At 49.8% G+C, this 57671-nt stretch carries 58 protein-coding genes; 25 read left to right on the top strand and 33 right to left on the bottom strand.

Features of this window, described 5'->3' with window-relative positions:
- Nucleotides 1-365: 365 nt before the first annotated feature.
- On the top strand, nt 366-1268 hold the full coding sequence (locus CVV44_20790; GenBank protein PKL35251.1) for a hypothetical protein: 903 nt from the start codon (nt 366-368) through the stop codon (nt 1266-1268).
- 12 nt (nt 1269-1280) lie between these two features.
- Here CVV44_20790 and CVV44_20795 read toward each other — a convergent pair whose 3' ends face one another.
- Together CVV44_20795 and CVV44_20800 are read right to left on the bottom strand one after the other, a co-directional pair.
- Nucleotides 1281-2171 carry a hypothetical protein gene (locus CVV44_20795; GenBank protein PKL35252.1) on the bottom strand — a complete coding sequence of 297 codons (891 nt, stop codon included), beginning with the start codon at nt 2169-2171 and terminating at the stop codon, nt 1281-1283.
- A complete protein-coding gene (locus tag CVV44_20800; GenBank protein PKL35253.1) occupies nt 2164-2925 on the bottom strand; it encodes a chromosome partitioning protein ParA in 762 nt (253 codons plus the stop codon). The genes CVV44_20795 and CVV44_20800 overlap by 8 nt, the downstream gene beginning before the upstream one ends.
- Before the next feature lie 318 nt (nt 2926-3243).
- Here CVV44_20800 and CVV44_20805 point away from each other — a divergent pair, with 318 nt between their 5' ends.
- Complete coding sequence (locus CVV44_20805; GenBank protein PKL35254.1) at nt 3244-3852, top strand: hypothetical protein; 609 nt, start codon at nt 3244-3246, stop codon at nt 3850-3852.
- Here CVV44_20805 and CVV44_20810 read toward each other — a convergent pair.
- Entirely contained in the window at nt 3849-5063 is a 1215-nt protein-coding gene (locus CVV44_20810; GenBank protein ID PKL35255.1) for a hypothetical protein, read from the bottom strand. The two genes, CVV44_20805 and CVV44_20810, sit on opposite strands and share 4 nt — an antisense overlap.
- A complete protein-coding gene (locus CVV44_20815; protein ID PKL35256.1) occupies nt 5063-6010 on the bottom strand; it encodes a hypothetical protein in 948 nt (315 codons plus the stop codon). Before CVV44_20815 ends, CVV44_20810 begins: the two co-directional genes overlap by 1 nt.
- A 210-nt stretch (nt 6011-6220) precedes the next feature.
- On the opposite strand from CVV44_20815, the gene CVV44_20820 reads away from it, so the two are divergent.
- Nucleotides 6221-7717 (top strand): hypothetical protein, encoded by a 1497-nt coding sequence (locus CVV44_20820; GenBank protein PKL35257.1) that lies wholly within the window; start codon nt 6221-6223, stop codon nt 7715-7717.
- An 87-nt stretch (nt 7718-7804) separates the two neighbouring features.
- On the top strand, nt 7805-8704 hold the full coding sequence (locus CVV44_20825) for a sensor domain-containing diguanylate cyclase (GenBank protein PKL35258.1): 900 nt from the start codon (nt 7805-7807) through the stop codon (nt 8702-8704).
- A gap of 3 nt (nt 8705-8707) precedes the next feature.
- Here the strand turns inward: CVV44_20825 and CVV44_20830 are convergent, their stop codons facing one another.
- The 3 genes from CVV44_20830 to CVV44_20840 form a co-directional block, all read right to left on the bottom strand.
- Nucleotides 8708-10654 (bottom strand): DUF2207 domain-containing protein, encoded by a 1947-nt coding sequence (locus tag CVV44_20830; protein PKL35259.1) that lies wholly within the window; start codon nt 10652-10654, stop codon nt 8708-8710.
- A gap of 16 nt (nt 10655-10670) precedes the next feature.
- Entirely contained in the window at nt 10671-11222 is a 552-nt protein-coding gene (locus CVV44_20835; protein ID PKL35260.1) for a hypothetical protein, read from the bottom strand.
- Nucleotides 11223-11319: 97 nt separating this feature from the next.
- The gene (locus tag CVV44_20840; protein ID PKL35261.1) at nt 11320-12651 is read right to left on the bottom strand and encodes an acyl-CoA dehydrogenase; all 1332 of its coding nucleotides are present in this window, start codon (nt 12649-12651) and stop codon (nt 11320-11322) included.
- Between the two features lie 194 nt (nt 12652-12845).
- Here CVV44_20840 and CVV44_20845 point away from each other — a divergent pair, with 194 nt between their 5' ends.
- Complete coding sequence (locus CVV44_20845; GenBank protein PKL35262.1) at nt 12846-14519, top strand: hypothetical protein; 1674 nt, start codon at nt 12846-12848, stop codon at nt 14517-14519.
- A gap of 47 nt (nt 14520-14566) precedes the next feature.
- Here CVV44_20845 and CVV44_20850 read toward each other — a convergent pair whose 3' ends face one another.
- The gene (locus tag CVV44_20850) at nt 14567-15151 is read right to left on the bottom strand and encodes a hypothetical protein (GenBank protein PKL35263.1); all 585 of its coding nucleotides are present in this window, start codon (nt 15149-15151) and stop codon (nt 14567-14569) included.
- A gap of 237 nt (nt 15152-15388) precedes the next feature.
- Between CVV44_20850 and CVV44_20855 the strand changes: the two genes are divergently transcribed.
- Both CVV44_20855 and CVV44_20860 read left to right on the top strand, forming a co-directional pair.
- A complete protein-coding gene (locus CVV44_20855) occupies nt 15389-15745 on the top strand; it encodes a hypothetical protein (GenBank protein PKL35264.1) in 357 nt (118 codons plus the stop codon).
- A 159-nt stretch (nt 15746-15904) separates the two neighbouring features.
- Nucleotides 15905-16603, top strand: a complete 699-nt coding sequence (locus CVV44_20860; GenBank protein PKL35265.1) for a hypothetical protein — start codon at nt 15905-15907, stop codon at nt 16601-16603.
- A 23-nt stretch (nt 16604-16626) separates the two neighbouring features.
- On the opposite strand, the gene motB is transcribed toward CVV44_20860, so the two are convergent.
- The 4 genes from motB to CVV44_20880 form a co-directional block, all read right to left on the bottom strand.
- Nucleotides 16627-17415 carry a flagellar motor protein MotB gene (gene motB / locus CVV44_20865; GenBank protein ID PKL35266.1) on the bottom strand — a complete coding sequence of 263 codons (789 nt, stop codon included), beginning with the start codon at nt 17413-17415 and terminating at the stop codon, nt 16627-16629.
- The gene (locus CVV44_20870) at nt 17415-18194 is read right to left on the bottom strand and encodes a motility protein A (protein ID PKL35267.1); all 780 of its coding nucleotides are present in this window, start codon (nt 18192-18194) and stop codon (nt 17415-17417) included. Before CVV44_20870 ends, motB begins: the two co-directional genes overlap by 1 nt.
- Before the next feature lie 342 nt (nt 18195-18536).
- Entirely contained in the window at nt 18537-18926 is a 390-nt protein-coding gene (locus CVV44_20875) for a hypothetical protein (GenBank protein PKL35268.1), read from the bottom strand.
- 33 nt (nt 18927-18959) lie between these two features.
- The gene (locus CVV44_20880) at nt 18960-19580 is read right to left on the bottom strand and encodes a uracil-DNA glycosylase (GenBank protein ID PKL35269.1); all 621 of its coding nucleotides are present in this window, start codon (nt 19578-19580) and stop codon (nt 18960-18962) included.
- Nucleotides 19581-19898: 318 nt separating this feature from the next.
- Between CVV44_20880 and CVV44_20885 the strand changes: the two genes are divergently transcribed.
- Together CVV44_20885 and CVV44_20890 are read left to right on the top strand one after the other, a co-directional pair.
- Nucleotides 19899-20366, top strand: a complete 468-nt coding sequence (locus tag CVV44_20885; protein PKL35270.1) for a YbhB/YbcL family Raf kinase inhibitor-like protein — start codon at nt 19899-19901, stop codon at nt 20364-20366.
- Nucleotides 20367-20577: 211 nt separating this feature from the next.
- Nucleotides 20578-21657, top strand: coding sequence for a 4Fe-4S ferredoxin (locus tag CVV44_20890; protein PKL35271.1), 1080 nt, complete (start codon nt 20578-20580; stop codon nt 21655-21657).
- A 25-nt stretch (nt 21658-21682) separates the two neighbouring features.
- Here the strand turns inward: CVV44_20890 and CVV44_20895 are convergent, their stop codons facing one another.
- Nucleotides 21683-22117: a hypothetical protein gene (locus CVV44_20895; GenBank protein PKL35272.1), complete on the bottom strand. Its 435-nt coding sequence runs from the start codon at nt 22115-22117 to the stop codon at nt 21683-21685.
- Nucleotides 22118-22296: 179 nt separating this feature from the next.
- Here CVV44_20895 and CVV44_20900 point away from each other — a divergent pair, with 179 nt between their 5' ends.
- From CVV44_20900 to CVV44_20915, 4 genes are all read left to right on the top strand, one after another.
- Nucleotides 22297-22632 (top strand): transcriptional regulator, encoded by a 336-nt coding sequence (locus CVV44_20900; GenBank protein PKL35273.1) that lies wholly within the window; start codon nt 22297-22299, stop codon nt 22630-22632.
- A 28-nt stretch (nt 22633-22660) separates the two neighbouring features.
- A complete protein-coding gene (locus CVV44_20905) occupies nt 22661-23647 on the top strand; it encodes a cation transporter (GenBank protein PKL35274.1) in 987 nt (328 codons plus the stop codon).
- Between the two features lie 131 nt (nt 23648-23778).
- Complete coding sequence (locus tag CVV44_20910) at nt 23779-24276, top strand: acyl-CoA thioesterase (protein PKL35275.1); 498 nt, start codon at nt 23779-23781, stop codon at nt 24274-24276.
- A complete protein-coding gene (locus tag CVV44_20915; GenBank protein ID PKL35276.1) occupies nt 24269-24478 on the top strand; it encodes a hypothetical protein in 210 nt (69 codons plus the stop codon). The genes CVV44_20910 and CVV44_20915 overlap by 8 nt, the downstream gene beginning before the upstream one ends.
- A 293-nt stretch (nt 24479-24771) precedes the next feature.
- Here CVV44_20915 and CVV44_20920 read toward each other — a convergent pair whose 3' ends face one another.
- Nucleotides 24772-27417 carry a valine--tRNA ligase gene (locus CVV44_20920; GenBank protein ID PKL35277.1) on the bottom strand — a complete coding sequence of 882 codons (2646 nt, stop codon included), beginning with the start codon at nt 27415-27417 and terminating at the stop codon, nt 24772-24774.
- 68 nt (nt 27418-27485) lie between these two features.
- The gene (locus CVV44_20925) at nt 27486-28046 is read right to left on the bottom strand and encodes a hypothetical protein (protein ID PKL35278.1); all 561 of its coding nucleotides are present in this window, start codon (nt 28044-28046) and stop codon (nt 27486-27488) included.
- Between the two features lie 150 nt (nt 28047-28196).
- Between CVV44_20925 and CVV44_20930 the strand changes: the two genes are divergently transcribed.
- A complete protein-coding gene (locus tag CVV44_20930) occupies nt 28197-28940 on the top strand; it encodes a hypothetical protein (protein PKL35279.1) in 744 nt (247 codons plus the stop codon).
- A 1-nt stretch (nt 28941) separates the two neighbouring features.
- Nucleotides 28942-29289 (top strand): hypothetical protein, encoded by a 348-nt coding sequence (locus tag CVV44_20935; protein ID PKL35280.1) that lies wholly within the window; start codon nt 28942-28944, stop codon nt 29287-29289.
- A gap of 103 nt (nt 29290-29392) precedes the next feature.
- On the opposite strand, the gene CVV44_20940 is transcribed toward CVV44_20935, so the two are convergent.
- From CVV44_20940 to CVV44_20955, 4 genes are all read right to left on the bottom strand, one after another.
- Nucleotides 29393-29815 (bottom strand): hypothetical protein, encoded by a 423-nt coding sequence (locus CVV44_20940; protein ID PKL35281.1) that lies wholly within the window; start codon nt 29813-29815, stop codon nt 29393-29395.
- Nucleotides 29816-29889: 74 nt separating this feature from the next.
- Entirely contained in the window at nt 29890-30291 is a 402-nt protein-coding gene (locus CVV44_20945; GenBank protein ID PKL35282.1) for a biopolymer transporter ExbD, read from the bottom strand.
- Complete coding sequence (locus CVV44_20950) at nt 30288-30938, bottom strand: TolQ transporter (protein ID PKL35283.1); 651 nt, start codon at nt 30936-30938, stop codon at nt 30288-30290. The genes CVV44_20945 and CVV44_20950 overlap by 4 nt, the downstream gene beginning before the upstream one ends.
- 3 nt (nt 30939-30941) lie before the next feature.
- Nucleotides 30942-31574 carry an energy transducer TonB gene (locus CVV44_20955; GenBank protein ID PKL35284.1) on the bottom strand — a complete coding sequence of 211 codons (633 nt, stop codon included), beginning with the start codon at nt 31572-31574 and terminating at the stop codon, nt 30942-30944.
- Between the two features lie 184 nt (nt 31575-31758).
- Between CVV44_20955 and CVV44_20960 the strand changes: the two genes are divergently transcribed.
- From CVV44_20960 to CVV44_20975, 4 genes are all read left to right on the top strand, one after another.
- The gene (locus CVV44_20960; protein ID PKL35285.1) at nt 31759-33975 is read left to right on the top strand and encodes a hypothetical protein; all 2217 of its coding nucleotides are present in this window, start codon (nt 31759-31761) and stop codon (nt 33973-33975) included.
- A gap of 73 nt (nt 33976-34048) precedes the next feature.
- On the top strand, nt 34049-34906 hold the full coding sequence (locus CVV44_20965; GenBank protein PKL35286.1) for a tetrapyrrole methylase: 858 nt from the start codon (nt 34049-34051) through the stop codon (nt 34904-34906).
- 56 nt (nt 34907-34962) lie between these two features.
- Nucleotides 34963-35727 carry a hypothetical protein gene (locus CVV44_20970; GenBank protein ID PKL35287.1) on the top strand — a complete coding sequence of 255 codons (765 nt, stop codon included), beginning with the start codon at nt 34963-34965 and terminating at the stop codon, nt 35725-35727.
- A 484-nt stretch (nt 35728-36211) separates the two neighbouring features.
- Nucleotides 36212-37645, top strand: a complete 1434-nt coding sequence (locus tag CVV44_20975; protein PKL35288.1) for a hypothetical protein — start codon at nt 36212-36214, stop codon at nt 37643-37645.
- A 191-nt stretch (nt 37646-37836) separates the two neighbouring features.
- Here the strand turns inward: CVV44_20975 and CVV44_20980 are convergent, their stop codons facing one another.
- From CVV44_20980 to rpsF, 9 genes are all read right to left on the bottom strand, one after another.
- Nucleotides 37837-38538 carry a hypothetical protein gene (locus CVV44_20980; GenBank protein ID PKL35289.1) on the bottom strand — a complete coding sequence of 234 codons (702 nt, stop codon included), beginning with the start codon at nt 38536-38538 and terminating at the stop codon, nt 37837-37839.
- Between the two features lie 69 nt (nt 38539-38607).
- Nucleotides 38608-39390, bottom strand: coding sequence for an ABC transporter permease (locus CVV44_20985; protein PKL35290.1), 783 nt, complete (start codon nt 39388-39390; stop codon nt 38608-38610).
- Entirely contained in the window at nt 39380-40738 is a 1359-nt protein-coding gene (dnaB, locus tag CVV44_20990) for a replicative DNA helicase (GenBank protein PKL35291.1), read from the bottom strand. The genes CVV44_20985 and dnaB overlap by 11 nt, the downstream gene beginning before the upstream one ends.
- 13 nt (nt 40739-40751) lie before the next feature.
- Nucleotides 40752-41198, bottom strand: coding sequence for a 50S ribosomal protein L9 (locus tag CVV44_20995; protein ID PKL35292.1), 447 nt, complete (start codon nt 41196-41198; stop codon nt 40752-40754).
- A 54-nt stretch (nt 41199-41252) separates the two neighbouring features.
- Nucleotides 41253-42131 (bottom strand): hypothetical protein, encoded by an 879-nt coding sequence (locus tag CVV44_21000; GenBank protein ID PKL35293.1) that lies wholly within the window; start codon nt 42129-42131, stop codon nt 41253-41255.
- Entirely contained in the window at nt 42128-42355 is a 228-nt protein-coding gene (rpsR, locus tag CVV44_21005) for a 30S ribosomal protein S18 (protein ID PKL35294.1), read from the bottom strand. The genes CVV44_21000 and rpsR overlap by 4 nt, the downstream gene beginning before the upstream one ends.
- Before the next feature lie 46 nt (nt 42356-42401).
- Nucleotides 42402-42614: a hypothetical protein gene (locus CVV44_21010; protein ID PKL35295.1), complete on the bottom strand. Its 213-nt coding sequence runs from the start codon at nt 42612-42614 to the stop codon at nt 42402-42404.
- Between the two features lie 18 nt (nt 42615-42632).
- Nucleotides 42633-43073, bottom strand: a complete 441-nt coding sequence (locus tag CVV44_21015; protein PKL35296.1) for a single-stranded DNA-binding protein — start codon at nt 43071-43073, stop codon at nt 42633-42635.
- Nucleotides 43074-43094: 21 nt separating this feature from the next.
- A complete protein-coding gene (gene rpsF / locus CVV44_21020) occupies nt 43095-43385 on the bottom strand; it encodes a 30S ribosomal protein S6 (GenBank protein PKL35297.1) in 291 nt (96 codons plus the stop codon).
- Between the two features lie 439 nt (nt 43386-43824).
- Here rpsF and CVV44_21025 point away from each other — a divergent pair, with 439 nt between their 5' ends.
- From CVV44_21025 to CVV44_21050, 6 genes are read left to right on the top strand one after another with little or no spacing between them, the layout of a single operon-like run.
- The gene (locus CVV44_21025) at nt 43825-45159 is read left to right on the top strand and encodes a hypothetical protein (GenBank protein ID PKL35298.1); all 1335 of its coding nucleotides are present in this window, start codon (nt 43825-43827) and stop codon (nt 45157-45159) included.
- A gap of 24 nt (nt 45160-45183) precedes the next feature.
- Nucleotides 45184-46614: a hypothetical protein gene (locus tag CVV44_21030; GenBank protein ID PKL35299.1), complete on the top strand. Its 1431-nt coding sequence runs from the start codon at nt 45184-45186 to the stop codon at nt 46612-46614.
- 60 nt (nt 46615-46674) lie between these two features.
- Nucleotides 46675-47652 (top strand): hypothetical protein, encoded by a 978-nt coding sequence (locus CVV44_21035; GenBank protein PKL35300.1) that lies wholly within the window; start codon nt 46675-46677, stop codon nt 47650-47652.
- On the top strand, nt 47579-48781 hold the full coding sequence (locus CVV44_21040; protein PKL35301.1) for a hypothetical protein: 1203 nt from the start codon (nt 47579-47581) through the stop codon (nt 48779-48781). The genes CVV44_21035 and CVV44_21040 overlap by 74 nt, the downstream gene beginning before the upstream one ends.
- The gene (locus CVV44_21045) at nt 48765-49913 is read left to right on the top strand and encodes a hypothetical protein (protein PKL35302.1); all 1149 of its coding nucleotides are present in this window, start codon (nt 48765-48767) and stop codon (nt 49911-49913) included. The genes CVV44_21040 and CVV44_21045 overlap by 17 nt, the downstream gene beginning before the upstream one ends.
- Nucleotides 49885-51036 (top strand): hypothetical protein, encoded by a 1152-nt coding sequence (locus tag CVV44_21050; GenBank protein ID PKL35303.1) that lies wholly within the window; start codon nt 49885-49887, stop codon nt 51034-51036. The genes CVV44_21045 and CVV44_21050 overlap by 29 nt, the downstream gene beginning before the upstream one ends.
- Here CVV44_21050 and CVV44_21055 read toward each other — a convergent pair whose 3' ends face one another.
- The 5 genes from CVV44_21055 to CVV44_21075 all read right to left on the bottom strand — a co-directional run bounded on the left by CVV44_21055 (nt 51037) and on the right by CVV44_21075 (nt 57333).
- Nucleotides 51037-52290 carry a hypothetical protein gene (locus CVV44_21055; protein PKL35304.1) on the bottom strand — a complete coding sequence of 418 codons (1254 nt, stop codon included), beginning with the start codon at nt 52288-52290 and terminating at the stop codon, nt 51037-51039.
- A 48-nt stretch (nt 52291-52338) separates the two neighbouring features.
- A complete protein-coding gene (locus CVV44_21060; protein PKL35305.1) occupies nt 52339-53544 on the bottom strand; it encodes a hypothetical protein in 1206 nt (401 codons plus the stop codon).
- 16 nt (nt 53545-53560) lie between these two features.
- Nucleotides 53561-54649 carry a hypothetical protein gene (locus CVV44_21065; protein ID PKL35306.1) on the bottom strand — a complete coding sequence of 363 codons (1089 nt, stop codon included), beginning with the start codon at nt 54647-54649 and terminating at the stop codon, nt 53561-53563.
- A 244-nt stretch (nt 54650-54893) separates the two neighbouring features.
- On the bottom strand, nt 54894-56084 hold the full coding sequence (locus CVV44_21070; GenBank protein ID PKL35307.1) for a hypothetical protein: 1191 nt from the start codon (nt 56082-56084) through the stop codon (nt 54894-54896).
- A 43-nt stretch (nt 56085-56127) separates the two neighbouring features.
- Nucleotides 56128-57333 (bottom strand): hypothetical protein, encoded by a 1206-nt coding sequence (locus tag CVV44_21075; GenBank protein PKL35308.1) that lies wholly within the window; start codon nt 57331-57333, stop codon nt 56128-56130.
- Between the last annotated feature and the right edge of the window lie 338 nt (nt 57334-57671).

The raw sequence follows: 57671 nt of genomic DNA on the forward strand, positions 1-57671 counted from the left end.
AACCCCCTCCTGCATTCACCTTGTCCCGGTTCCGGGACATCCAAAAATACAAAAAGGGGTGCCCTTTTGAGACACCCCCACTACAATATATCCGCTGTTCACCATAACATATCCACCGGTCGCCACAATTGATTCATGCCAACCGGTAATTGATCCCATCACATCGCAAAATCAATATGGATTGCCAGAAATAATGCGTGGATTCAAAACATTGCATTATCCCGAATCCGGCACTATATCCGCAACAATCCCTCCAATTGGCGTGATACCACGCGCGAAAAATTAAATGCATAAAAAAACAGTCCCTGTTTATAAACCTGGTCGACAGGCGCCGTTTAATATAGGTAATATGTCACCAGCACATCATGATGCGGCGAACAGTTTCAAGCCGTTCATTACGTCGAGATGTACTATTTCTCTACCACAATATTGCGAGGTATGCCATGTCGCACAGACCCAAATGGTGGCTGGACTTTCTCAGGATCATCTGGCCCCTCACCACGATCAGCGCTAAAATGACGCAGTGGCCCGTATTCGGTCCCGTTCTTGCCTTCCTGGTTAAACCCATATTTACGGGAAAGAATTTCCATGTGAGCTATGTCCCCATCAATGCCACCGTGGACGGGACTGTGAGCTCAGTTATCCCGGAAAAACTCCTGGAGGAGCTTATCAGACGCTCGGCCCACCGCGTCACCATCAACCGCTGTACCTGCCGTGAATCAGAGAAGTGTGAGCATTTTCCTGTCGAAGACGCGTGCCTGCACCTGGGCGAGGGAACCATGAACATTGACCGGCACCTTGCCACGCCGCGGACTGTTGACGAGGCGATTGCCCACACACGGAAGATGATCGGTATGGGGCTCGTACCAATGATCGGCAGGGTGCGCATGGACGATTTTTTCTATGGTGAACCCAACACGGGGAAGATGCTCACCATTTGTTACTGCTGCTCCTGCTGCTGCACCATCATGAAGTCTATGCGGTATTTTCCCAACGATGTAAAAAAATCCCTGGTCCTTTTGAAGGGGCTTCGGGTTGTCGTGGACAACGAAGCGTGCACGCGCTGCGGTGTATGTGTGGCTGAATGCTTCGCAGGAGCGCTTGCCATGGGGGATGGGGGAATTGCCTGGAATGAGTCGCTCTGTAAGGGGTGCGGCCGCTGCGTTACGGTGTGCCCCGTTAAAGCAGTGTCAATCGTCGTGGACGATATGGACCGGGCCATTGATGATATGAAAGGCCGGATAAGGGAGCGCGTCGATATCGAGTGAAGTGCCGGATCGTCAGCCCTTCATGAGCTCCACGATACGCTCGAAGTCGTCCAGTGAGTAATAGCTGATCTCGATCTTTCCCTTGGTGCCGGAATGCTTGATCTCGATCTTGGTGCCCAGGATGGCCCTGAGTTTCTCTTCCATCTTTTTGATATGGGCTTCCTTGTCTTTTTGCTGTTTGGTCTTTTTCGCCGAAGGGACGTCCTCGGTCTTTTCGTCCTTCAGGCGGTCTTCCAGGGCCCGTACCGAAAGCCCCTTTTCCAGTATCTCTTCAAAGAGACGGGGCTGCATCTCCTCGGGCGCCGAGAGCAGGACCTTTGCGTGGCCCGTGCTTATGCGCCCCTCGGAAATCGCCTGCTGGATGTCGTCGGAGAGGTTGAGGAGGCGGAGTGCGTTGGCGATGGAGGTCCGGTCCTTGCCCACCTTTTTGGCAATATCCTGCTGCTTCAGTTTGAACTTGTTGATGAGCACGCGGTAGGCCTTGGCTTCCTCCATGGGGTCCAGGTCCTCGCGCTGTATGTTCTCGATGAGTGCAATGGTGAAATTCTTTTCCTCGTCGGCCTCGATGACCACGGACCTGATCTTCAGGAGCCCTAATGACTTCACGGCACGCAGGCGGCGCTCGCCGGCCACAACAAAGTATCCCTTGTCGTGTTTCCGTACTATGATGGGCTCGATGAGGCCCACGGACTGGATGGACTCGGCCAGGCCGCTGATGGTGCTCTCGTCGAAATGGATGCGCGGCTGGTCTGGGTTGGGCGTTATCTGGTCTACGTCCAGGTCGATGATGCGGTCCTTATCCTCGATCACTGCTTTTTCCATCACGTCCACGGGGGTGGGTGATGTGGATATTATAGCCTCCAGACCTTTTCCAAGTTTGCGTTTTGTCGTAGTATTAGCCATTTTTTATTACCTCGTCAGCCAGCTTGTCATAGGTTACGCTTCCGGCGCTGGAACGGTCGTAGAGATTGATGGGTTTGCCGAAGGAAGGCGCTTCCGAGAGTCGTACGTTTCTGGGAATTATCGTTTCGAATACCTTGTTTTTAAAGAATTCACGCACGTCCGTGACCACCTGCTGGGCCAGGTTGGTGCGGGAATCGTACATGGTGAGAACAACGCCCTCGATCTTCAAAGAGCGGTTCAGGCCTTCCTGAACCATGGCGATGATGCGCAGGAGCTGGCTGAGCCCCTCCAGGGCGTAGTATTCGCACTGCAGTGGGATCATGACCGAATCGGCCGCCACGAGACTGTTAAGGGTGAGTATACCCAGGGACGGCGGACAGTCTATCAATATATAGTGAAAGTTGTCCTTGATATCCTTGAGGGCGTTTTTGAGGATAAACTCTTTTCTCTCGGCTCCCAGCAGATCAACCTGGGCACCGGAAAGATGAATGTTGCTCGGGACAAGAAAGAGACCTTCCACATCGGTGCTGAAAATGGCATCCTTTATGGGAATCTCGCCGATGAGCACTTCATAGATCGTGGATTCGATTTCTTCCGCGTTTACGCCGATACCGAACCCGGCGTTTCCCTGGGGATCGATGTCAATAATAAGGACCTTTTTGCCCTTTTCAGCCAGGTACGCAGCCAGGTTCACCGTTGTCGTTGTTTTTCCGACCCCGCCCTTTTGATTGGAAACTGAGATAACCCGTCCCATATGATGCTCCCGAAATTGAAATATGCCTCAGACACAGCGGTATTGTATACACATCCTGTACAATTGTTCAGGTTAAAATACGGCATTGTAATAGTTTGAAGTTAATCCAGTGATACCCCGTCTGGTGCATGGAGGAACATATTCGGGGAAACACCGGCAGGGTAATTATTGAATCAGAGTAATGTGAATATATAGAGATGAAGGCGTCAAATCAATGCAAGAACTTTTCTTAAAAAAAACAGGACATAATCGCTTTTTTTCCGGGAGGGTAGACGTAATTTCCCGGGAGATATTAACCCGGGAAGGCAGGAATTATTCTTGACTTCTTTTTTACCCGGGGGAAAATACCGGAATTATGAGGGACAGAGCATGCTGAAAAGAAAGATCAGGTTAATCGACCGCCGGTTCCAGCTGAAAACCACCTTTACCATTCTGGGCATTTCCATCATTGCCTTTCTCGCCATTATCGCCCTGGTGGCCATAACCGCGTCGGGAAACAACCGTAAGATAGCACGGACCGTTTCTGAGTTGAACCAGGCCGTGGAAATAGAAGACCGCATTGTCCTGACCCTGCTTACGGGGAGTGTGAATGAAAAGGCCGAAAGGGATATGCTCATCAGGGAGCACCGGGGGAGCATTGATCTCATCAGGCAGCAGTCTTCCATGCTCGACTGCTTTATCCGGCAGAATTTACTGCTCATTTCCATCATCGTGGCCGTGGTTCTTCTCCAGTCCATTGCCCTTTTCTTCTACCTGATCCGTCTGACCCATCGTATTTCCGGTCCCATTCATGTCATATCGATGCATATGAAGGATATCATGGAGGGGAGGGATCCGCAGTTCCGTGAGCTCAGGGAGAAGGATGAATTCCAGGAGTTCTATCAGAATTTTTGTGATATGGCCGAAATTATTAAGGACCAGGACTAAGAAAAGCGCCGCCGTCTTATAGAATATTTCCTGCCGTCTATTATCCTTGAAAAAACCAGAAAGAGAATAATGCCCGCCAGCATTGCCAGACCCAGGGCAATTTTCAGGAAATGGGGAATGATGCGGCTTCCTTCGGCGCTTATTATGCCAAACATGCCGTGTCTTGCCGTTGTTGACGGGAAAACCCTGATGAAGCAGAAGGTGTTGTCGCCGCCCTTGATGTCGAAGGACTGATCCGTGTCAAAACTGTCACGCGACTCGATGATGGAAAGGCCGCTGTCAAGTATGTCGATCTGGCAGGGCTCCTTTTCCGATATAAAATAAATGGTGTTATTTCCCGGTGAAAGGGGCAGCCGGTACATGCGGGAGGTTTCCCCCTGCAGTAAGGCGTCGACGATACGGCCGCTAATGTATTGTTCCCATTTTCCCGCCTGGTCTTCCAGTTTCTTCAGGAGGTGGCCGCCGGCAATGCGGTAGATGTTGAAGCGCCGAAAATCGCTGAAAAGGGTGCTGTGATAGCTGGTGTAGAGGATTTCTCCGCTTCCCCGTTTCATCAGCATGCTGATAGGCCCGCTACGACCGCCACGGGGCGTTTCGTATGATGCCTCGGCAATAATCTCTGCGTCGCGGGCTTTCTTGACGGCGACCCATCCCGTATGGGTGATGTAGATAGCCATTTCATTTTTCAGGCAGAATTTGGCCAGGTCGTTTTTCATGACGGCCTCAATCCTTGCCGGTATGCCCATGTAGGGGAAATTATCGAAGAAGTCGAAGGGGGCATAGGCCTCCTGGAGAAACTTGAAGGCATATCCGGAAAAATATGCCGAGCCGCCGTTGTTTACGAACCTTTCTATATTATGGGCAATCTTTTTGATATTCTCATCGTAATCATCTTTTTTTAACGATACGGACTTTATGGTCGTGCCCTGGGAAAGAAGATTTATTCTGGTGTGGAGCGGGGGTTCCATGCCGCAGGGGAAGTAGATGGCGCGATACGTGTCTAAGGTTTCCTGTTTTTCCAGGTCACGGAGCGTTATGACCTTGAAGGGGATATGATAGTTTGTCAGGACGAGTTCCACAGGATCGAATAGGCTTTGCACTACCGCCAGGGGTTTCTCCCGGGCGAAAGCCGTGTTCGTGAACAGCAGGGGGAGAATCAGGTACAGTACGATCCGGGATTTTTCTTTCAAAAGTTGCGTCAATTCCGTCATCAGAGCTCCCCGTGTTTTTTTTTCAGGAGAATCTGTTCTCTTTTTTCCTTCATTGCGGGGTAATCCAGCGATATACTCAGAGAGCGCAGGGTTTTTTCGGCCTGCTTCCGGTATTGGGCCGACGCGAAATATCTCTTCAAGGTGTCCGACAGGGGATATACCTGTTCTGCCGGTTCGTACACAAGGGGTGTTGTACTTTCAACGTCATAAATTGTGCCCGTAGTGAATCCCCAGGTGATGTCATTCATGGGAAGGTCGTGGAGGTCCCGCATGACGGCGCGGATGAACCCCTCCCGGGAGGGATCGAGGAAGCGGAATATTTTCGCGTACATCATGGCGAGATGGAAATGATCGGCAACGGCCAGAAATCCGTCCCTGCTTACGACTTCACCGATGGCAAGCATCATTTTCATGAGGTGTGATAGGACGCCAAGCCCCGGTTTATCCTGGCCGGGAAGCTGGGGTTTTCCGTCCGTAAAATGTGAACTGGGGTTGTAAGCCGAGGCCCAGTCGATGTTTATCATGTCAAGATTGTCCTTGAGCTGGCGCCGGGTTCTGTTGTCGGGGATGACGCGGGCCTCGGACATCTTGATGCTGATGAGCAGGTTTTGTGGGAGTGCCCTGTGGGAAAAAACCGAGAGGCAGTGGCGACCACCCTCGTCACGATCGATATCCACGAGGAGTTCGTCGAATCCCTTCCGGGCCAGTTCTTCCCTGAGGCCGGTCCTGTCCATTATGGCCAGAATGTCCTTTTCATCGAGGCGGTTGAGAAAGAGCATTTCGCATGTCGTTGTATGGGCGCTTGCCTCGAAGCCGCATTCCAGGTTCTGTACATGGAAATGTGCATTTTCGGTATCGACAATATCCCCAAAACTGAAAAGATTACCTTTTTTCATGGGTGCAATTCTTGATAACAGGCTTCTGATTATATTAGTTTTTGCTTCCATTGTCCAGATCCATTTCCTATCAGTTTTAAATGGCCGGGGAATATTTTTGTCAAGTCTTTAGTGTAGGGATATTTTTTTATTTATTTGTTGCGGTACACCTGTTATAATGTTCATGGGCCTCCACTTGAAAAAGCAAATAAGTACAGGAAAGTCCATAAGGGAACCTCTATGAATCATTTTTATTGTTAATGAAAAACCTGATTTTTAGAAATGCCCATAAGATATATTGAAAGGAGTAACATGATGAAAAGGATCGCGAAAGGCCTGATTGCGGTGATGTGCATCTTATTGCTGATTATTTTTGTAAAGGCGCTGTTGTTTTCCTCAAAGCAGGTCAGCGTGAAAGGACCTGAAAATATGATTGCGGACAAATCCCTGGTGGCGAGGCACCTTGCCGGCGCCCTTGCATGCAGGACTATTTCATCCGAAGATGAATCACGCCTGGACAGGGGGGCCTTCCTGAAGCTGCACCGGTACCTGGAACGGACCTATCCCCGCGCACACCGTGTGATGAAAAAAGAAGTGGTAAGCGGTCTCAGTCTCCTTTATACCTGGAAGGGTACCGATCCTTCCCTGAAACCTCTTCTCTTCATGTCGCATCTCGATGTGGTTCCCGCGGAGAAAAGCGACGGTGAGGGGTGGACTCATCCGCCTTTTTCCGGAATCATTGCCGATGGCTATATATGGGGCCGCGGGGCCCTGGATGTTAAAAACGGTCTTATCGGTATAATGGAAGCCATGGAAATGATGGCCGCAAAGGGAATTTCACCAGCCAGGACCATCTACCTGGCCTTCGGTCATGATGAAGAAGTGGGCGGCGACCGGGGCAACAGAAAGATAGCTGCGCTGCTTAAAGAGCGCGGGATCCGGCTTGCCTGCGTGATCGATGAGGGGGGATATATCGTTGGCGGAATGATTCCCGGTGTTGCCGCTCCCGTGGCACTCATTGGCATTGCCGAAAAGGGTTATCTCAGCCTGGAGCTCTCGGCCCAGGGCGCCGGCGGGCATTCGTCCATGCCGCCGAAAAATACCAATGTGGGTAAAGTGGCCAGGGCCGTATACCGGCTGGAAAAACATCCCTTTCCCGGGACGCTGGACGGTCCGGCCCGGGATATGTTTGAATTCGTGGGACCGGAGATGCCTTTCACCTACCGGATACTTTTCGGCAATACCTGGCTTTTTAAGCCCCTCATCGGCATGGTCCTTTCGGCGTCGCCGTCCACGGCAGCCATGATACGGACAACAACGGCCGCAACCATGTTTAATGCCGGAACCATGGAAAATGTGCTGGCGCAAAAAGCCGTGGCCACCATCAATTTCAGGATACTGCCGGGAGAAACGGCCGGAAGCGTCATTGCCCGGGTACGCCGGGTAATAGATGACGACGATGTCATCATAACGGAACTGAAGCATTCACAGGATCCGTCGCCCGTATCGTCAGTAGATGCCCGGGAATTCACGGCGCTCCAGCGGGCTATCAGCGCAATATTTCCCCGTGCCATTGTGGCGCCTTATCTTGTCGTGGGTGCCACGGACTCGCGACACTATAGCGATGTTGCGGATCAGGTCTACCGTTTCCTGCCGGGGCGTCTTGGAAAAGAAGATATGAAAAAGATTCACGGCACAAATGAAAGGATCAGCGTGGATAACATGGCGGAAATACCCCTGTTTATTATTGCTTTCATCAGTGAGCTGGACAGGCGGTAATTTTTATAGATGTTCTTGATGTACCGGAAACGGTGAGGTTCTGATGTGACAATATGAGGCTGTATCAAATACTGCGGAGGGGCCGGTATGGAAAATTTATTTTATGAGAAGCTCGTAGAGAATCTTTTTGACGGTGTATATTATGTTGACCTGGATAATGTCATCACTTACTGGAATAGGGCCGCTGAACGTATCACGGGTTACGCCAGGGAGGAAGTCCTGGGATCGCGCTGTTCCGATAACATACTGCGGCATATAGACGCCGAGGGCAATGAACTCTGCCTGGCAGGGTGCCCGCTGCGCGCTTCAAGGAGCGATGGTATGATCCACGAGGCAGATGTCTTTCTCCATCACAAGGCCGGTCACCGGGTCCCGGTAACGGTGCGCGTATCACCCATTCGCGATGAAGGCGGGGCCGTCATGGGAGCCGTTGAGGTCTTTTCCGATAATTCAAAACGCCTTGACGTGCTCCAGGAAATCGAGAGTCTTAAGCAAGAGGCCTATACCGACCAGTTGACGGGCGTGGCAAACCGGCGTTTTGCCGAGATGCGGCTCCATGGATGGATGGAGGAATTCCGCGCCTTTGAGGTTCCCTTTGGATTCCTGTTCATGGACATCGACCGGTTTAAGAGCTTTAATGATACCTATGGCCACAATATAGGGGACCAGGTTCTGCAGATGGTGGGCCATACCATTTCTAATCTTCTCCGTAAACTCGATGTGGTGGCCCGGTGGGGAGGCGAGGAATTTATCGTACTCGTACCCAATGTGGATGAAGATAAACTGGGGCGTATCGCCGAGAGGATACGGGTTTTCATAGAGAGAAGCTGGCTCACGGTAAACGGCAAGCATCTTTTTGTCACGGTGTCCATAGGCTGTACCATGGCGGCAAAAAATGATTCGGTCGATGTCCTGGTGCAGAGGGCCGATTCCCTCATGTATAAGAGCAAGGAAGGCGGGCGCAACCGTATCACGACGGATTTCTGAACGCTACCAGCCTCCGCCTCCGCCTCCACCGCCGCCTCCACCCGAGGAACCGCCTGAACCTCCCCCCGAAGATGATCCCGGGGGAGAAGAGGAAGATGAGACGGCGCTTCCCAGGGAACTGCCCAAATCCGATATAAATTGCGAGGAATCATGGAAATTCCACGATGTTCCCGAATACCATGCGGGATGCCATGTGCTGCCGTCGGAGGAGGAATCGGCGGTCTGTATGACATCGCTGAAGTAGTCGGCCCACTGGTTGGCTATTCCCAGGGCCAGGGCATACGGCAGAAATCGTTCAAATGTTTTCGGGCTTTTGTCCGGTCTGGCGAGCGTATTGAGCCGGTCCTTTTCAGCCACGGCCATGTACATTCTAAATCCCTCTATTTTATCCAGGACCTGCCGCCCGGCGCGGGTAGGCGCTTTCAGAAGATGATAGAAGACAAAATTGACCAGGGCCATGGCCAGGACCGAGACCGGCATGAGCCAGCTTGCCATGGTAATGTAGAAACCCAGCACGAATAATTCGGCGCCCAGAAAGGGAATCGAAAAGGCCGTGATAAAAAGCGCCCCGAAAATATGTACCGGCTTGAAACTCCGGGCACGCAGCGCCTCCTGCCAGGCCATGACGACGCGCGACATGAGAAAGAATACGCCGATGGTCCAGAAAAAGAGCCATATGATTATGAAGTTCTCCGGCGTCGTGGTGAAATCAATGAAGAGTGAAACCAGCATAATAACACAGGAAAGTACCAGGCCGGGAATGAAGTATTTCAGATTTTTCATGAAATAATTTTTTTCATAGGTGAGAGACAGGGAATCTTTAAGTGATTTGACGGCCGCGGCGATGGCGGCATGATTTTTATTTTTAAGGGCAATGATATCTTTCCCCTTTTTAAAAAGCTTTTCCGTTATTTTTTTCTCTTCCGGGGCCAGGTCAGTCCCTTTCCCTGTTTTTTTCAGGGTATAGTCGCCATTATCATCCTCAATGGTGATATAGCCCTTGACGGCCAGGTTCAGAAGCGATGAGGCGAAAACCTCCTTGTCGTAGCCCATCTGTGTTATGTATCGCATGGCCGCCGGCGAGAGCTTGTCGGGAGGAGTATACTGCGGTATGATGGTCCCCTTCCCGGGGTCACGGCCCACGGCTATCCATACAGCCAGGTAATACAGGAATACGGCCATGATTCCCGCCAGGGCTAAAAATATGCCCCGGTTTGCCTTAATGAACCGGCTCCTGGTTTCCTCAGTTGATGGTTTATCCACGAATCCATCGGGCCACTGCACCACAATGGTAAGTCCTTCGTTCAGATTCAGAGGACCGGTAGTTTTAAAAAAAACCCTGTTGCTGTGCACCAGGCGGGACAGAAAAAATTTGTCCCGTGATCCTGCTGTTCCCGTGTACCCGTCAATTTTCAGTATCTCCACGTTCTGCGGCAGGGGCAGGATCACATCGGCCGAGGCTCTGTCAATCGGAAAGGCCCATTCATTGCCGGTGACGTTCCAGTATAGTTCCGTGAAGGAACCGAAATATCCCAGCTGGCTGTCGGTTCGGTAGGTAAGTATATAAACGTGTTCACCGGGCTCGAGGTCTGTGTCGGCCCGGCCAATTTTAACGCGTACACTGCTCCCCTGGTTTTCCAATGTATAAATTTCCGGTTCTTCGTTACGCATAACGCCCAGAACAGTGAAGCCAACCCTTCGGATGAAACCCGTATTTGTTTTATACACGACGGGGAAATCACGGTAGATGCCGTGCCTGATTTCGGCTCCGGTGCTGCGTACTTTAATCACTTCCGTAACGAGAAGGGATGAGTCCTTTCGGATGTTTATTGTGCTGTGAAAATCGAGGATTCTTTCATCAGGCTCCCGGGCTGCGGCGTCCGGGGGTGATAACAGGATCAGGGCTGCAATAACGGCTGTCAGCATGGTGAAACGGAGTTTAGTTTTCATTGCGTGTCTCCCGGGATCAGAGGTTCAGGGGTGGATTCTGCCGTTCCGTTACGGTCTCTATTTCGAAGAATTCCGAACTCTTGAATGAAAAGAGACGGGCGATGATGACGGGGGGGAACTGTTCCGCCAGGGTGTTGAAATCGCGAACATTGCCATTGTAATACCGGCGGGCAAGCTGTATCTGGTCTTCTATCTCGGCGAGGTTTTTCTGGAGATCGAGGAAATTTTCACTGGCCCTGAGCTGAGGGTATGCCTCGGCCACGGCAAAAAGCCGCCGTATGCCGTCGGTGAGGATGCTTTCCGCCTTTGCCTTTTCGGCCGGCTCTTCCGTAATCATACAGCGGGATCTGAGATTGGCAATTTCCTCGAACAGTGACTTTTCGTGCCTGGAGTAGGCCTTGACCGTTCCCACAAGGCCGGGGATGAGATCATAGCGGCGTTTCAGCTGGACATCGATGCCGCTCCAGGCCTCCCTTAGAAGATTTCTTCCTTTCACGAAGCGGTTATAGGTTATGATAATCCAGAGAATGAATATGAGCAGTATGCCGCCGGTTATGCCTGGAATCATGAATGTCCTCCCGAACGTTTCAGATATTGTAACAGTATACCATACTGTATCCCGATTTCAATCCAAATAACGAAGATTTTGAGCACCCCCATATTTTTTAAGGATTCACTTTTTTAAAAGCCCCTTTCGGCATAAAACAGATGGGGCACTCTTCGGGGGCTTCGCTGCCTTCATGGATGTAGCCGCACATGGAACAGCGCCATAATATTGCACCGTCTTTCCCTTCACCCAGGAGGTCCGTGTCCCTGATGATAGGAATTTCCTCAAGAGGAGGCATGGCCGGTTTGTATGAATTCAGGGCGTGGCCCGAAACGATGACGCGTTGTACCTCGCTGGTCCCCTCGTAAATCATGAGAAGACGCGTGTCGCGGAAAAGTTTTTCCAGGGGATACATTTTTGTGTAGCCGTATCCACCCATAATCTGCAGGGCGTCGCTGACCACTTCCATGGCCGATTCCGTGGCATAGAATTTTGCCAGGGAGGCGTTTACGGTGGGATCAATTCCCTGGTCCGATTCCCAGGCGGCCTTGTGAACCAGGAGACGCGAGGTCTCTACTTTCTGGTACATGGCGGCGATCTTGTGCTGTATTGCCTGGAAGTTCGATATTTTCGAACCGAAGGCCTGCCTGCGTTTTGCATAATCGATGGCATATTCCATGGCAGAGCGCGCCGCTCCCACGGCAAAGGCCCCGATGATGGGCCTGGTTCTCGCGAAGGTTTTCATAGCCAGGGCAAAACCTTCACCAGGGTCTGCCAGGACATTTTCCATGGGCACAACGACGTTTTTAAAGTTCCATGCAGCCGTGTTCGAGGTGCGCTGCCCCATTTTCGGAATGTCTCTGCCCACGGTGACACCCTCCCACTCCCGGTGGACCACGAAGGCGCAGATGCCGCCGTGCTTCTGCTTGGGATCAACCGTAGCGAAAACCGTCATGTAGTCGGCCACGCCGGCGTTGGTTATCCAGTACTTTGTTCCGTTCAGGATATACTCATCGCTCTTTTTTTCAGCCCTGCACCTTATACCGGCAACATCGGAACCCATGGTGGGCTCCGATGTTGCGAAGCAAATGAGCTTTCCCTGCCGGGCGATCAGTGGCAGGTATTTCTTTTTTATTTCTTCTCTGTTGGAAAGTATGATCGGTTCCATTCCCAGGGAATTGTCGAAAATAGACGTGGCAAGCCCCGGGCAGGCGGCTGAGATCTCCTCAGTGACGATGGCCCCTTCAACGAGTCCCATGCCCTTGCCTCCGTACATGACGGGGATATCGGAGTTCATGAGGCCCGCTTCAAAGGCTTTGTTCAGTATCTCCCGGGGTATTTTGTCCTTTTCATCGTAGTACCAGGCAACGGGCAGTATTTCTTTTATGGCGAAATCGCGGGCTTTTTTCTGCAGATCAAGCTGTTCCGGGCTCAGGGAAAAGTTCAGCATGATAAACCTCCTTTTTGGAAAGGGTTGAGGGGCTTTATCGGCCCCGGCGGCTTTATTGTATGCTTTAATGATATTACATGAAAGAAGAATATGCAAGAAATTTTATCTATTGCAATTATCCGTTGTATCGTCTATACTGGTTGAAATGAAATCGTGGCGGCAGGTATCCATGCCGGTCTGAATGGTATCTAAATATGAAAATAATCTATTGCACCGATATTCACGGCGGCTTTGACGAACTGAAATCCCTTCTTCTGGAAACGGTGGCCGATATATATATCGTATCGGGCGATCTCATTGATATCCCCTTCTATGCCATTGAAACGGCCATCCACTATCATGAGCTCCAGTCCTATTTCCACGGCCTGCGGCGGCAGTGGAACATGGAGGAACAGCTCCTGGAGGATTTTGTCGAGGACCTGGTGAACTTCCCCGAAACAAGCGAAGAGATTTTGAAGATGGGGATGCAGTTCCAGCAGCTCACCATCCGCGCCCGACGCGTCATGCAGCAGAAGTATAAGGTCCTGGAAAATATCCTGGCCTTCAAAACCGCGTCGAGGATATTCTGCATCCCGGGGAATTATGATATGGACCTGAAGTTCACGGCTCTTCATGAGAGAGACCTGCATCTTCACTGGTACACTATTAATACGCTGAAAATAGCGGGATACGGCGGCGGCGATTCCTGGACTGCCGGAATACCGGAGCGCTATATAGTCCGGTATAAGGCCGGTATCGGAATCAACGACCGGAGCAATGAGATGTACTCATTTTTCAAGGCGGTGAAACCGGGAATCATCGTAACGCACCAGCCCGCCCATGGCGTCCATGACTGGCTTTCATTCAAGGGGCCTTCGGGATCGCCGGCCCTGCGGACGTACTGCGACAACAATCCCGTGCTGCTGTGTCTTTCCGGGCATATACACGAGCAGTGGGGACTTGAATATATCGAAGGGACTGTGTATCTCAACCCGTCAAATTTCGGCGATGTTACCACCTCGTCGGGCGAAATTCGCGAGGGAGGATTCTTTTTCCAGATAGAGATGGACGAGCAGAAAATTGAACGCATTATTTTTAAAAAACTGGTGAGCAACCGGATTCATGACATGGCGGAGTACACGCCCGCCGGGGGAACCTGGAAGGAAAAGATCATCGACGGCAAACGCTACGATGCACTGAAGAGAAGGGAAAACCACGACCTGGAAATAAAAAAATATTCCCACATACCGCAGATCGAGCTTTTTAATGACATACGAAATTTTTTCAGGATGTTCCAGACCAGGGAAACCGAGGAACGCATCGATATGCTGGAAAAAGTGACCCGCCTTCTCGAGGGACATTTTGAAACCATTGCCATGGATGTCATGGGGTCTGTAAACGTGGGCCTTTCACAGTCCCAGTCCGATATTGACATGGTGCTCTATCTGGAGTGTGGCCATGAATGTGTTTCCGAGAGGGGGAAATGTGAGAACTATCGCAGGGCCGAATCCATGATCACGGAGCGGCTCGCGGGCATATATAAATTTGAGATTATCGATTGTGTCGATCTGTCCACGGTTATGCGGAGCATCAAGGAACGCAATTTTGAATGCGAGATGACGCAGCGTTTCGTCGCTCACCGCTCTATGGGCAGACCCATCAACTATCGCGTCATAGCGCCTGTCGAGGACATGTTGAACAGGGATGTCGAGCTGCGCAGTGAGATAGAGGGGAGCATTCATGCCTTTTTTAAAATATTCACCAACACTTCGCAGCATGTCACTTCTTTCGAAAAGTATGAACTGAGGCTGAAGTCCCTGGGAATAAAAATACCCGATGCCATACGGTCAAAGATACGGGATTATCTCCAGCGTGATGAAAATACATGATTTAGTCTGAATGTTACAGGCGTGAGCCGGAGATGCACTGAAAACAGCTATTCCGTTTCGTATTTCAATTCCACTATGAGAGTCACTGGTTTTTCCGTGTTGATTTTTATCACGGCTGTGAGGGGAAGGTGCTGAGGGTCTCCGATTAAATTGGATTTTCTCCTCGGAATGAGCGACTGCGGATGGTTGTCGATAAAGTCTATGATTTTTGCGTCATCCATCATTGTTTCGAATACACGTTTTTCAAAGGGCCTGAAGGTCTGGCGTGTTTCATTCCTGCCTATTTCCGTTCCGTATATAAACTGGCCTTCGGACTGAAAAGTGATCTGCATGATCGATGAGTGATACAGGGCCGTTAATTCTCCCGGCGCCAGCGAATGCAGGGCGATCGTGAGGATGTGCCGGCCTGTTTTTATATTCTTCGCGATCACGATGTTGTAGTTGATGTGGTCATACTCAAGGGTAGTGGTGGTGTAATTTCTTGTCGGAGTTTTTTTGTATATCGTCACCATGGCGAGGATGACGATGAGATTGATTATGATCAGGAAACCCGATATCTTTTTGGTCTTTGATGGCTTTGGAGGAAGGCCTTGCCTGACCCGTTCGATTTTTTCTTTTATTTCATCATTCATATCCCGTATACCTTCGCTTCAGGCCGTGCTTTGTGTTAAATTTTCTTGACATAAAATCCAAGAGATATTAAAAAAAGTCGTATAGCCGATTGAGGGTTTTATACATACTGGAAATATAAACAGTCAAGCTATTTTATGGCATATCCGGTCATAAAATATTAATCTTCAATACTCTGCAGCGGATTTGATGATAATCCCGAGGGAGTTAATGGGTCGATATCATCCAAGGAGGCAACTGTGGCTGAAGCAAAAAAGATCAAAAACCGTAGAAAAGGTCCCGACGCTGTTATACATGCCATCAAGATTTTTTCAGGATTTGCCTGGTTCATTTCACTGGCGATTTTTATTACCTTTACGATGGCAAAACCGCGCTTCGACGGCATGACTCTCGGAGGCAGTTCCGTTGGAGGAGTTGATAAGACGGCACTCCAGATCGGTTTCTATCTCATGATAATGCAGGCCCTGCTCTGCGCCGTGGGCATTTTCGTAAGCATGAGCCGAATGAAGCGGAAGACCGACAGGATGAGCCTGTCCCTCATCGCTTTCGAGGCCCTGGCCATAATGAGCATCCTCGGTTATATCTTCGTAAAATAGGCCCTGTTTCTGACCTGTTTTGCACGATGCCGGCTCTTTGCGGTCTGTCTAAAACCGTAATTTGAGATACACTTATTCATCATTTTCCGGACAAACCATGGCAGTGCGCTACCATGCTCCGATTACACAACGGGGATATTATGTCATACAGGTGATACAATGAAAAAAATGATCGTCATTTTGCTGCTCTCGCTCCTTTCCTGCGGCGGGGGCTCCTACCTCGACCTCCTGCAGTGCAATGCCCTGCGCCGTGAGAAGAACAAGAGCCTGGATGACAGGATAAGCGGTATCCAGCAGCGGATAAAGGAGCTGGAAAATGATGAGAATAAAAGAAAACAATTTCCCCTGCTCATGGGCGATCTGTACAGCAATATGGGAAACAGGCTCCTGGAAGCGGGGCAATGGGATGCCGCCATCGATGCCTTCAATAATGCCCTGAAAAACGGCAGGGGAGGGCATTCCGTATACTATTCCCTGGGCCTTGCCTATGGCAATAAGGCAAGCATGTCAAAAAACATGGAGGACATCAACAAGGCACAGTGGAATTACGAGAAAGCCCTTGAGTTGGAGCCGGGGTACAATACGGCAAAGTATTCCCTGGCCATACTGCTATTTTTTCAGAAGGATGAAAAGGCCAAGGCCATTGCCATGATGGAAGAGGTTGTGGCGGCCAACAGGTCTTATTTCAAGGCCCGCTTTGCCCTGGGACGTTTTTATTATGATACCGATAAAATTGACAAATCACGCCGGGTCTATGAGGAATTGAGCGCTGATCTTGAAAAGGCGCCGGATTCTGAAATAATTCTGGATTACCGAAGGCAGTGCGGGGAGAATCTGCAGAACCTCATGAACCGGTAGGGTCAGGTCCACGGTCCCGAATCTTAGCGTTGCCATTCCTCGTCGGGCAGGGGGCGCGGGACTTTCTTGTTTTTACTTTCCTCAAGGCCCTTTTCAGTGAGCACAACAATATCGACACGCCTGTTGTAGGCACGTCCTTCCGGTGCGTTGTTTTCGTCAATGGGCCGGTACTGGGCAAATGCCACGGCTGAGAGCTGCCGGGGGTTGATGCTCTCTTCCTCGGCGAGAAATTTTACCACGTTGACGCTCCGGGCGCTGGAAAGTTCCCAATTCGATGAGTATCCCTTTCCTTCCGTGGCCACCTTTACGGGTTTGTTATCCGTGTGTCCCTCGACCCTTATGAAGTTATCCAGGTTCTTGAGGAGGGTGCCCACCCTGCCCAGGACATCGCGGGCCTCGGTCTTGAGCATGGCACTTCCCGGGTCAAAGAAGAGATCGCTGGAAATGGATATGATGAGGCCCCGTTCATCCTCGGAAACCCGTACCTGCCGGGACTGGATCTCCGGCTTAAGTATTTCCGTTGCCTTGCGGAGCATCTGGGCATACCGGGCCTTCTTCTGCGACGAAGGCAGTGACATGATATTGTTTCCCATCTCGGAGAGCTTTCCCTTCGTGATGGTTTTACCCCCTTCAAGGACGCCCAGGGAGCCCCGGAATGAACTCATGGTGAGAAGGAATTCTTCTTTTATAACCTCTGTCGTATCGCCCATCATGACGATGAAAAAGCACATGAGGAGATTGTTCAGGTCCCCCATGGAAACCATCCACGACGGGGTGCCTTTTTTTTGTTTCTTATTCCTTTTTACGGGCATTACTCGCCGACCTCTTCATTTATCGATTCACGGTCGCTGGGCGGCAGGTAGGAGATCAGCTTGTCTTTGACGATACGCGGGTTGTCACCTGCCTGTATGGACAGGGTCCCTTCCAGTATGATGGACTTGATGTTTAGTTCCGTACCCGTCAGCTGGTCAAGCCGTGAGGCCGCGGGGCTCCAGAAGAGATAACAGAGTATGGCGCCATAGAGGGTCGTGAGCAAGGCAACAGCCAGGAAGGGGCCAACCGTGGACTTGTCCTCCAGGTTGGCGAGCATCATGACGAGACCGATGAGAGTACCGATCATACCAAAGGCCGGTGAAAAAGAGGCGCCGTCGTCGAACATAGTTTTTAACACATCGTGTCGCGCCCCGATATTTTCCATCTCTTTTTCCATGATGTTGCGCACCAGCTCCGGGTCCGTGCCGTCTACGACGAGCTGGAGCCCCTTTCTCATGAATTGATCGTCCAGTTCGTCCAAGTCGTCCTCCAGGGCCAGGAGACCCTCGCGGCGGGCTTTCTCGGAGAAGGAAACCAGGGTTATGACCAGCTCGGAGGGATTGTACTTGGGAGGAAATACGCATATCTGGACTATTTTAGGTAATTTCATTAACATGGGAATTTTATAGGCGACGAGCATTGAGGCTATGGTGCCACCCATGGTGATGAGAAGCGAGGGCGGGTCCCAGAACATGAGTACGCTGCCGCCTCCGACGAGTATACCGAATATAATAAATACAAAACCGGCGATTATCCCTATGGGCATTGATATATCCATATGCCTACCTTTCCCTCTCAGACCTGAGTTTACAGTATATAAAAAAATAATACTTGTTACTGTATATTTCGGTATCAGGGTGGCTAATTCTTTACATTTTTTCTATTCATTTCCCGTGCGTTGAGTAGTAATATATTATTGATCGGTTTGAATTCGGAGTTGCCGGTAAGGCTGGGGACAGGGAATGTATTGTTTTTATATAGTTCATCGGGCGTGAGTGAAATGGAGGTAATATATAGGTAAAAACAACGATTTTTTCCCGGCACTGTCTTGACAGGCCCACTGTATGGGCGCTATAATCAGGGATTATGGATATATGATTTTTTCTTTTTCCTCTATATATTAATTATTAATAATCCATATAATTTTATCCACAGGGAGGCTGTTATGAAAAAGGTGTTTTTTTCCGTACTCGTGGTTGCTATTACAATGGGGCTGGCTTTCGGCGCTGATGTGACACCGAAGGATGTGGCCTGCGAAGCGGGATGCAAAAAGACTCTTGACGACTGCAAAGGCAAGGCCGGCGGTAACAGAATGAAAGACGCGGGCTGCAAAGCGGCTCACGATAAATGCCTGAAGAACTGCAAGGCGGAGAAGAAAGAAGAAAAAGCCGAGAAAAAAGACGCAAATAAAGGGAAAAAAGTCGAGAAAAAAGACGATAAAAAAGGGAAAAAATAACGGATATATTTTTCCCGTACCGGTAATTGAAAAGATGAGGCCGTTCCGTAACAATCCCTGGAACGGCCTTTCTTGTGCCCTTCGGGTCTATTTGTACTTGGCTTGAATGGGCATGCCCAGCCGCTCCATAACCTTCTGAATGTCATTCCATACGTCCCTGCGCAGGGGGCTTTTATCGCCGCCGTTGCGCAGTATATAACTGGGATGGTACGTGGGCATGACGGGTATTCCCATGAACTCGTTCCAGGTGCCCCGTGTCTTCGTGATTCCCGTTTTTGTTTTCAGGATAAACTGCGTGGCGGGATTCCCCAGGGTGATGATTGCTTCGGGCTGAATTATTTTAATCTGGTCCAGGAGATGGGGAGAGCAGGCCGATACTTCGTCGGGTTCGGGCGGCCGGTCCCTTTCCATTTGCATGTCCACCGTGGGCCGGCATTTCACGATATTGGCGATGTATACCTGTCCGCGGGGAATGCCCATGCCCAGTTCGATGATACGCGTGAGCAGTTCGCCGGCCCTGCCCACGAAGGGACGGCCCGTCAGGTCTTCCTGTTTTCCCGGTCCTTCGCCGATGAACATGATCCGGGCTTCGGGATTTCCCTCGCCAAAGACCACGCAGGTGCGCGTCGAGGCAAGCCTGCATTTCCGGCATTGCAGAACCTGCTCTTTCAGGGACTGAAGATGGCTTGTTTTGATATTTTGTTCCATAATAATAAACGGGCCGGCAGCCCGCGATCGAAATACACGGTATGATAATTCTCCTGCCCTTCCTGTCAAGTCCAATGACTGACATTTTGGAACAGGGTATTCTTTTTATGGGTATCTTTAAAAATTAGGTGTTTCAACCCCTTAGAGGTTCCCTTATGTTGAAAGCACCCCTGTTTTTGGCCAACTTAAAGATATACTATTACTCTGAGTACTTTGAAGCACATCGTTGATCTCTCTTTCGGAGGGGACAGAGCCCCGGTTTTTTACCGGAAAGAAGGCTCAGTGTAATATATATATATGAACACAAGGAGGTTCTGCATGCAGGAAATAACGCTTACCAGCAAGGCATTCAGCCATGGCAAGGCCATTCCGGAGCGATATACCGGTGATGGCGAGGATATATCGCCACCCCTGTCCTGGGGCAATGTTCCTGAAGGGACGAAAAGTTATGCCCTTATCTGTGATGATCCTGATGCGCCCATAGGTAACTGGGATCACTGGGTACTCTTTAATATCCCCGGTGAAGCCCGTGAATTGCTCGAGCATTTCCTTTTGAAGAATTCCGTCCTGAAGGGAGTGCGGGGCGGAATGAATGATTTTCGTCGTCTTGAATACGGCGGTCCCTGTCCGCCCGGGGGTACACACCGGTATTTTTTTAAGATTTATGCCCTTGATGTCGTCCTGGAAATGAAGGAGGGCGTGAAGAAGAAGGAGTTGCAGAGAGTAATGGAGGGGCACATCCTGGGGAAAGGGGAGCTCATGGGGACCTATACGCGGCGGAAATAGGTTCCGGCGGGCATATATCCTGCACGTATTAACGGTGAATATTTTACTCTGAGTACATCATGGCATGAAAAAAAGGTTGCATAAAAAAGCCCTGTAGCAAATTGTAACATAACAGTGTTATTATTGATTTTTCAAAAAGGACTGCTGCCGCCCGGAGACAATTCCGCATTATGGCTGATATACGGTCCATACGAAAAAAACAGGGGGATATATGAACGATACGGTCTATGTGCGGCTCAGGGAACTTCTCGATACCCTCCCCAACGGGTATCCCGCCACGGAATCGGGTATTGAAATTAAAATATTGAAAAAGATTTTTACCCCCGAAGAAGCGGAGATATTCATGCAGCTCAGGCTGAAGTGGGAAACCCCCGAAGTCATTGCGGTGCGCTCGGGCATGGATGCCGCCTACCTGACGCGGAAGCTTCCGGAAATGCTCAACAACGGACAGCTTGCCGGTGTGAAGATAGGCACGGTGCAGCTTTTCAAGCTTATACCCTTTATCATCGGCATCTATGAATATCAGTTGAACCGTATGGACGATGAGTTCGTCCGTCTCACCAGCGAGTATATGGATACTGTCTATGCGCAGGAAATGGGCAGTTATGACCCGCCCTTCATGCGCGTCATTCCCGTGGAGAGCGATATACCCTCGGGAGCGGTGATTGAGCCCTATGAAAGCCTGAAATATCAGATCGAGAGCGCCAAGGCCTGGGCTGTAGGCGACTGCATCTGCAAGAAGGAAAAGAAAATGCTGGGCCACGGGTGCGATAAGCCCATGGAGGTATGCATCTCCTTTGCCCCGCTGGAGAATTTTTTTCAGGACTACTTCTGGGGACGCCCCATCACAAAGGATGAGGCCTTCGATATACTGGAGATGTCCGAGAAGGCCGGGCTTGTGCATATGACCAATAACCTGAAGAACGGCCAGTACATGGTGTGCAACTGCTGCGAGTGCTGCTGCGGCATGCTCCGCGGGCTCAACATGTTCGGCCTTGAAGGTGCCGTATCGCCGTCGCGCTATGTCGCCGTGGTGGATGAGTCCCTGTGCAGCGGCTGCGGGATCTGCGCTGAACGCTGCCAGGTAAGGGCCGTGGACATGGAGGACCTCGCCGCCATAAACGGGCGCTGTATCGGGTGCGGTCTCTGCGTGAGCACCTGTCCCGGCGGAGCCATAAGCCTTATAATGCGGGAATCAGCCCCCGTAGTTCCCGAAAACGAGAAGCAGTGGCTGAAGGAGCGTGACAATGCCAGGGGCGGCAGCGGAGAATATAAAAAACTGATCGGATGAAAAGCGCCGGCGGATTTTTATCGTTTTACAGGATCTCTTCCAGTATTTCAGCAGCGCTTTCCACGTATACAGGGCATTTCGTGTAGAATATGTTTTCTTTCCGTGCTTTTTCCAGTCCCTGCTGTGTGGTGATATCACAGTCCAGGAGGTCGCGGCACGAGAGGGACCTGTGCCTGGCCATGAATTTTTCGTTAAAAATCTTCATTATCGTGAACAGCTTTTCCTTTGACTTTTCATCACCGGGATCAAATTCGCCGTGCACCAGGCCCATGACCATGTAGGCGCCGGTGACGGCCCCGCAGGTTTTCTGCATGTAGCCCATGCCCGCCCCGAAGGGCCGGCCTATTTTCTTGCACATATCGTCGGGCAGTCCCAACGCGGGGCCGAATGTCGAGAGCACCGACTGGGAGCAGTTCAGGCCCGAAGTGAAAAGAGAGGACGCTTTTTCCTTTTTATTCATACAATCCTCGCATATGAGTTGGTTATTCCCGGCGTGTCAGGGCTTATTGAACGGGAAAGCAATAACAATCAACCCGCATTTACGAAAATCAAGAAAAATTTACTTTACGGGAATATAAAATGGAAAAAATCTTGACAATAAATGTATATATGAACACATGATCATATGTACTGTGTGTCATGGTCGAAATCAGGGGAAAACGGTATTCTATGAAAAAAAACCAGGAACTGAAACTCACGGGGGATATTTTCCAGAACCTGTCGGATTTTTTCAAGGTGATGGGGGATTTTACCAGGCTGCGGATCATTCACTTTCTATCTGACCGGGAGATGAATGTGAACGAGATAGCGGCCGAACTGGGTATGGAACAGTCGGCCATTTCCCATCAGCTGCGCATATTGAAACAGTCGCGGCTTGTAAAATACCGGCGCGAAGGAAAGCAGGTGTTTTATTCACTGGACGACCAGCATGTCAGACAGGTTTTTATTCAGGGTCTGGAACACGTGATGGAGTAACCATCCGATCATCGGGAGAAAAGAGCATATGGAACATATTCATGAACATGATCATAGTCACGAACACCATGAAGGGCACCACCATCATCATGCACCGGCGAGTGCGGGTCGCCTCCTGGCTGTCATAGTATTCAATATTATTATCACACTGGCGGAATTCATAGGGGGGCTCCTGTCGGGAAGCCTGGCCCTGGTGTCCGACGCATGGCATAATCTTTCTGACGTTCTTTCCCTCATGCTGGGATATGCCGGGGAAAGGGTTTCGCAGCGTGGTGGTGGAAGCAGCTATACCTTTGGCTTGAAACGCTTTGAGGTGCTCATTGCCATGGTGAATGCTGTCAGTCTCCTGGCCATCGGGATTTTTATAGTATATGAAGCGGTTATGCGTTTTATCAATCCCGGAGTTATCAATGTGAGCATCATGCTTCCCGTGGCCCTCGTGGGTCTTGCGGGAAACGCCTTTTCCATACTGGCACTGCTGAAAAACAGGAAGGACAATATCAACCTCAGGGCCGCTTTCCTTCACCTTTTTTATGACACCATCTCATCCGTGGCGGTCATTGGTGCGGCAATCGTCATACACTTTACCGGGCTCTTCTGGATAGACCTGGCAATAAGCCTGCTCATCGTGGTAATGATGGTGTGGAGCTCCATGGGGATTGTGCGGGAATCGCTGCGCATATTCATGCAGGGGGCACCGGCGCATATCAATACCGAAGAGGTATACCGGTCCATACTTGAAATAAAGGACGTGGGCAGTATCCATGGTCTCCACATCTGGTCCGTTTCGTCGGCGGAGGTTTTCCTGTCGTGTCATATATGCCTCATTGATCAGGGGTCGGGATTCCCTGACAGCAATGATGTCATCCGGCAGGTGAATGCCATGCTCAGTGATGCCTACGGGATTAATCACACGGCCCTGCAGATAGAAACCTCGCTTATATGCGGGATCGGCGACGGTGCGTGCTGCAACCGTGACGGTATGAAGACCCCCAATGGGGGTGGAGACTGCTGACGAATGGGCAAAGTCCAGATTTATTCGCCGGGGGTCGGTCGGGGAACGGGAAATTGAATCAAAATAATTGTAGCAATTTAAAGAAACTGTATTTATTATTGCATTGAATGATTTTATCTCAGGAGCAGTGTATGGAACCGAAAAGCGTATCAATAAGCAGTATGGAAGTTGTGCAGCAGATGACACAGCAGGATGCCAACCTTGCCGGCAATGTGCATGGCGGTGTAATAATGAAACTCATAGACAATACGGCGGGAATAGTGGGAAGCCGTCATGCTCAATCCAATGTGGTCACGGCTTCAATTGACCGTCTGTTTTTTCACAGCCCTGTTTTTGTCGGCGATCTGCTCAGGGTCAAGGCAAGTATCAACATGGTGGGGAACACTTCCATGGAAATAGGGGTCCGGGTGGAGGCTGAGAACTTCATTACCGGCGCAGTCCGTCATACGGCATCGGCATATCTGACCTTTGTTGCCCTGGACACCGACGGCATGCCTAAAAAGATTCCGCCGGCCCTGTTTGTGACCGAAAAAGAAAAACGACGCAACTGTGAAGCACTAAAAAGAAAGGAAAGGAGACTCAAGGCGATAAATGAGGAACAGGATTCCTGTGCTGAAAAGAATGAGTGACGGCAGGGAGGTGCTATTCATGCGGAAAACTATTATGTCAATAATCGACGAGGCCTTTGAAAAACATCGCGATGACGAGGATCTCATTCGGGAGGTGGTGGAGAACCTTGTTCACACCTGTGTCCAGTTGCGGGGCGAAGAGGGGCTGAGGGACATAGAAGAGTGCATCGACATGGAGAGGAAAAGGATGATCCCGCGGTGAGATATGCCTGTGTTTGTTTCATGATGTTATTGGTTTAAAATTATCGTAACAATTCACCCCTTATGATGTCTTATGTAAAAATAAACAACAGGAGGTTTCATGCAGGTAGACTTCAAAAGACTGCTCCAGGGGATTGTGGTTCTGGTCATGTTTCTCGTGATTGCCATTATCACCGACGGCGCAGTTGTCTGTTCATAATTACTGCAGACAAGCGATAAAGATGTGCCGGAGAATATACCGTTAGAACCCCTCCTTGAAGAGGGGATTATCCTCTGTGTGTTTATATTGAGAAATTACCCCAGCTTTCCGAGACTCTCCTTCAGCTTCTCCAGGACCTGAACAAACTCATCGCGCTTGGCCTTCTCCTTGTCAATTACCTCTGCCGGTGCCTTTCCGACAAAACTTTCGTTTGACAGCTTGGCGTCGACCCTTTTCAGTTCTTCTTCCATGCGGGATATTTCCTTTTCCAGGCGGGCCCGTTCCTTGTCGAAGTCGATGAGTTCCTTCAGGGGGATATACATCTCCAGGTCTTTCAGAACAGCCGATGCGTCGGTGTTGTCGGGAACATACTGCGCGTTGATGATGACGTTATGAACCTTCGCCAGGGCCTGGATGTGTACCGTGTCGCGCCGTACGAGTTCAGCCAGGTCGGCGCTGCCGGTTTTAAATACAACGCTGGCTTTTTTGTCGGGCGGGATATTCATCTCGCCGCGGACGTTTCGTATCTTGTACACGATCTCCTTGAATGTCTCGGTCTCCGCCGTCTCTGCCTGAAAATCGAAGGCCTCATCGGGTTCGGGCCAGGACGAAACGATGATGCGGCCTTCGCCGGGCTGTTTTATTTTGTCCCAGATTTCTTCGGTGATGAAGGGCATGAAGGGATGCATGAACTGCAGGGTGCTTCTCAGGATGTGGTATAAAACCTGTCGCGCCGTTTCCGATGATTCTTCGGCGGTTCCGTCTTTCGCATAGAGACGCTGCTTGGTAAGCTCTATATACCAGTCACAGACATCGTGCCACCAGAAGTCATAGATCTCCTGGGCAGCGTCATTGAATTTGTATTCACCCAGGGATGAGGATATGGTTCTCACGGCCCGGTTGAGCCGGTGCAGTATCCAGCGGTCGAAGATTTCCAGGTTCGCGGTGTTTATTTTTCCGGGCCTGAAATCACCGCCCAGGTTCATGAGAATAAAGCGTGTCGCCTGCCAGATCTTGTTGATGAAGGCGCGGTATCCCTCGACGCGTTTTTCAGAGAAGACGATGTCTCTGCCCTGGGCGGCGAAAATAGCCAGGGTGAACCGGAAGGCGTCGGTGCCGTACTGGTCCATGAGAATAAGGGGGTCAATGACATTACCCTTTGACTTGCTCATCTTCTGTCCGTGCTCGTCACGTATGAGGGCGTGGATATACACATCCCTGAAGGGGACATCACCCATGAATTTGATGCCCATCATGATCATGCGGGCCACCCAGAAAAAGATGATGTCAAAGGCCGTGACCAGCACCGATGTGGGATAGTATTTTTTCAGAGCCGCCGTGTCTTCGGGCCATCCCAGCGTTGAGAAGGGCCACAGTCCCGAGGAGAACCAGGTGTCGAGAACATCCTCATCCTGCTTCAGGTTTTTCGAACCGCACTTCGCGCAGGATTCCGGCGTGTCTATTTCCACGTTGATATGGTCACAGTCCCGGCAGTAAAAGGCGGGAACCCGGTGCCCCCACCAGAGCTGCCGCGAGATGCACCAGTCCCGGATGTTGTACATCCATTCATAATAGGTTTTCTCCCAGTTTTTCGGGACAAAGCGGATTTTTCCCTGTTCGACGGCCTTTATGGCCTCGTCGGCAAGGGGCTTTATTTTAACAAACCATTGTTTGGAAAGATAGGGTTCGATAATGGTCTGGCACCGGTAGCAGTGTCCCACGGAATGGTTGTGCTTTTCCACTTTTACGAGGAGACCCAGCGCATCCAGGTCTTCCACGATTTTTTTCCGCGCTTCGAAACGGCTCATTCCCTGGTACGGACCGCCGTTGGCGTTGATATATCCGCGGCTGTCAAGAATGTTGATCTCTTCCAGGTTGTGCCTTTTGCCCATATCGAAGTCGTTGGGATCATGGGCCGGGGTTACCTTCACGAGGCCCGTGCCGAATTCTTTGTCGACATACTCGTCGGCGAAGACGGGTATGTCCCTGTTCATGAGGGGAAGCACGACCATCTTTCCCACCAGGTACGTGTAGCGTTCATCGCCGGGATTCACTGCCACGCCCGTGTCACCCAGCATGGTTTCGGGGCGCGTCGTGGCGATGGTGATATGGTCCTTGGTGCCGGCGATGGGATATTTTATGTGCCAGAAACTTCCTTCCAGTTCCTGGTATTCTGTCTCGATATCCGAGAGGGCCGTTTCACAGCGGGGGCACCAGTTGATTATGCGGTATCCCTGGTAGATCAGTCCCTCGTCATAGAGGGTTTTGAAGACATGGTGAACTGCGCGGGAGAGTCCTTCGTCGAGAGTAAAACGTTCGCGCTGCCAGTCCAGGGAACATCCCAGCCTTTTAAGCTGTCCCTTTATCTGTCCGCCCGAATGCTCCTTCCATTCCCAGACCCGCTCCTCGAATTTTTCCCTGCCCAGGTCATCCTTTGTTTTTCCTTCCGCTTTCAAAAGCCGTTCCACAACATTCTGTGTGGCAATGCCGGCATGGTCCATGCCGGGCATCCACAGGGTGGACTTTCCCATCATGCGCTGCCAGCGGGCCAGTATGTCCTGCAGCGTGTTGTTCAGGGCGTGTCCCATGTGCAGGTTGCCCGTGACATTGGGAGGCGGTATGACTATGCAGTAGGGTTTTTTGCCGTCGCTTTCAACGGCGTGAAAATATCCCTCCTGTTCCCATATTTCATACCATTTATTTTCCGCTTCGTGGGGCTCAAATATTGAAGGAAGTTCCATAGCACCTGACCTCTAAATCCATGATAACAGTCATTTAGGAAGCCCGTCGGAACGGTGTCAATCCATTTTCACCGCAGGCTCAGGACAGCCTTTTCAAGCCTTGTCAGTGTGTCATCTCTGGCGCCGGTTTCACTGAAGACTATATTTCCCGCCGCATTGACGAGAAAGGTGCAGGGAACGCTTTTCGCGGGATTGTACTTTACCAGTGCCATATGATACATATCCATGAGAAAGTCATGGCTGACTTTGATATCATCAAGAGTATCCATGGCCTTTTCCCGGGCGCTTTTGCCCGTATCGTTGGTATCCACATTGATGAGAATGAGTGACAGATTTTTTTCCCTGCCGTATTTTTTTTCCATTTCCACGAGGAGGGGCATTTCCTTTTTGCAGGGCACGCAATAGCTTGCCCAGAATGAAATAATCAGATTACCCTTCAGTTTCGACAGGTAAACAAAATTGCCGTTATTGTCAGTCAGGGCGAATCCCGGCGCTTTTTTATACCCGGCGTGGGTTGCTGAAAAGGCCATGAGAGCGATGCACATGGCTATGAACAGGGTCTTTTTCATGGAATGCTCCTTATGATAAATTCGGAAAAATGGCGAGGATACTGCCGCACCGGAAGTCATTATGCGGCATGGACTTTATTCGTGCAATTATTTTATTGTGAGGCAGCCATCATTAAAAGTCCCCCTCCGTGGGATTTAGGGGGGGCAATATATTGCCGACAACACAGGAATGGGTTTGACAAACAGGAAAGATACTCTTGAATTGGAACCATGGAACCAGTCTATCACACAGAACCCTACACTGACCTGGCCGAGGCCTATGATTATATCCTCAGGCATGTCGATTACCAGGAATGGTATCAATATATCCGCAAGGTCATGGAGCGCTTTACCGTGGATGCAAAAATGGTGGTGGAATTGGGATGCGGTACCGGGAGATTCGGCGCCAAATTTTCCACGGACGGCTTCGAGATTTATGGCGTTGATAAATCGCTGGAAATGCTCAGGGTGGCCAAAGCCCGGGCGTTCAAAAACTTCCGCATCATCTGCGCCGATATGGCGGAGTTTCACCTGGCGAAAAAGGCCGATTTCATTTTTTCCGTGCATGACACCATGAATTATTTCATCAACAAGTCCGATGTCCGCCGTGTCTTTTCCTGCGTGAGGAACATCATGCACGAAGATAGCGTGTTTATGTTCGATATAACCACGGAATACAATATCGAAAGCAACTTCCACGACGTTACCAACACCTATGAGATACGGGGACGCTCCGTGGAATGGACCAATGAGTTCAACCGGCGCAGGCGCATGGTTCTTTCCACCCTGCGCTTTTTCAACCGCGACGGTACTGCCGGGGTGGAGAATCATATCCAGAGAATATACAGCATCGGCGAGATAAAGAAGCTTCTGAAAAAGGAAGGCTTCGAGGTGCTGGGAATATTCGGAGATTATTCCTTCATGCCCCCTTCGGGCACCACGGTGATGATAAATTTCGTGACACGGCTGGCGTGATATGAGTATACTCCTGTACATGGCGGGCCTGGTTATAGGCCTGGTCCTGTTTCTCTACATTCTCTCTCTCTACAATTCCGGGAAGGAAAAAATACAGATTGCCACGGGCAAGAGGCAGCCCCGGCCAAAACCCCGGGCCGATCTTCCTGCGGGGAACCTCAGCTTTGCCTCGATTCCGCCTGGTGAGCGCATGTGTCCCCTGTGCCGCTCCAAGCTGACAAAATACGAGGCCCTCTACGCCTCGCGCATGAAGACCAGCGACGGCGATAAAATATTCGTCCACGGCTGCCGGTACTGCTACAAGCCCGATGAGGACCCGGACCAGGCCAGGAAATCCACGCTGCCGTGATAGTTCTTGCGGTGAAACCCGGCATTGCTACTGATCATAAATATAGTTCAGTACATTTATAGACGTGAAAATTATCGCAAAACCTGTCGTGGTTTCCGGTGAATCACTGAAGTGCTTTCAACTCTTTCCGTTTATTCCTCGCACCGATAAACAGCGATGTTGAAACAACAGCCCATATCAAAAGAAAGCTGCTGATCATTTTTTGCTTATGAACATTTGCCCAGTTTCCCTGTGAATTTTTGTTAAGCGTTTCGTCGGATATTTCTATTTGCAGCTCCTTTCCGTGGGCCATGTCGTCCGCTGCAGTCAAACGCCAGGTGCCTATTGCCTTTGGGACAAAGGCAATAACCCCGTCGGCATCTGTCCGGGAATTCATATACTCAATTTTATTGTTGCCCGGAGCGTATATTTTTACTGCGGCATAGCTGAAGGGTTCTCCGTCATCATACCGTATATCGACTATGACCGCCCTGCCAATGCGTGATGCTGCCGTAACCCCGTGGCCGTAAAGATTCTGTGAAAGCATCAATAAAGAGAACAGAATTCCTATTATCGTTCCTTTAAATTTCATCGTAGAGTATTTTCTCCTCAATCAAAAATTCATTTTTTAACCGCCAGGGCTATCCTGCTCACACCTGATTTTCTGATGAGTCCCATTACGCGGGTAATACTTCCGTAATTTAGCCCTTCATCAGCGGACAGAGTCACCCTCATCGCGGGTCTGAACTTAACCTGGCTTGAAAGAGACGTGATTAGTGCGTTCTCGTCAACTATGGAACCGTCAAGCATCAGGTGTCCCTTTTTTGTCAGTGATATCTGCGTTGACTCAGCCACATTGGGGTCAGCGGAAGAGGATTTAGGCAGATGGATGTTGACCGATTCCTTTTTCAGGAAGCTGGCCGTTACCATGAATATCACCAGCAGCACAAGTAGAATATCAACCAGGGGTGTTATATTAATCGAGCTGATAACGCTGTTGTTGTCGCTGATATTGTCTGTCATAAATCTTTTTCTCCTTCCCAGCCGGGGTCCTTGCTGTTGTTGAAGCCGTAGCTTGCCTGGAATTCCTTCGACAGGTATTCCAGGTTTTGCATGATAACCCTGGTGGCGCTGGCGAAATAGTTGTTCACAATTACAACGGGCACGGCAACGGCAAGGCCGGCTGCCGTAGCAATCAGTGCAGAAGAAATGCTCCGCATGACGATCTCGGCGCCAACTCCTCCCAGCATGCCCAGACCATAGAATGCCTTGATCACTCCCAGCACCGTGCCCAGAAGTCCGATAAAGGGCGCATTATTTCCCAGCGTGCTCAGAATTGAAACATGCTTTTCCAACTCGACCCTGATTTCGATGCGTTTACCATCCATCAGGTCTCCTAGCCCCTGGCGTCCCGCGCGATAATGGGTCAGGGCATAGCTGGCAAAGCGCTGATATACGCCGGGAACGAATTGGTCGGAATAACGGAGGGCGTTTTCAATATCGCGGGAGTGGAGCATTTCTACGAGCCGCTCCATGAAGACACCGGCTTTGCCGGCCCCGTTTCGGCGGAACACGACAAAGCGTTCAATTGCAACTGTAAGGGCTATTATGCTTGATATGCCCAGGGCAAAGAAAATGACAATTTCTCCATAATCAACGAATGGATTCATGATTTACTCCAGTTGAAAGGTAAAGGCGATGGTGTGGTTCATTTTCACCCTTCTTCCGTTTTTATATCCGGGACGAAAGCGCGCCAGTTTAAGTATCCGCACCGCGGCCTCGTCAAAACCGTAACCGGCAGGCTCCGAGGCGACACGTACACTGTCCAGGGTTCCTCTTTCATCGACGCGTATATTGACCATCACCGTTTTTTTCTTTATATTGGCCCGTCTTGCCTCGGCGGGATAATAATTATTTACATTAAAGCGTATGACCGGCACGGGCGGGCTGTCACCGTGAATCGAAAACAGATATCCGTCACCATCGGTGGAATTTCCCGACAGGGCATTCTCGTTCTCTTCAACAGCCGGAGCATCGGGTTTTTCGTCTTTCCTGCCAGAGCCCTCTATCCATTGCGGAGCATCAATTTTTTTCGGATCAGTGTCTCCTCCAAAGAGCTCCGGGGGAATATCAGCTATCTCGACTTCCAGGGGCGAAACATTGATATCCTCCGAAGAATAAACATCGCCTGAAAAGGAATCGGCGACAAAGACCAGGCACAACAGGCCATGGACGGCCAGGGAAAGGGCGAAACTGTTTCTTAACAAATTATTGTGCACCGACATCCTTTTAATAAATGCGTTCATCTGCCTCGCTATATCATCCGGGACTATCTTTGAGTATTATACGATTGTTATTTTGTTGTTAAAATAGTCAATAAAAAAATAAAATATACATAAAAGAATACAAGAAATAAATTAATACTTGACTAATGTTACAAAAAAGAAAAAGGTGCTACGTGATTTTAGCATTTTCAAGGAGGATTATTTCATGTTGAGAAGGGTCTTTTATGTGGTACTTATTTGTCTGCTTTCTTCTCCCGTCTCGCTTTTGGCCCAGAACGTCGTCGGAGATGACAATGACAGGGATACCACAGCGGCAACAGAATCAGAAAAAGATGTAGCAAAGAAAGAAACCGAAAAAAAGGAAAATCATAAAAAAAAATCGGTCAATGAAATTGTGGTCAAGGGACAGGCCAATAAAATGGTATTTCCCATTGTCACGAAAGAAAAGGATCTTCCCGGTGATCCCCAGAGCATTCTCGATATAATGAAGAGCCAGGCAATTCTTAACTACCGGGGGCAATCGGACCTGGTAACCAAGGACGATGATTATTTCATGCGCGGTTTCGGCAGCAACCGCTTTACCACTGCCGTGGACGGTATGGTCATCAGGAAGACCGGGGGCAGACAGGCCAGTGACATCGTGGATTACGGGTTTATCCCGCCATGGCTCGTGGAGACCACGGAACTTATACCGGGCCCCCATTCGGCCCTGTTTCCGGCCAAATCCATCGGCGGCGTGGTGAACTTCGTCACGAAAAAACCCACGGTGAGGGACACCTTCTGGCCGGAAATAGACATGTCCATCTCGTATAAATCGTATAACACGCAGAATTACAACACTAACGTGAGCGGGAGCGTGTACAATTTTACCTATGACGCGGGATACCAGTATTATTACACAGACGGGTATCTCCGCCATACGAACACCGCCGTGCAGAACATCTTCGGCCGCCTGGGGTACGCCTTCGAGAACGGGGGATACGTGGCACTGAGCATCATGGATTCACGGGCTGACCGGGAGCTGGCCGTGGAAAACTACCCCGGCGTCGACGCCGATGACGGCTGCCCCATTGCTACAGCCACATACGACAATGATTACCCCATAGTCGATGTGGAGCAGACCGGCAACACTCGAAACAAATTCTACAGCTGGCAGGACCCCACCTGGGACCGAACCTCCCGGGCCTACCGTCTGGGCGCCAGCTATCCCACCTTTCTCGGTACCTTTAGCCTGGGGGCCTACCTGCACAAGGAGGTAAAGACCAAAGAATATGAGCAGTACAAATCGGGAGCTATCTCGCATAACGAATCCGAGACCAAATACTGGAGTCAGGGAGGGCGCATCGAGGATGTGATAAGCATCACCGAGTGTCACAAGACCACCGTGGCCTACGACATGGAGCAGCTTTTCGACGGTGACGACAGGGACAAGCGCGTGGAGGTCCACGGCGGCGCCCTGCAGCATGAATGGATTATTATAGATCCTCTCACGCTTACGCTGGGGATGCGCTACGAGCATGTGTGGATAAATGTGAGCAATGCAAGCACTAATCCAATCGCGGGACAGGGTGACTGGATTGAAAAGAACTGGCAGGGATTTATGCCGAAATCAGCCCTGGAATATGACATGGACAACCTGGCCGAGTTCCTCCGCGATACATCGCTCATCCTTGCCGCGAGCCGAATCTGGCACGCCCCGGACAGCCACGGTCTCTATGATCCCCAGGGGAAACCCACGGGATACTGGCTCAAACCCGAGACGGGCATGGGATATGACCTTATTTTTTCGCGTCGGCTCTTCGGAGATTTTTACATGAAGGCGGGATACTCTTTCTCGCACATCGAAAAATATTTCGCCTATAACAGCACTCACGCCGAGTACACCCCGACGGCATATACCGGAGATGCCTCACTGTATTATAAGGACTACATGTTGAACCTGGACCAGATGCACCGTCATGGCGTTGAGGTGGATATGAACGGCAATGTCCTCGATTGTCTGAAGGTGAACCTGTCCTATGCGTTCCAGAAATACTTCAACAGGGGTGATGAACCGGCCGGTAAAGAAACGGCCAGCGACAGGCCCGAACACAAGCTCAATGCCGGCATTCGCTATACCATCATCAGGAACCTGGTAGTCATGGCTGATTATTCCTTTCAGTCGAAGCAGGTGGCAACGACTGTTGAAGAAGTGGATGACGGTTTTGGAGGCATTATTTATGACGTGCAAAAAAATCCCATGGAAGCATACCAGCTGGTCAACCTGGGCATGGCCTTCGCCTTCATAGACCATCAGTTGGGCATGAAGAACGCCACCATTAAGATTTACGTAAACAATGTCTTTGGCGAAAAGTATGAAAACGCCAAGGGATATCAGATGACCGGGCGGACTTACGGGTGTGCCCTGAGCGCGAAAATATAAGCACAAAACCCGGGGATTTTACCCCGTTAACTTTTGCGGTCAGAAAACCGCGCTATACTATAAGGAGTAAAATATGAAATTCAGACACAACATATGTATCCCGGTTGTTTTTCTCGCACTGGTGTGCCTCGCTGTTGGTTGTACGCAGGCCAAGCTTCCCGCGGACACGAAACTTTTCCTGGTGGGCATGGGTCCGGGAGACCCGGACCTCATAACCGTACGGGCTCTCGATGTTATCAAGGGCGCCGATGTCATTGTCTGTTTTGAAAAATCCAGGGATAAATACGCCTCGGTCATCGGAAGTAAAACAACTATTACGGCGCCCCATGGGTTCTGGCATAATTATGGGAAAAAAATCAGCGATATCAAAGACTGTAAGGCCGCTGAACAGGAAAAGGCCATCGCGCCCAAACGCGATGCCTTCATTAAAGAGGTGCGGTCTCTTGTCGCAGAAGGAAAAGTAGTGGCCGTTCTGGACAGCGGTGACCCCATGGTTTACGGCCCCTGGGCCTGGATACTGGAGGAGCTTGAGGATCTGAACCCCTCCGTGGTGCCGGGACTCAGCTGCTTCAATGCAGCCAACGCGGCCATGAAAAAATCTCCCACCATCTCGGCCTCCACCAAGTCGGTCATCCTGAGTGCCAATGACTGGAAAGGAAAAAAAGATACCATAGACAAGCTTGCCAAAGTCGGGGCTTCCATGGCCCTGTTCACCATGAGGGCCGAGTTCGATTACTTTATTGAAAAGCTGAAAGCGGGATATCCCCTGGACACCCCCGTGGCCATCGTCATGCACGCGGGATACAAGGATAAGGAAAAGGTCATCACCGGGACACTGGGGGACATTTCCGGAAAAATTAAAGACCGCCCTTTTGAATACATGATTTATATCGGTGATTTTATCACATATAAACAAAAGGGAAGGCAGTAAAGAGTGAGCGCCGCCCCTGTCGGGGCGGCGTGATATTACTAAAAGGGGACTATATTATGAAAAAATACGCGGTGGTTTTAATAAGTGTTCTGTGCCTGTCGGTTCAGACTCCCGGCCATGCCCATTCACTGTGGATGACGGCAGACAAAGACAATCCGGCGGTGGGAGAAAAAGTGACCATTACGGTGAGCTGGGGACACGGTCTGGCGAAAAAACAGGAAATGAAGGAAGGAGTTATCGAAAAGGTCTCTGTTATCGGACCCGACGGTAAAGAGATCACTCCCCAAAAGATCGATCTTATTCACTACAGCTTTGTTCCGAAAAAGGCGGGGTACTACGTTATCTCTGCGGGAATGCACTCCGGATTCATGACAAAGACGACGACGGGCAGAAAACGACAGAGCAAAAAAGGTCTGGATAACGCACTGAGCTGCATGAACTTCGACATACGATCGAAAATGGTGATAAGGGCGGGAAAAGAAAAGTCTTCGGCGGCTTCCACGGTGGGAGCTCCTATCGAGATAGTTCCCCTGGGCGATGTGAGCAGCCTGAAAAAAGGAGACAGTCTTGAGGTTGTGATCATGTTTAAGGGAAAACCCGCTGCAGGTATGACCGTTGCTGCGGATCATGAAGGTTTTTCGGGTAAAAGCCACGATGAGCACAGCGTATCGGCCAGGACCGACGCCTCCGGGAAGGTCCGTCTGAAACTTTCCAAACCAGGGGTCTGGCTCATACAGGTAAAAAATGAGCTGCCCTATCCCGATCTTGAAGTCTGTGATACATATATGTATGCCACGAGTCTCAGTCTTACGGTACAGTGAAATTTTAAAGAGAAAAACGGGCCGGGGTTAGCGGGTCTCACATCGCTGCCCCGGCCGATCTGCCGACGGGAAGTCTCAGCTTTGAGTAAATATCACCGCTCCCACATTCATGTATCCCGGTATACCGCCAATGATAAAAAAATTGATTATTCCTTCTAAATAATTATTTTTTAAATATAGATAGAGCGGAATTGCTTTTATTTAATTTACACCTTTCAATACAATACCGACAGGTGTATTCTGATTCATTCATTCATTGTTATCGTTGGTTAGTATATAAAAAGATGTTACTGACCCACAATTTTCTGCAATTGACAAAAAATATTAAATATATACATAGCCTTAATGCATAATTTTTAATGTCCTGTTATTTTTTTCAGGTTTCCGATAGATGCCTTTGTATTGCTTGTTCCATCAACGACCCATGGATGTGCATGTGTATTAATAATTATACAATTATTTTAAACGGATCATGGAGGTTGTTATGTCTAAAAAAAGATTTTTAAGGTTTCTTTTCTGTATGGTTGTTATTTTTCAGATATCCTGTTATTTCGGCAAACCGGAGGTGGTTTATTTCGACGGTCATATGCACACAACACACTCCGATGGCAGCGGTTCTATCGCTGATCTGAAGGAAGTGGCACTGGCCCGCAATCTTGATGCAGTATTCGTTACTAATCACGCAAAGTCGATTATCGATGTGGATGAATGGAATGACATTGTAGACAGCTGCGGTGCACTTTCGGAAGAGGAATTTTTAATGATCCCTTCCTTCGAGATTACCGGCAGCGAAGGCCTGTTGTGCCGTGATCATGTACTTGCCTGGGGAGTGGAGAGTCCCTTTGTGGGCGATCCTGTCAATGGTTCGGTCCCTGAAGAGGTCTGGCCATCACCGTCTAATCCCTACGGCACCGGCCCTCTCTATCCGGAAAATATACGGGAATGGACCGACTGGATCCATGACAATAACGGGTTAGCGGTCCATAATCACACTACCGGCACGACGCAGCTCAGTTATAATGTGGATTTTATCGAGGTCATCAACATGAGCCATATCAAGGACTTTGCCCGTTTCGCGGAAATGGCCGGTTTTAGCGAGGACGATGCGTGGAACCTGGGCCTGCTCTTCAACAGTTTTTCCGTTTACGGGGACCGGTATCTCCAGATGATCGTTGATATGCCCAACCCCTATAATCCCGGAACAACCATTCAGCTGCCTTTGCAGCAGGCGCTGTACCTGGGAACAGCGCTCATCGGCGACATGGGAGAAAATTCCGGAGGAGCCCAGTGGCTCGGTTATGGATTGCCGGAAAACCTTATTGGCTCCGAGGCCATGCCCGGTGCTCCCCTGAATTCCTGGGATGATCTGCTCATGGCCTATATCAACGGGGAAATAGATCATCCTGTCTATTGTGTGGCAAACAGCGATTCCCATAACACCGCTAACATCGATGTGGGGAGCGCCGATTATGATGATTCCGATGTCGGGGAGGCAAAGAACGGCGTGTTTCTCAGTCATTTAGACAAGAGATCCTTGTTATGCGCTATCAGCCGGGGCAACCTCTTTGCGACCAGCGGTCCTTCAATATACTTCGATGTAAATCGTAAAATCATGGGTGAGACATTGAAGATCGGGGCGAAAGGAAAAAAACCCGTAAGTCTGACACTTTCTGTCGACTCGGAAAGCCCGACAGCCCTTCTTGTCACAGTTGATATTATTAAAAACGGCGAAGTGATACATTCCGTACAACCGATGGCATCGGAATACCAGCTGGTGCTGAAAGATGAGGTATCGGAAGATTGCTATTATCGTGTTGAAGTTACTTCCCTGGAGGGGGCTGACAATCGACCGCGGTTCGCCTATGGTAATCCGGTTTTTATAGATTTTTCCGGTAAAAAACCTTGTGTCAGACATTGATGCGGATCCAGGGAAAACATAGAGGATTATTATGATGAAACAATTAATGTAATAGTATACGGTTTTGTCAATTGGGATACAATTTAAAGCCCCGGAAGCGGGGCTTTTTTATCAATAAGCCGGCTAAATGTTTTTATATTTTAAAGAAATTCAGGAAGCTGAATGTTCGCAGGAATAAAGTACTAATCACATCATTCTTTATTTTCTTCTTTTTCTTCTTCACCTTCCGGTTCCGGCGGCACCGGTTCCAGGTCGACCCAGCCGTACTGGCCCCGGATCGAGGGCAGGGCGCAGTAGCCGTGAAAGGTAAAATTGCGAAACGTGTCAACGCCGTCTATGACGGTGTTTTTATATTTGACGATACGCTGCTGGATGACCGGGCCCATGGCAAACACGGCATGGTGGTCTTCTTTCAGAATGGCCAGGAGCGAGAGTGGTCGCTGCCTGCATGAGGCGTGGATGATAAGGCCGTCGAAGTATCCAAGTTCATCCATGATTTCCGTGGCGTCGCCGGCAAAGGAACGGACATTGAAGAAACCGCTGTTTACCAGTTTCTCCCTGGCCATGCGGGCCAGCGTTTCATGATACTCGAAGGTCACCACCTGCTTCACCATGGTTGAAAGGATAGCCGTGGAGTATCCCGAGCCTGTGCCTACTTCCAGTAGCTTCCATGATTTTCTGGGTTCCAGGACGTCGATCATCCTGGCCAGCACCAGGGCATCGTCGCTTTTTTCTCCGCAGCCGATGGAAATTGGAGCCTGCTGGTAATACTCCATTCCCATGGTTTTTTCTATAAAATCTTCCTGGTTAACCTTGGAGAAGGCATCGACGGTTTTTTTGTGAATGCCCTGTTCTGTAAGGTATTTAAACAGTTTCTTTTTTTCTTTCATCATGTTCCGTTGCCGGTCGCATTGCTGTAAATTTTATAATGGCCCCGGCAGGGGCCATCGTGCTACATGTTTTCAAAGGTTGATAAATGTCAAGAGATATGTGAGAAAGTAGTCTGATATCAGTATAACCATGGATGAATTGACCACGGCCGATATGGTCGATTTTCCCACGCCCTCAGCCCCTCCCCTGGTGTTGAATCCCTGGTAGCAGGCGATTACGGCGATGATGACCCCGAAAAAAACCGATTTCACGAGCCCCGAAAGCAAATCCTGGATGCTCACATACTGGATGATGTTGTCCATGTATTTATCGGGCGTGATGCCCAGGCCGAACATGGCGATGAAAGCGCCGCCCAGAACCCCCACCATATCGGTGATGATGGTGAGCATGGGCGTCATGACCAGACAGGCCAGGAAGCGCGGTACCGATAGATACTGTATCGGTTCAGCCGAGAGTGTGCGAAGGGCGTCTACCTGTTCAGTCACCTGCATCGTGCCGATTTCGGCGGCGATCGATGAGCCAACGCGGCCCGCCAGGAGGAGACCCGTAAGTACGGGACAGAGCTCCCTGAACATGGATATGGTTACGGCGCTCCCGATAAAGATCGATGAGCCGGATAAGAGGGCGTCCATGGCCCTGCCTATCTGGTAGGCCATGACCATGCCGGTAAAGAAGAGTGTGATGGCTGTGACCGGGATGGATTTATAACCGATCTCCAGCATCTGGCCGATCACGTTGGCAGTGTCGAAGGGCGGTCGGAATGTCCATTTGATGGTGTCCTTCAGGAAAATGAAATGGGCCCCGAGGCTTTCAAAAATGGCGAGGACGGGGTTGAAGGAACCGTTATTGTTCATAGGACGGACTGGCCTCCTCGTAATAGTGGCTCTTTTCCAGGTTTTCGAATTTCGTATATTTGTCCCAGAATTTCAGGCTTATGGTGCCGATGGGGCCGTTTCTCTGCTTGGCCACAATAATATCGGCGATGCCCCTTTTTTCCGAATCCTTCTTCACCTTTTCTTCACGGTAAATGAACATGACCACGTCGGCGTCCTGTTCGATGGCGCCCGATTCACGCAGGTCTGCAAGGGTCGGTATCTGGTCGGCTCTCTGCTCCACGGCCCGTGAGAGCTGTGACAGGGCGATGACGGGAACTTCGAGCTCACGGGCGAGCTGTTTGAGAAACCGTGATATTTCCGCGATCTGCAGATGCCGGTCCACGCGGGAAATGCTCGAAATGAGCTGCAGGTAGTCAACGACAATGAGCCCGATGGGATTTCTCTGGTGCAGCCTCCGGGCCTTGGCCCTGATTTCCATGATGTTGATGGATGGTGTATCGTCGATGAATATTTTTGATTTACTCAGGCGGTCCGCCGAGGAGAATAGCTGCTTTAGTTCTTCGGAACTGATGTGTCCGGTCCGAACGCGCTGGGAGTCGATCATGGACTGGATACAGAGGAGGCGCATGCCCAACTGCTGGGCCGGCATCTCCAGGGAGAAGAATATGACGGACTTGTCCTTTTCCACCTGGGCGATGTTGCTGATGATATTCAGGGCGATGGCGGTTTTACCCATACCGGGGCGGGCGGCAATGATGATGAGCTCGGCGCCGTGAAAACCCGTGAGCATTTCATCCAGGTCTTTGTATCCCGACGGCATACCGGTCACTACCTTCTTTGATTCATACCAGGAGCCGATGTCCTGCAGCGTGTCCTGGAGGACATCGTCTATTGTCTTGTAATCGGAGACGATTCTCTTTTCTGTTACGGAAAAGATTTCCTGTTCGATTTCGTCGATGATCTCCGTGGTGTCCCTGGTGGAATCGAAGCACTTTTCAATGGATTCGGTCGAGACCTCGATGAGTTTTCTCCGCAGGCTCAGCTCCTTGATACGACGGGCGTAGAATTCGGCATTGGCCGATGTTGATACGGACTGGTAGAGCTCCACAAGGGACGTGTCGCCGCCGATTTTCTCCAGGAGGTTCTTGTCGGCAAGGCGCTGTTTAAGCGTGGTAAGGTCGACGGGAGTATTTTTCCGCTGAAGATCAAGTATGGATTCGAAGATGATGCGGTGTTTATCAAGATAGAAATCCTCCGCCTGGAGGATTTCTATCACCTTGTACAGGGCTTCCCTGCTGAGAAGAGCCGAAGCCAGGCAGGCTGTTTCGGTATCAACATCCTGAGGGGGAAGCCGGTCGATAATCATGGGAACACCCTGGTCAAACGGCCTTTTCAACGATAACTTTTATTTTTGCCGTGAGGCCTTCTTCCAGTTTGACGGGAATTTCAAATTCACCAAGTTCCTTGATGGGTTGTTCCATCTGGATCTTTCTTTTATCGATTTCAAACCCAAGCATTTTCAGCTGTTTTGCTATATCCATGGTGGTTATGGAACCGAAGAGTTTGTCCTCGTCTCCCACCTGGGCTGTCAGTTTTATCTCGATGCCGCTCATGCTTTCAGAAAGCTTTTCGCTGACTTTTTTCCTTTTTTCTTTTTTAAACTTTATAAGCCGTTTTTGATGTTCAGCCGCTTTCTGGCTCGAGGAGTTGGCCAGAATTACCAGTTTTTGCGGGAGCAGGTAATTACGGGCGTATCCGTCGGCAACGTCTTTTATATCACCCGCATCTCCCAGATTGGGAACGTCCTTCTGAAGAATCACTTTCATGACAAGCTCCTGTGTATTAAATTTTTAGCGTAATTACAATAGTTTTATTGACTGTTATTCCGGTTTCGGTTTGTCCAGTTTCCTGAAATCGGCCCAGAAATCCAGTGTTCCCAGTCCTGCCAGGAGAATGGCTCCGAAAGCCGTCACCTCTTTTCCCATGAGAACCAGGAGTACAAGGAAAAGAGGCGCCAGATATGGCGGAAAGCCTCTTTTCATCAGGTAAAATTTGATGACCCCCAGCGACTGAATTATGTAAAGCAGTGTCGCAATAAGGGCGCAGTTCAATCCCGTCAGATAAGGAATGTAATAATCGCTTTTGTCAATCAGTAAAACAACGGCCCATCCAGCGATGAGCACAAAAATAAAGTAGTCGTTCAGCCTGAAAAGCTCAAGGCCGCTGATTGCCTTTGCGCCTACCGTCCTCTGAAGAAAGGATTTTACTACGTAAAAACTCAAGGCTGAAAAGAGGACCGAGTAAATAAAGGTCCCGAAGGGTATAATATCCTTCATCATTTCCAGCCACATATCAAAATCTCCCAGCAGCTCCTTTTTCTGATCTTCCGGGACCTTTGATGTTTCTATCATTTTCATCATCTCGACTTTTGACTGGTCGAGAATATCAATGTTTTCCACTAATTTCAATTGATAGTAATTAGCCGAAAAAAGAACAGTCAGGGAAAGCGAAACAATGAGAGTGTAGAACATCAATGACTTTTCTTTTTTAAAAGTGTATCCCCCTGTTCCGCCCAGGATAATGGGAGCAAGAAAGGTTGCTACATCCCCTGACAGGCTTCCCGGATACACTGTTACGGCTATGATGGGAATGAATATAATAAAAGCTTTCCACTCCCACCGGTAAAAAAGGTACGCTGAACTGAGAACCAGTATCAGCACCACCAATGGTGCAATAATAATTGATGCCACGTTCCTTATTTCTCAACGTAGGTGAGCAGCGCAATTGACCGTGCTATTTTTATTTCCCGGGCAATGGCCCTCTGATGTTTTGAGCATGTTCCGGTGATCCTCCGGGGCAGTATTTTACCCCTGTCGGTGATAAAGCTTTCCAGGATGTCGGAACGTTTGTAATCGATGACGGCGTTTTTATCGTGACAGAACCGGCACACCTTTTTTCTGAACCGGGGCATACGGGGACCCATTTCAGACCTGCTGAAATCATCTTCCCTTCCATCACCGTCTTCCGATTTAAACCGTGGCCTTCTTCCGTCGGGGCGCGGTCCACGGGGGCCGTCTTCTCTGGGGCGGTACTCGCGTGGAGCAGCAGCCGGTCTTTCCGTTGAAGCTGCAGCCGGTGTTTCCGCTGGAGCAGCAGCCGGTGTTTCCGCTGGAGCAGCAGCCGGTGTTTCCGCTGGAGCAGCAGCCGTCTTCCGCTTCTGTATTTTTTATCTCGTCTGACATTGTCTTCTCCTGTAATTATTAGAATGGGATATCATCATCTGAAAAGGGATTGTTGTCCACATCGGCGGGCATGGGAGCTGATTGCGCTGCCGATGGCATATCGATCTGAATATCCCCCGGTGCCGAATCGCGTCCCGATAGAAACTGGACGTTTTCCGTCACGATTTCAATGGTGGATCTCTTGTTTCCGTTCTGATCCTCCCAGCTTCGCTGCTGAAGCCTTCCCTCGATTCCGATACGGGATCCCTTTTTGCAGTACTGAACGATCAGTTCTCCCAGTTTGCTCCAGGCAATGCAGTTGAAAAAGCTTGCCTGTTCTTTTTTTTCATTATTAACGGTGTATGTCCTGTTATTTGCCACGGAAAAACTTGCTACAGCAGTCCCGCCGGGTGTGTAGCGCAGCTCAGGATCACGCACCAGTCTGCCTATCATTATAACCTTGTTGAGGTCACTGGCCATGGTAGCCCTCCTGATTTTGTATTAAGCGGTTTTTTGTTCGTTCATTTTTACAAACAGGAATCTCAGGATATCAGGCGTCAGCCTGAAATCAATGATTACCTTGTCCACGATCTCAGGAGCTGCCTGTACATGCGCGAAGAAATAATATCCTTCTTTTTCTTCGTCGATCATGTATGCCAGCCTTTTGGTGCCCCAGGAATCCTCTTTTACAACGGTTACGCCATGTTTCTGAAGAATTCCCGACAGCTTTTCTTTGAGGGATTCAACCTCGCGGTTGCGTAGAATAACGGTGAGTTCGTAATTGTTCACGATGTCCTCCTTTCTATGGTATTAACTGCTGAAATACATTGAGTTCTCAGCAGAAAGGTGGTGCAATACTTGCAAAGGCCCCTTATTTTTCAAGTAAAATTCCATAACGAACTATACTATCAGGGTATTTTTTATAGAAATCAGGCCATGTTTGTTTTTTCGCCTGTTATTTACGGGGAATCGCCGGTATTTTGCAGTTTTATTTTTTTTAATTAATTGATAAAAATATTGACAAAAATAGAGAAGCTTAGTAAATTTTATCATTGGACCATCCAGACGGTTTTTTGTGATACATAATTGAAAATATATATAGATTTATGTATCGGGATTCATGACTTTTCACAAGCTTTTGGAGTTTCAACGTTTCTTGCGGATGTCGAAGCTGATAAAAAGCTATCTGTCGCCTGTATTATATGATGCCAGAGGGATAAGGAATAAAAGTATGAAATTCATTTTACTTATTTTTTCAGCGGTTGTACGGGTTCATATGAACCAGTGGCTGCCCCTCACCATCCAGAAGCGCATGGCGGAAAGAAGAGTTTTGAAAATGGTGCGTTTTGCCTATGAAAATGTCCCTTATTATAGAAAAAAGTACGACGACGCCGGGGTCGATATGGCCTCTCTCCGTTCTATAAATGATCTGAAAAAGCTTCCCTTTTTGACCAAGGAGGATGTTCTCAATAATTTTCCCCGGGGTATCGTGGCCCGGGGGTATGATGTGGACAAGTGTCATTATTCAGCCACGACGGGGTCTACGGGAAGGTCGCTGCCCTTCATCTTCAGTTCACCGACCTTCGCCTTTTATATCGCTACTGTTATGCGTGTCTATACCATGATTGGTTTCAGGCCCTGGCATAAGACCGTTTATATCAAATACAAGCCCGTGGAATATCCCCGTATCGGTCCATTTTTCAGGACCGACTGTATCGCCTCCACCATTCCCGTGGAAGAGCAGATCGCGAAACTGCGCGAGGCTAAACCGGACCTCCTCGTGGGATATGCCTCCATTGTTCTTGAGATCGCCCAGAAGCTGACAAAGGAGGACCTGGAGATCATCAGGCCGAAATTTGTCGGTCTCAACTCCGAACTTTCCTCACAGAGCCAGCGTGATTTTATTTCCGGGGTTTTTAACTGTCCCGTATACGATGAGTATTCCACGGAGGAAACGTGGATGGTGGCATCACACTGCAAACGACACAGCTATCATATCTTTATCGATAATGTGTGGGTGGAATTTCTCGATGAAACGGGAAATGAGGCTCTTCCCGGTCAGATCGGGGAAATCGTGCTTACGGCCACACGCAGTTTTGCCATGCCCTTTATCAGGTACCGAATAGGTGACCTGGGAAGATACAGTGCCGGAACATGCGGATGCGGGATCGGGCTTCCCGTACTGGAAAGCTTTGAGGGCAGGGCCGATGATTCATTCATTCTTCCCAGCGGTAAATTCGTCTCTTCGCTGAAGGTGCTTAATACCTTCACGACCTATATTAAAAAATATCTCCATCTTATGGAGGAGTTCCGCGTAGTGCAGCGCGAGAAGGGGCTTATTGTAATCGAGCTGGTGAGGGGAAAGGAGTATAGCGAGGAGCGGTTTCAGGAACTCATCAACCGACTTCATGAAATAATGGGAGAACCGGTCACTATCCGGGTTGATATGGTGGACGCCATTGACACCGGCGGGAGCATCAAACGCAAGGCCATTGAATCGCTGGTAAGCCGCAACGCGGCCCTGGCCTCAATGGAATCGCGGCATGCCGCGGCGCCGGTGAGCTAAAAATAATGTAACAGGGAGTGCCTCATGATACGGAATTTTATAATAATACTGATCGCGAGTTTGCTGGTATGCCCGATTCTTTTACCCGGGAGGGCCGAGGCCTGTGATGTGGCGGTCGTATCGGGAAAAGTGACGACGAACGGGAGGCCCATATTATGGAAGAGCAGGGACTGCTCGGCCAACTGGCACCAGGAACTGGAGTACTTCCCTGCCATTAACAGCAGGGCCGGCGGCTGTGTCATGGTGCACAATTATGATGACCTTGCCTGGATCAACAATGGTGTTCGCGAAAACCCGTCGGGGGGCCTGAACGAGGCCGGCCTGGCCGTATCATGCACATCGGTATACGAAGACTTCAATCCCTACCATGAGGCCATCAATATAAACACGGACCTGATCCGCGAGACCCTGCAGGAGTGCGCCACGCTGGATGATTTTGATACCTATCTGAAAAACTGGTATAACAATCATGCCGGCATGGTCATCAGCGGTAATTTTGTCGTTATCGACGCCCAGGGCGGAGCCGCACTGTACGAGTGCTATACGGGCCAGATTGCCGGGCAGATAAAATACCGCAAGTACGATGCTAACACGGGCAGGGAAACGGACTGGGACGGCACAGCGGAAACGGTCATGACGGAGAGCCGCGAAGGTGAAGATGATTTCAATTATTTTTATAACCGCGCCAATAATAACTCCTATATCAATATCAATTTCGGTGAAGAACGGGCCATTCGCGCCAATGAACTTCTTAATATGCTCGTCGATGAGGGCAATATGAATTATCGTACTCTCATGCGCGTCGTGACAAAGGACGTGACGGGCAACCAGCTCGACCCGGTAACCGGTACGGTGCTGGCCGAGGAAGAGGAAGACCTCGGGAATTACAGCACAACCTACTGCATCAGCCGCAACCAGACCCGCACGGCTCTGGTGGTGGACGGCGTCAAGGCCGGTGACAATCCGGCTCTCTCCGTATTCTACTGTGCCCTGGGGGAGCCCTCCATCTCGGTGTATACTCCTTATTTCGCCCATGCCCAGGCCGTGTCGTGGCTTTGTCATATCGACTCCATGGATCTCATAGGCAGGCTCTACGATCTCAACGATACCTGTTTTCTGAACAGGGCCATGAACCGGCGTGAGGCCTATGACAATCTTATCTATAAGACCAATACCGGCGACGTCATCCAGGGAATGGACAATGTCTGTATCAATAAAATCGAACTTGCCGCAGCACAGGAATGGACACTGCCCCTGGAGGACTTTATTCTCGACATGACGGCGGAATACATCGATGACATGAGAGGAAAGTCTTCGTATATCACTCAGGCCAATCTTGCCAGCTTCAGTGATTATTGCGTTGAATATCTGTATGAAAATTATAACGCCGCTTCGGCCGATTACTATCCCTGGACCATGGAAAAGCCCTGGGGAAGCCTGAACTGGGGGAGATAAGGGTAAAGCGGAAATTAAAAAGGTTTATAACGGAAAAAGGAATAAGTGAAAAAATAAAATATGAAGACCGGCGCTCAACATAGTAAAATTCTACCCCTGGTAAAAAGGCTGATACCCTGGTTCGTAGCCGCGGTCATCCTCGTCTTCCTTTTTTATCGTGTTGATGGCAGGCATTTTGTCCAGTCTATGCAGGTGGCTGACCTGTCCATGTATGCGCCATGGCTGGTTGTCTTTTGCCTGGCCTGGTTCTTTTTCGATGTTCAGAATATCCAGGCAACGGTGAACAATTACGGATATACCGTGAGCTTTCGTGATATCATGTCCATGCGCGGTGTGACCTACCTGCTGATGATAGTGGATTATACCCTGGGGATGGGCGGCATGGTGCTCTATCTCAAAAATGATAAGAATATCCCCATCGTTAAAAGCACCGGTCTCATGATGGTTTATACCGGCGTTACCCAGTTCAGCCTTTTCATCATGGCGGCGATAGGATGCTGGCTCGGTGATATGTCAAAGGTCCTTTTCAGGACTGTTTTTGCAACCTGTGTTTCCCTTGCCGCGGTGTATGTAGCCGCGATTATTGTTATCAAATTGCTTCCTGAAAAGGGCAGGGTGGGCCGTTTTAAAAATCTTGCTATTGTGAAGCTCTATCACGAGGTTTCGTGGCAGGGATATGTGTCCCTCATCGTGTGGAGAATTGCCTATTATGCCACCTATATCCTGTTTTATTATATTGCCATGCCGCTTTTTGGCATGCATGTGCCCATTGAGGTTCTCATAACGGCTGTGCCGCTTATTCTGCTGGTGATCAGTTTTCCCGTAACTCCCTTCGGGCTGGGGACTGCCCAGGCAGCCATGCTTTTTCTTTTCAAAGGGTATGGAACCGAGGCTGCCATACTGGCCTTTGGTATTACCTATTCAACATCCATTGTGCTGATCAGGGGACTTATCGGTCTCTTCTATGTTAAAAAAATATCAGGTCTCATGCCTGGTAAACTGTGGGATTCCAAGGAGATGCTTAATGAAAAGATTTAATGTGCTATTATCCATATTGCTGATCATCGTTGCCATGGCGATTGTGCCTGGTTGCGACAGCGGCTCCCTGGGAGGAGGATCCAATTCCCGCGACACGGACGGCGGTTCAGATGGTGACGGGACCGGACCGGTAAAGCTACTGTTTACCGGTGACGTCATGCTTGCAAGGAATGTGGCCAATCTCGTTTATGAAAAAAACGGCGGTGATTACAGCTGGCCCTTCCTGAAGATTGCCGATTTCCTCAATGATGCCGACCTGACCATCTCCAACCTGGAAGGACCTATTTCCGACAAGGGCGACAAGTATCTTAAATCTGCTCCATGGTTCAGGGCGGAACCCGAGGCGGTCAACGGTCTGAACTATGCCGGTATTGACATTGTTTCACTGGCTAACAACCACATCTTTGACTACGGACGCGAGGCCATGGAAGATTGTTTTGGTCAGTTGGACAGGGCAGGGATCAGATACATGGGCGCCGGAATGACTCGTGACGAGGCCTATGCGCCGGTTATCGTCAACATAAATGGACTGAAGATAGCATTCCTGGCCTTCACGAACCACGGCGATGCTTCATGGCAGGCCGAGGTTGATTATTATACGACCTTTGAGGAATTAGTTGCCCAGGTACCGCTAATCGGTGATCTTTTTCTTCAGACCCAGGTGCTGGATCATCTCATGAACATGCCGATACCCGTTACCGAGGAATCGTCGGGTGTGGCCTGGCTCTATATCAAACAGCTTGAGCGGGCCATATACAAGGCCCGTGAAGAGGCGGACATAGTTATCGTTTCACTGCATTTCGGCGAGGAGTATGCCGAGACGATCAGTTCTGCCCAGGACCGCTATGCTCACCTGGCCATTGATCGCGGAGCGGACATGGTCGTGGGCCATCACCCCCACGTGACACAGCCCATAATGGTGTATATGGGTAAAGTCATTGCCTATTCCCTGGGAAATTTTGTTTTTGATCAACGTGAATCCTATGAATCGGGGACAACAACGGGCCTGGTTCTGGAAGTAAATATCGAGGACAAGAAAATTCAGAACGTGGAAGGCCATTATACAAAGATAATTGAAGAAGAATGGCAGACGCAGCTTACGCCCTTTGAATATGGAGATCTGGACTGATAAAAATATGAACAGCCCGTTCGCACATACCAGGAGCGATGATGGACGTGTGAGTCTTGAAGAAAGACTTGCGGCCCTGATTCCCGTCAGGCATGTTGTCCTGACCGGGTATGCGAGAAATGCCCTCTTTCTCCTGGTGAAAACCATGGGTTGGGACAGCGGTGCCGAGGTTATCATTCCCGCCTTTACCTGTTCGGTTGTTCCCATGTCAATCCGTGAGGCCGGGGCGATACCCATACCTGTAGATGCCGAGTCCCAAGGTATTAACATGGATCCGGCCCTTATCGAAAGGGCTATCACACCGCGAACCAGGGCTATCTACGTGGTACATACCTACGGGACACCGGCCCGTATGGAGGAAATATGCGCTATTGCGAATAAACACGGTCTCAAGGTTATTGAAGACCTGGCGCAATCCTTCTTTGCAGAGCATCGGGGCAGGAATGTGGGGAGTTTCGGCGATTTTGCCATACTGAGTTTTACCAAGAAGATCATTAATTTTGAGGGAGGAGCTCTCACCACCAATGATACGGAACTGTACTGCCGCATGAAGGATACACAGGCCGCCCTTAACCGGGAAAGGCATTTTACTGTTGCGGGGCTTACGGACCAGGTAGTGAGAATAATCAGTTCCTTCTGGGAATCGCGTTTCTCCTTTTCCGTTCTGCTTGTCTTCAAACTGCTGGATATGATCAATACGGTTTTATACCGGGGCTCCTATGGCGTTTCCGTCAATCCGCAGCGGTTTATGATGCATGGTCTGGCGATTAAAATAACGGGAATGCAACTCGATTCGTGGAGAACGAAGACCGGCAATGGCAGAAATATCCGCCGCTTTGAAAACGGGCTGAGAGAAGTCGTTGCATGCCCCGGCGCGGTGAGCGGTCTGGCCGATCCGAGGCCGGAATATTTTACCGGTATACCGCTTAAGGAATCGTTCTGGATGCGGTTTATATCGTTCCGGACATGGCATAATTTCAATGAAAAGGGAGTATTCCCGCGTGCCGATTATCTTTATGAAAATTACAGGGTTTTTTCCAGAATAATACTTTGGTCTTCCCGGAGAGAACGGGAAGGAGCCATGGCATATCATGAACGGGAGTATGACCGGTCTGCCGGGAATGCCCGGTGAAAATGAGGGAGGTTTTATTATGAACCAGGCAATAGCTGACAGGGTAAAAGAATATCAGACTTCAGAACAGGAAGTAAAAAAGGCTCTCCCTGTCACATGCAATAATTTTTTCCTTCTGAATCACAGGGGATTCAATTACTATGGCATTGACCTGCGAAAAGTCGACTTCGAAATCATCAGGGACATAGTGAAAGGTTGCGAGGAAGTGGAGAAAGACTGCTGGGATCCCCAGGAGAATTTCTTTGATTACATTCAAAAAAGTGATATTCTCGCTTATGCGGAAAAAGACGGCCGCATCGTCGGCTTCAATCTCGTTTCTCTCCTTATGTCCGACGGGCACTGCATATACAGTATAGACGAGGCCATGGTTCTCAAAAAATGCCAGGGGAACAATATAGCCCGCAATGTTGTGATGCTTACCATACGCTGGTTTTTCCTGAAGACCGACGAGGCCCTGACAGTGAAGAAAATATACCCGCTTTCCATTTCAGCCAACCCAAAGGTTGTAAATAATTATTTCAAAAACAAGTATCTAACCAGCATTTTTGATAATTCGTTCCGCCCTTCGGAGAAACTGATCGATCTTCATCTCCAGTACGTGAAGGAAAACAATTTGTTGCTGGTCGACGAGAAATATCCTTTCTGCGTAAAGAACCTGTTTCCCGGCTCAAACCGTTTCAAAGAGAACGATAAGCGATACCAGTTTAAGGACGGCGTTAAAAAGAACATGCCCGATGATTTCGATCATATTCACCGCGGTGATGCCTTCTCCTTCATGGTCAGGATCGGCGTAGGTCCCTTCTGGTTTGTCAATACCCTCCTCCTCCTGATAATTCTGGGGAAAAAGATGATTTTCAATAAGGGGATAGGATTCCTTGGCTCCGGGAAATACCAAAGCGCCGATGAAAGCTTTCAGTATACTGACGAGTATAGTGACAGAAGAGGCGGAGATCGAAGAGTTATGGATATTGGTGCGTATCTCGATGATCGGTTTAACCGAAGGAAAACGGGAAGGCGTACAGTCGACGAAAATTTAAACTCCAGGGATGGACTGAAAAGAAAACTCCGGCTCACGGGAAAGAAAGAATCGCGAAAAATAGCATCGATGACACTGCTGCTGTAGTTATAAAAATTTGCTTTTTTGAACCGGGTATTCCTTCGCGGACTGCAACGTAGAATAAGTCGGCTTCCGGGCTTGAAGCTCCTTCTTTAAGCGTTCGAGCAGAGCTTCAAGTCGTCCTCTCGAGGCGAGGGCATTGGGAAGAGATAGCGTGAGTTCCACCCTTTTATGAGTGCCTGCCAGTGCCATGAAGAAGGGAAGGGATTCTACGCCCGGCGGAATAAAGAAACCGGTATTACAAACAAACCCGCCTCCCTGAAAGTGTTCCAGGGGAAGCCGTCCTGGATTGGACAGAATCCCGGAATTCCTGAAAAATCCGCTCCGGTATTTCATTGCTGTTTCCCGGTATACTGTGCCTTTGAGAAGCCATAGAGGTATGAAACGGGCAAGATTATCCCCCCAGTACTGCATACCGTCACATCGTTTTTCAATCTGTGCGGTAATGTCAGCGGAAACCAATTCCGGTGTTGAGTCGGGCAAGATATCCAGGTATATGAGATTGGTCAGGTTTCCTGTTGATTGCAGCCCCTGAACACGGAACCGCATATCCACCGGGACGGCGATCCTTACCTTGCCATCTTTATGTTTTCTTGCCTCATCGGCCATGATGCAGGCGATCTGGCCCAGCAGATTCGGATATTTTCCTTCAAGGGTTACCCTTTTCCATATAATGCCTCGCTTGTCTGCATCGGCCCAGCCCGTGGGAGCTATAAAGCGGTGTTTTGGTGGTGTTCTGCTTTCTTTCTGATATAAACGGGCGAGTTTCTGTTCCGTGAGAGCACAATGAGACCCAATAGGTTTTTCGCCGCGGAGCGAGCGGAATATATCCAGGGCCCATGACATAGTGCCCCTGGCGTCCATGGCGCCATGGTGAGTGCGGAATGCGATACGCGGAGTGCCGCCGTTAATCAGGATGACTTCGCAGGTGGGTCCTTTTATGGGAGAAAGTTTTCTTTCGAGAAATGGAGCTCCTTCAGGACCTATACCGTTCCAGGCGGATCCATCCTCTTTACGCACATCGGGGGCAATTCCTGAGTCAACCCAGTGGCTCAGCGGGCCGTGTCCCCGGCATACGATACGGCTTCCGGGATTTGCTTTCGAGGCCTCTTTAACCGCCAGTATCCATTTTTTGTAATCAAGACAGCCTGATCCTTCGAGGATCATCTGGTTGGCGAAGGGCGGACATATGTGATTATATATCAGGTAAACTCGTTCCGTAGGTGACATTTTTCGTTTGTATTTATTTTGTTCGTTCATATCAATAAGGTCCTTCTGAAAAAATATATGGAAAAAAAATTTTCTTTTCTACTGCGGTGGTTTCTCAGCGGGCCGAAAGTTCGCGGATATGCGGTTAAATGTATCTTCAAGACGGCCGTTTGTTGCCAGTACTTTCGGAACAGTAAGAATCATTTCAAAAATATTTCCATATCCGCCCAGGCCAAGAAAAAATGGAAAATACTCGATAGTGGGGGGGATTCCAAAAAGGCCATCGGTGTTGAATCCTCCACCGGAGAAATATTGAAGAGGTATCCTTCCCATATTGGTCAGGACCCCGGACATGCTGTACAGATTATTTTCATGACGGCGGGCTATAATTTTTTTTGTTTTCTCCGCCATGAGCTTTATCGGAATATGACGATACAGGTCGTCTCCCGGTGTCAGCATTCCCTCACGCCTTTCTCTCACCTGTTGTTCGACTTCAGCGGCGACTTGTTCGGGTGTCGTTTCCGGTCGGACTTCAATGTAGATGGCAAAGCTCAGGTTTCCCGTTGAGCGGAGACCCTTCTGGTGTTGCCGCATATCAACGGGAATAGAGAAACGGACAACACCCTCGCGGTGACGCCATGCTTCCTTCGCTGTGAGGACCGCTATCTGTCCCAGCGCATTGGGGTATGTTCCGGTGAGGCGTTTTCTTTTCCATGTCATCCCTTCTTCGCTCCCCTGTGCTGAACCGGTCGGCGCTATATGTTCGACCGGGTATGGCTTTCGGGTTTCTTTCTGGATTTCCCGTGCCAGTTCAGTATCGGTGAGTATAGAAGTTGATCCGATGGGTTCCTCGCCGCGGAGGACACGAAAAATATCTTCAGCCCAGGTCATGGTACCTCTGCCGTCCATAACTGCGTGATGAGTCCTGAAAGCGACACGCAGAGGATTCCCATGAATAAGGAGAATTTCGCAGCTGGGTCCTTCCCGATAAGGCAGTATTGTCTTTAAAAAAGGAGCATTATCGGGGCCCATTGCATCCCATGACGAGCCATCGGCTTCCCGAATCGTTGGAGTTTTGCCCGTATCGATCCACCTGCTTCTCCCTAATCGTCCCTTCAGAACTACCCTGCTTCCGGGATTTGCTTCCGATGCCGTTTTTACTGCCTGCTCCCATCTTTTTTTATCAAGCACTCCACTTCCTTCGAAAATAAGCTGATTGGCAACTGGTGGGCACATCTCGTCAAAAACGAGAAAAAATCTTTCATTGAAGGAAAGAGGCCGGGTGTATTTTACAGATTGTTTCATGGTAACTTCCCTATTTTTATAAACTGCCGGTAATGGCGTCCAGGATTGATTCGATTCTTCCATTTCCTGCATACACCCCGGGCATGGTAGCCAGAATCTCCAGAGTGTCGCCGTTTCCCGTTGTGGTGATGCTCACGGGAAGCGATTCCAGGCATACCGGGACGAAAAAAACGGTCCCGGTCGTAAATCCTCCTCCGTAAAAATTTTCAACGGGAAATCTACCAAGATTGGAGACGAAGGCCGAACAACGAAAATGGTTTTCCGCCTGTTTTCTTCTTGTTTCCTCCCTGAGGGCCGCGCGGAGCACCCAGAGGGGTAGATGACGGACAACCCGGTCTTCCCATGTGAGCTCGCCGTCAATTTTTTGTGCGAGGCGTTTTTGCAGATCTTCACTCACTGATTCCATCGTCGATTCCATTGATATATCAATGTAAAGAGCGTTGGTCAGGTTTCCCGTGGAGCGGGCCTCGGGCTTCCGGGGGCGGAGATCAACGGGTATTCCTATCCGGACCATCCCTTCCTCGTACCGCCATGCTTCGCGGGCAATGGTGAGCATGATGCGGGGCAGCAGCTTCGTGAATGGTCCCTGGGCCCGGGTTCTCTTCCATACAAGTCCCGGGGAATTTCCCGTCGCCCTGCCTGCCGGGGATATGTACCGGTGAGGAATGGTTTTGGCCAGCTTTTTACCGGAGAGATTGAGCAGATCATTTTCCGTCAGGGGGATCTGTGAGCCAAGGGGTTCCTCGCCCCGGAGCACCCGGAAGATATCCTCGGCCCAGAGCATGGTCCCCCTGCCGTCCATGACGGCGTGGTGTGTCCTGAAGGCAATCCGTGGCGGGGTGCCGTTGATGATGACCACTTCGCAGGTAGCGCCTTTTCTGAGATGGAAGACGCTTTTCAGGAATGGAGCATTTTCGCTGCCCATGCCATCCCATGCCGATCCGTCGATTTCGCGGATTGCCGGTGTAATGCGTGAATCGACCCACTTGCTCGTGCCGCCATAACCGTGAAACTTAAGGCGGCTTCCCGGGTTTGCTTCCGAAGCGATTTCCACGGCACGGGCCAGGTCCTGGCGGTTGATATCACCTGTGCCTTCCATGATCATCTGGTTGGCCAGGGGCGGGCATACTCGGCCTGCGGCTACCCATAATCGTGAAGCATTGGAACATGTACGAAATGACCTTTTTTTACCCACAGCTTTTAACCTTTCCTGATCATGAATGCATCAGGAAAGGTCTACAATCGAAGAGAAGAAAAATCAAGAAAAAAAACCGTCTGGAAGGGGCAATATTTGATATGAATCTGACCTATGCTGCAATTTGTTTGGCGGCGATATTTCTCTGGCGCAATCAGCCCGTGAATGAATCCAGTCCCCCGATGATGCCTTCCATGGCTTTTTCCAGCCTGCCATCGGTGGCAAGGGCCCGGGGCATGCTGACGACCAGTTCCACCGTGTCATTGTACCCGGCCAGTCCCATGAAAAAAGGCAGGTATTCCACCGCCGGCGGTATGCCGCAGAAGGCCGTGGCGTTGAACCCGCCGCCGGAGAAATAGCGCAGGTCGATGAGGCCCATGTTAGAAAGAATGGCAGTGTTGCGGTACAGACCCATATCATGCTTTATCTGTACTTCATTGCGGAGTGATCTTCTTACCATGGCAAGCGGAATGAATCGTACCACTTCATCGGCCCAGTACAGCATGCCGTCATTTTTGTTTGCTATCTGTTCCTCCATGTTTTTGACCAGGTCTTCATAGGTGGTGTTCTCCGTAACGTCAAAATAGATAAGGTTTGTCAGGTTGCCTGTCGAGCGCAGTTTTTCCTGCCGAAACCGCAGGTCCACGGGGATGGCAAAACGCACCGGTCCCGGAGAATGGCGCCATGCCTCGCGGGCAAGGAGGACGGCAACTTTTGGCAGCAGGTTTTTAATGGGTCCCTTTGTCTTATAACGGCGCCAGCAGATTCCCGTTACCCCCTGCGCCGCTTTGCCTGTGGGCGATATAAACTGGTGGCTGGGAGGGGTCCTTCCCTGCTTTTGATAGCTCCTGGCCAGTTCCTGCTCGGTAATGGCCGATGATGATCCCCGGGGCTTTTTATCGTTCAGGACCCGGAATATGTCTTCGATCCAGGTGAAGGTCCCCCTGCCGTCCATGATGGCATGATGTGTTCTGAAAAAGACACGCAGGGTTTCGCCGTGGAGCAGGAGTACCTCGCTGCTGCGGCCGTCTGTTGTGGAAAGCTGCTTTTGCAGAAAGGGAGCATTATTGAGGTCCACGCCGGACCAGGAGCTGCCATCGGCTTCTACTACCTCGGGAGTCAATCCGGAGTCTACCCAGCGGCATCGGTTTAAAAATCCCCGGAGGATGAGCCTGCTGCCGGGATTCGCTTCCGAGGCTTCACGCACGGCTGCTTTCCATTTCTCTATATTGAATGAGCCGGTCCCTTCGAAAAAAAATTGGTTTGCGAAGGGTGGATTCATTTCGCCGTTAATCAGGTATATTCTTTCCGTTGAACTCAGTTTTCGCGTATATTTTTTCTGCATATACACACCTTCCCGGTGAAATAATGAAGATACTGCTGAAACATTATTTTTTTCCTGACTCGTCCTGCTGCAGGCCTGTTATCAGCGTATCGAATATACTGTCCATACGATTTTGCCCGGCCAGTACCTTCGGCATAGTGATTATGATTTCCGTTGTGTCATTATTGTAGCTGCATGTTCCCATAACAAGGGGGAAATATTCCCCGCCGGGAGGTATGCCCCACATGGCCGATGCGGTGAATCCGCCGCCGCTGAAGCGGGACAGGTCCAGGGCGCCCATATTGGAAATCAGGCTGGATATGCTGTAAATGCCTTCCCGGTGTCTCTCGCGGCATATGCTTTTGGCCTTCCATGCCATGAGACTCACCGGTATCTGCCGGTATATATCATCGCCTTCCGAGAGGATGCCGTCGGGGAACGAGGATATCTGAGCTGTAATGTCATTTTTGATGGATTCCACCGTTGAATCCTTTTTGATTTCCACATATATGGCAAAGGTGAGATTGCCCGTGGAGGTCAGACCTTCTTCGTAGGCCCGCAGGTCTACGGGAATGCTTATACGCACTATGCCATCACGGTATTTCCACGCTTCCCGGGCCAGGAGCAGAGCCAGCCGGGCCGTGATATTGGGATATGTTCCCTGGATGGTTCTTCTCTGCCAGGTCACTCCGCTCGGCTCTCCATCGGCTGTTCCCGTTGGTGCAATATGTTCAAAGGGGAAGGCCTTTCGCGATTTTGGCTGTATTTTCATGGCCAGTTCAGCATCGGTGAGAACTGAATTGCTTCCGCGGCATTTTTTTCCATTCAGGGCCCTGAATATGTCAAAGATCCAGGTCATGGTTCCTCTTCCGTCCATGACGGAGTGGTGGGTGCGAAAAATAACCCTTTGAGGCGTTCCTTCCACTAGAAGAACTTCACAGGGTAAGCCCTGGCGGATCGGCAGAGCCGTTTGCAGGAAGGGCGCGTTTTCAGGATCGTGTCCAGACCACTGTGATCCGTCAACCTGCTTAACCGGCGGTGTTTTGCCCGAGTCCACCAGGCGGCTGAATCCGAGATGTCCCTTGAGCATAACGCGGCTGCCGGGATTTGCCTCCGATGCTTCACGGACCGCCCTTTCCCATGATTCGGGTTCGAAGGAACCTGCCCCCTCCATGATGAATTGGTTGGCTATGGGAGGATTTATTTTGTCAAAAACCAGAAAAAATCTTTCGTTGAAGGAAAGCTGACGTTTGTATGGTGTTTTTTTCATGTTTTTGGCCTTATTGCGTGGATTTTATATTTCTGTAATATATATAGATAAGCAAATTATTGTAAGAAATCAAGGAAAAAACCGTCTGGAAGGATTTATTTTTACAAGAAAATTAATCGCTTAATTAAATTTTATGGTGGAAAAATTCACCGGGGTGATTTATGAGATGTTTACTGCTGAAGTATTCAGAAGATGCTGCATGATTAAATCAGAATGTCTAAAAATTGACTTGATTCCGTCTGGACGGTGTTCTAAAATTGAATCCTGTTAATTTAATAGTAATAAAGAAGATGATATTTAAAATAATGAACAAAAAATTAAAAATATATAGTAAAATA

It is taken from the genome of Spirochaetae bacterium HGW-Spirochaetae-1, assembly GCA_002839375.1.
Taxonomy (GTDB): Bacteria; Spirochaetota; UBA4802; order UBA4802; family UBA5550; genus PGXY01.

Coding starts and splice junctions, on each gene's coding strand:
- CVV44_20790 (PKL35251.1), top strand. CDS start 366: ATGATGCGGCGAACAGTTTCAAGCCGTTCATTACGTCGAGATGTACTA.
- CVV44_20795 (PKL35252.1), bottom strand. CDS start 2,171: ATGGCTAATACTACGACAAAACGCAAACTTGGAAAAGGTCTGGAGGCT.
- CVV44_20800 (PKL35253.1), bottom strand. CDS start 2,925: ATGGGACGGGTTATCTCAGTTTCCAATCAAAAGGGCGGGGTCGGAAAA.
- CVV44_20810 (PKL35255.1), bottom strand. CDS start 5,063: ATGACGGAATTGACGCAACTTTTGAAAGAAAAATCCCGGATCGTACTG.
- CVV44_20815 (PKL35256.1), bottom strand. CDS start 6,010: ATGGAAGCAAAAACTAATATAATCAGAAGCCTGTTATCAAGAATTGCA.
- CVV44_20820 (PKL35257.1), top strand. CDS start 6,221: ATGCCCATAAGATATATTGAAAGGAGTAACATGATGAAAAGGATCGCG.
- CVV44_20825 (PKL35258.1), top strand. CDS start 7,805: ATGGAAAATTTATTTTATGAGAAGCTCGTAGAGAATCTTTTTGACGGT.
- CVV44_20830 (PKL35259.1), bottom strand. CDS start 10,654: ATGAAAACTAAACTCCGTTTCACCATGCTGACAGCCGTTATTGCAGCC.
- CVV44_20835 (PKL35260.1), bottom strand. CDS start 11,222: ATGATTCCAGGCATAACCGGCGGCATACTGCTCATATTCATTCTCTGG.
- CVV44_20840 (PKL35261.1), bottom strand. CDS start 12,651: ATGCTGAACTTTTCCCTGAGCCCGGAACAGCTTGATCTGCAGAAAAAA.
- CVV44_20845 (PKL35262.1), top strand. CDS start 12,846: ATGAAAATAATCTATTGCACCGATATTCACGGCGGCTTTGACGAACTG.
- CVV44_20850 (PKL35263.1), bottom strand. CDS start 15,151: ATGAATGATGAAATAAAAGAAAAAATCGAACGGGTCAGGCAAGGCCTT.
- CVV44_20860 (PKL35265.1), top strand. CDS start 15,905: ATGAAAAAAATGATCGTCATTTTGCTGCTCTCGCTCCTTTCCTGCGGC.
- motB (PKL35266.1), bottom strand. CDS start 17,415: ATGCCCGTAAAAAGGAATAAGAAACAAAAAAAAGGCACCCCGTCGTGG.
- CVV44_20870 (PKL35267.1), bottom strand. CDS start 18,194: ATGGATATATCAATGCCCATAGGGATAATCGCCGGTTTTGTATTTATT.
- CVV44_20880 (PKL35269.1), bottom strand. CDS start 19,580: ATGGAACAAAATATCAAAACAAGCCATCTTCAGTCCCTGAAAGAGCAG.
- CVV44_20885 (PKL35270.1), top strand. CDS start 19,899: ATGCAGGAAATAACGCTTACCAGCAAGGCATTCAGCCATGGCAAGGCC.
- CVV44_20890 (PKL35271.1), top strand. CDS start 20,578: ATGAACGATACGGTCTATGTGCGGCTCAGGGAACTTCTCGATACCCTC.
- CVV44_20895 (PKL35272.1), bottom strand. CDS start 22,117: ATGAATAAAAAGGAAAAAGCGTCCTCTCTTTTCACTTCGGGCCTGAAC.
- CVV44_20900 (PKL35273.1), top strand. CDS start 22,297: ATGGTCGAAATCAGGGGAAAACGGTATTCTATGAAAAAAAACCAGGAA.
- CVV44_20905 (PKL35274.1), top strand. CDS start 22,661: ATGGAACATATTCATGAACATGATCATAGTCACGAACACCATGAAGGG.
- CVV44_20910 (PKL35275.1), top strand. CDS start 23,779: ATGGAACCGAAAAGCGTATCAATAAGCAGTATGGAAGTTGTGCAGCAG.
- CVV44_20915 (PKL35276.1), top strand. CDS start 24,269: ATGAGTGACGGCAGGGAGGTGCTATTCATGCGGAAAACTATTATGTCA.
- CVV44_20920 (PKL35277.1), bottom strand. CDS start 27,417: ATGGAACTTCCTTCAATATTTGAGCCCCACGAAGCGGAAAATAAATGG.
- CVV44_20925 (PKL35278.1), bottom strand. CDS start 28,046: ATGACTTCCGGTGCGGCAGTATCCTCGCCATTTTTCCGAATTTATCAT.
- CVV44_20930 (PKL35279.1), top strand. CDS start 28,197: ATGGAACCAGTCTATCACACAGAACCCTACACTGACCTGGCCGAGGCC.
- CVV44_20935 (PKL35280.1), top strand. CDS start 28,942: ATGAGTATACTCCTGTACATGGCGGGCCTGGTTATAGGCCTGGTCCTG.
- CVV44_20940 (PKL35281.1), bottom strand. CDS start 29,815: ATGCTTTCACAGAATCTTTACGGCCACGGGGTTACGGCAGCATCACGC.
- CVV44_20945 (PKL35282.1), bottom strand. CDS start 30,291: ATGACAGACAATATCAGCGACAACAACAGCGTTATCAGCTCGATTAAT.
- CVV44_20950 (PKL35283.1), bottom strand. CDS start 30,938: ATGAATCCATTCGTTGATTATGGAGAAATTGTCATTTTCTTTGCCCTG.
- CVV44_20955 (PKL35284.1), bottom strand. CDS start 31,574: ATGAACGCATTTATTAAAAGGATGTCGGTGCACAATAATTTGTTAAGA.
- CVV44_20960 (PKL35285.1), top strand. CDS start 31,759: ATGTTGAGAAGGGTCTTTTATGTGGTACTTATTTGTCTGCTTTCTTCT.
- CVV44_20965 (PKL35286.1), top strand. CDS start 34,049: ATGAAATTCAGACACAACATATGTATCCCGGTTGTTTTTCTCGCACTG.
- CVV44_20970 (PKL35287.1), top strand. CDS start 34,963: ATGAAAAAATACGCGGTGGTTTTAATAAGTGTTCTGTGCCTGTCGGTT.
- CVV44_20975 (PKL35288.1), top strand. CDS start 36,212: ATGTCTAAAAAAAGATTTTTAAGGTTTCTTTTCTGTATGGTTGTTATT.
- CVV44_20980 (PKL35289.1), bottom strand. CDS start 38,538: ATGATGAAAGAAAAAAAGAAACTGTTTAAATACCTTACAGAACAGGGC.
- CVV44_20985 (PKL35290.1), bottom strand. CDS start 39,390: ATGAACAATAACGGTTCCTTCAACCCCGTCCTCGCCATTTTTGAAAGC.
- dnaB (PKL35291.1), bottom strand. CDS start 40,738: ATGATTATCGACCGGCTTCCCCCTCAGGATGTTGATACCGAAACAGCC.
- CVV44_20995 (PKL35292.1), bottom strand. CDS start 41,198: ATGAAAGTGATTCTTCAGAAGGACGTTCCCAATCTGGGAGATGCGGGT.
- rpsR (PKL35294.1), bottom strand. CDS start 42,355: ATGGGTCCCCGTATGCCCCGGTTCAGAAAAAAGGTGTGCCGGTTCTGT.
- CVV44_21010 (PKL35295.1), bottom strand. CDS start 42,614: ATGTCAGACGAGATAAAAAATACAGAAGCGGAAGACGGCTGCTGCTCC.
- CVV44_21015 (PKL35296.1), bottom strand. CDS start 43,073: ATGGCCAGTGACCTCAACAAGGTTATAATGATAGGCAGACTGGTGCGT.
- CVV44_21025 (PKL35298.1), top strand. CDS start 43,825: ATGAAATTCATTTTACTTATTTTTTCAGCGGTTGTACGGGTTCATATG.
- CVV44_21030 (PKL35299.1), top strand. CDS start 45,184: ATGATACGGAATTTTATAATAATACTGATCGCGAGTTTGCTGGTATGC.
- CVV44_21035 (PKL35300.1), top strand. CDS start 46,675: ATGAAGACCGGCGCTCAACATAGTAAAATTCTACCCCTGGTAAAAAGG.
- CVV44_21040 (PKL35301.1), top strand. CDS start 47,579: ATGTTAAAAAAATATCAGGTCTCATGCCTGGTAAACTGTGGGATTCCA.
- CVV44_21045 (PKL35302.1), top strand. CDS start 48,765: ATGGAGATCTGGACTGATAAAAATATGAACAGCCCGTTCGCACATACC.
- CVV44_21050 (PKL35303.1), top strand. CDS start 49,885: ATGACCGGTCTGCCGGGAATGCCCGGTGAAAATGAGGGAGGTTTTATT.
- CVV44_21055 (PKL35304.1), bottom strand. CDS start 52,290: ATGAACGAACAAAATAAATACAAACGAAAAATGTCACCTACGGAACGA.
- CVV44_21060 (PKL35305.1), bottom strand. CDS start 53,544: ATGAAACAATCTGTAAAATACACCCGGCCTCTTTCCTTCAATGAAAGA.
- CVV44_21065 (PKL35306.1), bottom strand. CDS start 54,649: ATGATCATGGAAGGCACAGGTGATATCAACCGCCAGGACCTGGCCCGT.
- CVV44_21070 (PKL35307.1), bottom strand. CDS start 56,084: ATGCAGAAAAAATATACGCGAAAACTGAGTTCAACGGAAAGAATATAC.
- CVV44_21075 (PKL35308.1), bottom strand. CDS start 57,333: ATGAAAAAAACACCATACAAACGTCAGCTTTCCTTCAACGAAAGATTT.